39 protein-coding genes, 10 tRNA genes and 1 pseudogene (2 of these 50 cut by a window edge) are annotated in these 57,671 nt (G+C 38.8%); 37 read left to right on the top strand and 13 right to left on the bottom strand.

Annotation, left to right across the window (positions count from 1 at the left end; translation table 11 throughout):
• Both I6F45_RS14605 and I6F45_RS14600 read right to left on the bottom strand, forming a co-directional pair.
• Positions 1-145, bottom strand: partial view of a M14 family metallopeptidase gene (locus I6F45_RS14605; protein ID WP_197119434.1) — the 5' end (the start) only. It extends 776 nt beyond the left edge of the window; only the first 145 of its 921 coding nucleotides appear in the window; the start codon lies at positions 143-145; its stop codon lies beyond the left edge, outside the window.
• Between the two features lie 114 nt (positions 146-259).
• Positions 260-997 (bottom strand): hypothetical protein, encoded by a 738-nt coding sequence (locus tag I6F45_RS14600; RefSeq protein ID WP_024593058.1) that lies wholly within the window; start codon positions 995-997, stop codon positions 260-262.
• 282 nt (positions 998-1,279) lie between these two features.
• Here I6F45_RS14600 and I6F45_RS14595 point away from each other — a divergent pair, with 282 nt between their 5' ends.
• Together I6F45_RS14595 and I6F45_RS14590 are read left to right on the top strand one after the other, a co-directional pair.
• On the top strand, positions 1,280-4,129 hold the full coding sequence (locus I6F45_RS14595; RefSeq protein WP_197141523.1) for a UvrD-helicase domain-containing protein: 2,850 nt from the start codon (positions 1,280-1,282) through the stop codon (positions 4,127-4,129).
• A gap of 126 nt (positions 4,130-4,255) precedes the next feature.
• Positions 4,256-6,526, top strand: coding sequence for a sensor domain-containing protein (locus tag I6F45_RS14590; RefSeq protein WP_197119436.1), 2,271 nt, complete (start codon positions 4,256-4,258; stop codon positions 6,524-6,526).
• Positions 6,527-6,605: 79 nt separating this feature from the next.
• Here I6F45_RS14590 and I6F45_RS14585 read toward each other — a convergent pair whose 3' ends face one another.
• The 3 genes from I6F45_RS14585 to I6F45_RS14575 form a co-directional block, all read right to left on the bottom strand.
• Positions 6,606-7,004, bottom strand: a complete 399-nt coding sequence (locus I6F45_RS14585; RefSeq protein WP_024593055.1) for a hypothetical protein — start codon at positions 7,002-7,004, stop codon at positions 6,606-6,608.
• 1 nt (position 7,005) lies between these two features.
• Positions 7,006-7,920, bottom strand: coding sequence for a zinc dependent phospholipase C family protein (locus tag I6F45_RS14580; RefSeq protein ID WP_165728862.1), 915 nt, complete (start codon positions 7,918-7,920; stop codon positions 7,006-7,008).
• Between the two features lie 97 nt (positions 7,921-8,017).
• Entirely contained in the window at positions 8,018-8,605 is a 588-nt protein-coding gene (locus I6F45_RS14575) for a hypothetical protein (RefSeq protein ID WP_165728861.1), read from the bottom strand.
• A gap of 260 nt (positions 8,606-8,865) precedes the next feature.
• Between I6F45_RS14575 and I6F45_RS14570 the strand changes: the two genes are divergently transcribed.
• Together I6F45_RS14570 and I6F45_RS14565 are read left to right on the top strand one after the other, a co-directional pair.
• Positions 8,866-10,503 carry a cyanophycinase gene (locus I6F45_RS14570; RefSeq protein ID WP_197160897.1) on the top strand — a complete coding sequence of 546 codons (1,638 nt, stop codon included), beginning with the start codon at positions 8,866-8,868 and terminating at the stop codon, positions 10,501-10,503.
• A gap of 103 nt (positions 10,504-10,606) precedes the next feature.
• Positions 10,607-10,855, top strand: coding sequence for a hypothetical protein (locus tag I6F45_RS14565; RefSeq protein ID WP_007580368.1), 249 nt, complete (start codon positions 10,607-10,609; stop codon positions 10,853-10,855).
• A gap of 91 nt (positions 10,856-10,946) precedes the next feature.
• Here I6F45_RS14565 and I6F45_RS14560 read toward each other — a convergent pair whose 3' ends face one another.
• The 5 genes from I6F45_RS14560 to I6F45_RS14540 form a co-directional block, all read right to left on the bottom strand.
• Entirely contained in the window at positions 10,947-11,702 is a 756-nt protein-coding gene (locus I6F45_RS14560; RefSeq protein ID WP_024593049.1) for a DUF1266 domain-containing protein, read from the bottom strand.
• Positions 11,695-13,797 (bottom strand): CDC27 family protein, encoded by a 2,103-nt coding sequence (locus I6F45_RS14555; protein WP_024593048.1) that lies wholly within the window; start codon positions 13,795-13,797, stop codon positions 11,695-11,697. The genes I6F45_RS14560 and I6F45_RS14555 overlap by 8 nt, the downstream gene beginning before the upstream one ends.
• A gap of 88 nt (positions 13,798-13,885) precedes the next feature.
• Positions 13,886-15,544, bottom strand: coding sequence for an Hsp70 family protein (locus I6F45_RS14550; RefSeq protein ID WP_197160895.1), 1,659 nt, complete (start codon positions 15,542-15,544; stop codon positions 13,886-13,888).
• Between the two features lie 355 nt (positions 15,545-15,899).
• A tRNA-Pro gene (locus tag I6F45_RS14545) sits at positions 15,900-15,976 on the bottom strand.
• Positions 15,977-16,087: 111 nt separating this feature from the next.
• On the bottom strand, positions 16,088-16,711 hold the full coding sequence (locus I6F45_RS14540) for an arylesterase (RefSeq protein ID WP_165728852.1): 624 nt from the start codon (positions 16,709-16,711) through the stop codon (positions 16,088-16,090).
• Between I6F45_RS14540 and I6F45_RS14535 the strand changes: the two genes are divergently transcribed.
• The 21 genes from I6F45_RS14535 to I6F45_RS14435 all read left to right on the top strand — a co-directional run bounded on the left by I6F45_RS14535 (position 16,712) and on the right by I6F45_RS14435 (position 30,911).
• On the top strand, positions 16,712-17,425 hold the full coding sequence (locus I6F45_RS14535; RefSeq protein WP_165728877.1) for an ABC transporter ATP-binding protein: 714 nt from the start codon (positions 16,712-16,714) through the stop codon (positions 17,423-17,425).
• Positions 17,415-19,916, top strand: coding sequence for an ABC transporter permease (locus I6F45_RS14530; RefSeq protein WP_197160893.1), 2,502 nt, complete (start codon positions 17,415-17,417; stop codon positions 19,914-19,916). Before I6F45_RS14535 ends, I6F45_RS14530 begins: the two co-directional genes overlap by 11 nt.
• A 130-nt stretch (positions 19,917-20,046) precedes the next feature.
• On the top strand, positions 20,047-20,571 hold the full coding sequence (ruvC, locus tag I6F45_RS14525) for a crossover junction endodeoxyribonuclease RuvC (protein WP_024612128.1): 525 nt from the start codon (positions 20,047-20,049) through the stop codon (positions 20,569-20,571).
• Positions 20,572-20,573: 2 nt separating this feature from the next.
• Positions 20,574-21,191, top strand: a complete 618-nt coding sequence (gene ruvA, locus I6F45_RS14520) for a Holliday junction branch migration protein RuvA (RefSeq protein ID WP_002960647.1) — start codon at positions 20,574-20,576, stop codon at positions 21,189-21,191.
• A 7-nt stretch (positions 21,192-21,198) separates the two neighbouring features.
• Positions 21,199-22,206 carry a Holliday junction branch migration DNA helicase RuvB gene (gene ruvB / locus I6F45_RS14515; RefSeq protein WP_197160891.1) on the top strand — a complete coding sequence of 336 codons (1,008 nt, stop codon included), beginning with the start codon at positions 21,199-21,201 and terminating at the stop codon, positions 22,204-22,206.
• Positions 22,207-23,348: 1,142 nt separating this feature from the next.
• Positions 23,349-24,053 carry a protein TolQ gene (gene tolQ, locus I6F45_RS14510; protein ID WP_007580384.1) on the top strand — a complete coding sequence of 235 codons (705 nt, stop codon included), beginning with the start codon at positions 23,349-23,351 and terminating at the stop codon, positions 24,051-24,053.
• Positions 24,040-24,468 (top strand): protein TolR, encoded by a 429-nt coding sequence (gene tolR, locus I6F45_RS14505; protein WP_007580386.1) that lies wholly within the window; start codon positions 24,040-24,042, stop codon positions 24,466-24,468. The genes tolQ and tolR overlap by 14 nt, the downstream gene beginning before the upstream one ends.
• Positions 24,469-24,472: 4 nt before the next feature.
• Positions 24,473-25,399 carry a cell envelope integrity protein TolA gene (gene tolA, locus I6F45_RS14500; protein WP_007580388.1) on the top strand — a complete coding sequence of 309 codons (927 nt, stop codon included), beginning with the start codon at positions 24,473-24,475 and terminating at the stop codon, positions 25,397-25,399.
• Between the two features lie 9 nt (positions 25,400-25,408).
• Positions 25,409-26,767 (top strand): Tol-Pal system beta propeller repeat protein TolB, encoded by a 1,359-nt coding sequence (gene tolB / locus I6F45_RS14495; RefSeq protein WP_101163332.1) that lies wholly within the window; start codon positions 25,409-25,411, stop codon positions 26,765-26,767.
• 34 nt (positions 26,768-26,801) lie between these two features.
• Entirely contained in the window at positions 26,802-27,344 is a 543-nt protein-coding gene (pal, locus tag I6F45_RS14490) for a peptidoglycan-associated lipoprotein Pal (protein ID WP_007580392.1), read from the top strand.
• A gap of 13 nt (positions 27,345-27,357) precedes the next feature.
• The gene (gene ybgF, locus I6F45_RS14485) at positions 27,358-28,107 is read left to right on the top strand and encodes a tol-pal system protein YbgF (protein ID WP_024590479.1); all 750 of its coding nucleotides are present in this window, start codon (positions 27,358-27,360) and stop codon (positions 28,105-28,107) included.
• 226 nt (positions 28,108-28,333) lie between these two features.
• Positions 28,334-28,409: transfer RNA gene (locus tag I6F45_RS14480), tRNA-Lys, on the top strand.
• Positions 28,410-28,479: 70 nt separating this feature from the next.
• Positions 28,480-28,555: transfer RNA gene (locus I6F45_RS14475), tRNA-Lys, on the top strand.
• 84 nt (positions 28,556-28,639) lie between these two features.
• Positions 28,640-28,715 (top strand) — tRNA-Lys (locus I6F45_RS14470).
• Positions 28,716-28,800: 85 nt separating this feature from the next.
• Positions 28,801-28,876: transfer RNA gene (locus I6F45_RS14465), tRNA-Lys, on the top strand.
• An 83-nt stretch (positions 28,877-28,959) separates the two neighbouring features.
• Positions 28,960-29,035 (top strand) — tRNA-Lys (locus I6F45_RS14460).
• A gap of 22 nt (positions 29,036-29,057) precedes the next feature.
• Positions 29,058-29,133, top strand: a tRNA-Lys gene (locus I6F45_RS14455).
• Positions 29,134-29,249: 116 nt separating this feature from the next.
• Positions 29,250-29,325: transfer RNA gene (locus tag I6F45_RS14450), tRNA-Lys, on the top strand.
• 63 nt (positions 29,326-29,388) lie between these two features.
• Positions 29,389-29,464, top strand: a tRNA-Lys gene (locus I6F45_RS14445).
• Between the two features lie 141 nt (positions 29,465-29,605).
• Complete coding sequence (gene nadA / locus I6F45_RS14440; protein WP_007580396.1) at positions 29,606-30,646, top strand: quinolinate synthase NadA; 1,041 nt, start codon at positions 29,606-29,608, stop codon at positions 30,644-30,646.
• A gap of 175 nt (positions 30,647-30,821) precedes the next feature.
• Positions 30,822-30,911 (top strand) — tRNA-Ser (locus I6F45_RS14435).
• 70 nt (positions 30,912-30,981) lie between these two features.
• On the opposite strand, the gene I6F45_RS14430 is transcribed toward I6F45_RS14435, so the two are convergent.
• Positions 30,982-33,660, bottom strand: coding sequence for a CHASE domain-containing protein (locus I6F45_RS14430; protein ID WP_197119453.1), 2,679 nt, complete (start codon positions 33,658-33,660; stop codon positions 30,982-30,984).
• Between the two features lie 658 nt (positions 33,661-34,318).
• Here I6F45_RS14430 and I6F45_RS14425 point away from each other — a divergent pair.
• Positions 34,319-35,644, top strand: coding sequence for an OprD family outer membrane porin (locus tag I6F45_RS14425; RefSeq protein ID WP_165726146.1), 1,326 nt, complete (start codon positions 34,319-34,321; stop codon positions 35,642-35,644).
• A gap of 107 nt (positions 35,645-35,751) precedes the next feature.
• Positions 35,752-36,621, top strand: a complete 870-nt coding sequence (locus tag I6F45_RS14420; RefSeq protein WP_169043457.1) for an alpha/beta fold hydrolase — start codon at positions 35,752-35,754, stop codon at positions 36,619-36,621.
• 68 nt (positions 36,622-36,689) lie between these two features.
• Here I6F45_RS14420 and I6F45_RS14415 read toward each other — a convergent pair whose 3' ends face one another.
• Positions 36,690-37,079, bottom strand: a complete 390-nt coding sequence (locus I6F45_RS14415) for a DUF2750 domain-containing protein (RefSeq protein WP_007585609.1) — start codon at positions 37,077-37,079, stop codon at positions 36,690-36,692.
• A 503-nt stretch (positions 37,080-37,582) separates the two neighbouring features.
• Between I6F45_RS14415 and I6F45_RS14410 the strand changes: the two genes are divergently transcribed.
• The 10 genes and pseudogenes from I6F45_RS14410 (at position 37,583) to I6F45_RS14365 (ending at position 56,849) form a co-directional block, all read left to right on the top strand.
• Entirely contained in the window at positions 37,583-38,626 is a 1,044-nt protein-coding gene (locus I6F45_RS14410; RefSeq protein WP_024594359.1) for an alkene reductase, read from the top strand.
• A 202-nt stretch (positions 38,627-38,828) separates the two neighbouring features.
• The gene (locus tag I6F45_RS14405) at positions 38,829-41,198 is read left to right on the top strand and encodes a TonB-dependent receptor domain-containing protein (protein WP_197160889.1); all 2,370 of its coding nucleotides are present in this window, start codon (positions 38,829-38,831) and stop codon (positions 41,196-41,198) included.
• A gap of 73 nt (positions 41,199-41,271) precedes the next feature.
• Entirely contained in the window at positions 41,272-42,399 is a 1,128-nt protein-coding gene (locus I6F45_RS14400; RefSeq protein ID WP_197160886.1) for an alkaline phosphatase family protein, read from the top strand.
• Positions 42,396-43,456: pseudogene (locus tag I6F45_RS14395) on the top strand (alkaline phosphatase D family protein). Before I6F45_RS14400 ends, I6F45_RS14395 begins: the two are co-directional and overlap by 4 nt.
• A gap of 160 nt (positions 43,457-43,616) precedes the next feature.
• Positions 43,617-46,916: an exodeoxyribonuclease V subunit gamma gene (gene recC / locus I6F45_RS14390; protein WP_197160877.1), complete on the top strand. Its 3,300-nt coding sequence runs from the start codon at positions 43,617-43,619 to the stop codon at positions 46,914-46,916.
• Complete coding sequence (gene recB, locus I6F45_RS14385) at positions 46,903-50,481, top strand: exodeoxyribonuclease V subunit beta (RefSeq protein ID WP_197160875.1); 3,579 nt, start codon at positions 46,903-46,905, stop codon at positions 50,479-50,481. Before recC ends, recB begins: the two co-directional genes overlap by 14 nt.
• Entirely contained in the window at positions 50,478-52,532 is a 2,055-nt protein-coding gene (gene recD, locus I6F45_RS14380; RefSeq protein WP_197160873.1) for an exodeoxyribonuclease V subunit alpha, read from the top strand. The genes recB and recD overlap by 4 nt, the downstream gene beginning before the upstream one ends.
• Positions 52,533-52,725: 193 nt before the next feature.
• Complete coding sequence (locus I6F45_RS14375) at positions 52,726-54,051, top strand: methyl-accepting chemotaxis protein (protein WP_007585625.1); 1,326 nt, start codon at positions 52,726-52,728, stop codon at positions 54,049-54,051.
• A 610-nt stretch (positions 54,052-54,661) separates the two neighbouring features.
• Positions 54,662-55,732 carry a hypothetical protein gene (locus I6F45_RS14370; protein ID WP_197160870.1) on the top strand — a complete coding sequence of 357 codons (1,071 nt, stop codon included), beginning with the start codon at positions 54,662-54,664 and terminating at the stop codon, positions 55,730-55,732.
• A 55-nt stretch (positions 55,733-55,787) separates the two neighbouring features.
• Positions 55,788-56,849 carry a hypothetical protein gene (locus I6F45_RS14365; protein ID WP_165728836.1) on the top strand — a complete coding sequence of 354 codons (1,062 nt, stop codon included), beginning with the start codon at positions 55,788-55,790 and terminating at the stop codon, positions 56,847-56,849.
• A 68-nt stretch (positions 56,850-56,917) separates the two neighbouring features.
• Here I6F45_RS14365 and ttcA read toward each other — a convergent pair whose 3' ends face one another.
• On the bottom strand, positions 56,918-57,671 hold the 3' portion of the coding sequence (ttcA, locus tag I6F45_RS14360; protein ID WP_007585631.1) for a tRNA 2-thiocytidine(32) synthetase TtcA. 161 nt of this gene lie beyond the right edge of the window; 754 of the gene's 915 nt are visible here — the last part of the coding sequence; its start codon lies off the right edge, out of view — the gene reads right to left on this strand; it ends in the stop codon at positions 56,918-56,920.

Here is a 57,671-nt window from a genome sequence, read left to right as displayed (position 1 = left end):
CTAAGGTGTTTTTAAGATCATTAATTAGCGTTACGACTTCGTTTTGGTAACTGCGTTTAATGTTTTGGCGCGCTAACCACTGGGCTTTATCGTTGTTATTCCATTTTTTGCCAGGTGTGCCAATAGGGTATGTGCTGTTAGTCATAATAAACCTTTATATCAATTGTTATTAGCTCTCCTGTAAATAAGGAGGTCAACTACAATTGGTAGAGTTACTTAATAAAGGCGTAGCTTAACGCTGAGTAAATTAGCGTGCAAATTAAAACGTTAAAGTCATATTTTTTATAGCGCGCGATTGCTGGGATTTAATATAGCTTTGGTTAGCGTATTCACCCGAAATACTACCGAATCGATCGCGTTTTACACTAATTGTTAAATCACACGTTTTACTTTGATCTACTTGCGAGCTGCTAAACATATCTAAACTTTGTAAATTTATTTCAAGGCGAGATGAATTAAGCGCAAAAAATGTTGACTGCAAAAGCGTTTCATTATTATTGGTAGTGCAACTACTGCTAAGTTCTACTTGGCTTGTACTGTTAGGATCAGTGCCATCTAATTGAACTGTAAGAGTACTATTAATACCAAAATTTTGACTGTTACTCGGGGTTAAAATAATAAAATTTAAAGGCAACTCCACGCTCGAATTAGCATTTATGCCATCATCCCGTTTAAATTTTATATCAAACTGTTGGTTATCGTCAGTGGCATTTATATACGCTTGGTAATCAACGTCTAAAAAGTCGGTATCTTTTGTAAGTACAATAGCAGTGCTATTAACAACAGCTTGTAATGAGTCGCTATCGCTTAAAACAATGTTAGAGCCATTAGCATCGCCTGCATTTAGTTCTGCGTTAACACGCGTGCGGTTACCGTCAGAAACTAGTTCAAAACCTGCCCAAATACCTTGTGTTTTTACTAAATCCGACTCTGTTTCTGACGTGCAAGCGCATAATGCTAAAATTAAAGCCGTTGTGGTAATGCATTTTTTAAGCATGTTAGCTCCTTTAAACCACTTAATTAGGCTGTAAATAATTGTTTAATTGGGGATATACCTAACAATTATATGAAGTGTAAGTTTGTATATGTGCATTGTTACACAACAAGCTATCTATAAATGTTTAAATTTGTTAACGGGTGTAAATAAAACATTAATCACCAGGTTTAAAAACTAACTTACCAATTAAATTGTTTACTAAGTAAGCATCGATTTAGCGCTAAATGTATTATAAAAGAGTATGTTACAATTAAGGTAAAGCATATCTTCATATTGAGTATTATGGCGCAGTATATTGCTACTCCAAGTTGGCTAGGCCGTTTTTTTACCCGTATTAAACACGTAACTATTGAACAAGAGCGCCTTGTTGTGCATTTTAGACGTGCTCCCGCGCGGACATTTTTAATTAAAGACTTTTATAATTACTCAATACTTAAAAACCGTTTATTTAGCGCCAAAATTAATTTGTGCGACAGTAGCAATACATCAATTAGCTTTTTAAACAAAGCACAAGCGAACACCTTAAATACTGCCCTTAACACGCGGTTTTCAGTCCTGCTTGAGCAAAAGGTAAATAACGCAAAGATTTCGCTCAAGCGTTATGCTTTAGATGAGTTTTTACGTGATAGTTCCATAAAAACACTTAATAATGATGTGTTTTTGCTTACCAAGCAGTACGCTAAAAGTACAAGTGTGTGGCAACAACACTTATCGCAAAGTAGTATTAAATTTTTAAATATACTGAGCACTACACCCAATACTCACGATGCAATTGCACAGTTGCGCCATAAATATGAAAAAAAACAACTAACTCTTAAAAATGACTTTTTTAATCAAGTAGAGTCAAATCCATTAACAACAGAGCAGCGCTTAGCGGTAATACGCGATAACGATAAAAATTTAGTATTAGCGGCAGCAGGCACAGGTAAAACATCTGTGATGGTAGCAAAGTCTTTAGATTTAATAGCATGCAATATTGCCAAGCCTGAGCAAATTTTAGTGCTGGCCTATAATAAAACAGCAGCAAATGAGCTTAAAGAGCGCTTTATTAAACGCGCCACGCATGCAAAATTGCATACCAAAGCACCCACTATTTTAACGTTTCATGCGCTTGGGCTTAAATTACTACAAAGTGCTAAAAAGCCAATCGAGTTGTCAAAATTTGCAACTGACCCAGTTCAATTAAATAGTTGGTTAACTGGGTGGGTAAGTAAAAAAATACAAACCGAGCCACAGTTTTTAAAAGCATTTGTAGATTTACTCCATGAGCCGATTGATATATTTAGCTTTAAAGATAATGCACAGTACGAGCGGTACGTACGCGATAACGAATACCGTAGCCTTGCGGGTCATAAAGTAAAAAGTTATCAGGAAGTGCTTATTTCAAACTGGCTACATTTGAATTGCGTACCGCACAGTTATGAGGTGAATTATCACTTTAGCCAAGGCGCAGAGCTAAGTGGGCAATACCAACCAGACTTTTATATACCTCAATATGATATTTACCTAGAGCACTTTGGCATTGATAGGCAAGGGAATACACGTGCTGATATAGATAAAAAACACTATAATGAGCAAGTTGCATTTAAGCGAAAACTGCATAAACAAAATGGCACCACCTTACTCGAGACCTTTCATTACAACTGGGTAGAAGGAAAGCTAGAGCAAACCCTCGCAAAGCAATTAAAGCAGCATAATGTTGAATTAACACCTTTAAGTAACGACGAAATATTTCATACTTTAAATAACTCAGGGCAGTTACAGCAAGGCATTGATAAGTACATAAAATGTTTACAAGCTATTCGAGTGGAGCAACTAAATAATAAGCAAATAGCACAGCGCATTAAGCAAAGTGGTATTAAAAATTACCAGCAATATGCAAACTTGTTAGTGCAAATTCATGATGCTTATATAAATGAACTAAACGCGCAAAGTGCCATTGATTTTGACGACATGATTATTCAAGCAACAAAGGCGATAGTAAGCGGAGATTTTAATATTGTGTGGAGCCACATTTTAGTTGATGAGTTTCAAGACATATCAAGCGCGCGTATGGCTTTCATAAATGCCATATTAAAACATGGTAACGGAATACGCTTTACTGCTGTTGGTGATGACTGGCAAGCAATTTATCGGTTCTCGGGTGGTAATTTAGCGCTTACTACACGCTTTAATGAATTAGTGGGCAGCCACTCACTTACTATGTTGCAAAAAACATTTAGATATAACAATAGTATTAGTGATGTAGCAGGGCGTTTTGTAATGCAAAACCCTGAGCAATATAAAAAGCAGATCAGCACACATACACAAGTAACCACACCACAAGTTATTTTATTAGACGATTTATACCAAGGTACTAAATCGATAGAAATAAAAGTGCAGCAGAGCATAAGCACTATTCAAAAAAATGATGCATCAGCGAGCATTGCCATACTTAGTCGATATAGATACATGTTAAATAGCGTGCAGCAGCATTTAAAAGATAAAAAGCATACAAACTCTCTTTATTTTTGGACATTGCATAGTGCCAAAGGGCTTGAAGCCGATTACTGTATTATTATTGGTTTTGAACAAGGTAAATTAGGGTTTCCTAGCGATAATCAAAATAATGTGCTGGTGGAGGCGTTATTACCAGAGCAAGATGAATTCACTCACTCAGAGGAAAGGCGTTTGCTTTATGTAGGTATTACGCGCGCTAAACATAAAGCGTATTTAATTGCAGACCCTTATGCATGCTCAGCGTTTGTAAAAGAACTAGTAGATGACAATTATCCCATTCAAATCGCTTCAACGTTGTTTAATAAGTCGCAACTAAAGCAAAGAGAGTGTAGTACGTGCAGCGACGGTTTAATTGTGCCAAAAACGGGTCAATATGGTGATTATTATAGTTGTACTAATACGCAAATTTGCGAAACTAAATTACGAGTGTGTAAAAGCTGTAGTGGCCCATCGATTGATAAAAACACGTACTCACAATGTGTGAATACAGAGTGTAAAACGCAGCACCCAATTTGTGAAAAGTGTGGTCGCGAAATGCGTAAACGCAAATCTAAGCACGGTGAATTTTTAGGGTGCAGCGGTTTCGCTCTTAAAGAAGATAACTGTAAAAACACTCGAAAAATGAATGTTTAACGGCTAACAAGTAGGTTTACACTTGTCTATTTTATAGAACTATGTAAATAGAAATTACATTCATTAGATTGATTTTAACAAGCTATCAATGTCTAATAGAAGAATGAGCTTTAACTGTTGTTTATTATGCATTTTTTCAATAGATTCTTTTTATTAAATGACCATTATTCAGCCCCTGGTCAGGTTGCTAATTGGCGAATAAGTGCACTGCGCATTATTCTATCATTAGTAATGGTGTTATGTTTTGCTGTGGCGTGCCACACGTACACAAGCGCTATTGAATTTAACTTAATTTATATTGTTGTATTAACAAGCAGCTTTCTTGCTACTGCATGTGGTTTACTTATAGCAAGTAAGCGTTTCTATCACTTTAGCGCTCATGCACTTTTAATAGCCATTGTAGCTGCTAGCGTGTCAATGAACTTATTTTTAACAGACCTAGAGCTTGCTAAAGTGGGCTCTATGTATATGTATTCTTGCCCGATAATCGCACTTATGCTACTTGGTTATAGAACAGCCCTTGCTTATGGCGTATTAAATATTGCGCCGTTTTATATGATCATCAATAACGTTGATGTCTCGGGTTTAACCGGCATAGCTCAACAACTTCCCGACGCGGACTTATACATTACAGGGCTTATATTTTTATTTTTTAACATATGTATTCCCCTTGCTGTAGCACGCACAATTGTGGCTGCTAAGCGTTTAAACAAAACAATGATAAGCGCTAATACACACCTTAAAGACAAAAATGAGCTTTATCGAAGCTTATTCACCGAATCAAATAAAGCCAAAATTATTGTTGACGAAAACCTTGTCATTACTGATTTTAATCAACATGCTATTGATATGTTTGGTATAAAAAAAGAATTAAAAGAAGAATGCGTTAACCTCTCTCATTTATTTCCTACTTTATCTTTTGACGATCCAAATGCGCAAAATAAAATTGTGAAGTACAAAAAAAGCTATTTTAAAGCCAGTTATCAGCAAATAACAATGAGCACAAACTACCGTGTATACGACTTTTACGATTGCACGCAAGAGCAGCTCATTAAACAAAATTTATCGATGATGGAACAAGAAAACAAACGATTACGCTTTAGAGACTCGCGAACAAGGCTACCTAATAGAGAATGGTTTGAACTGCAATGCGATAGGCTAACAAGTAAGTACCAAAAAGGTTTTTATATTGTTGTTGCGCAAAGTGCAAATAGTGAATACTTAAATTTAAAGCTCACTAAAGCCGACTCTCAAGCCTTACTGATTAACGCATACAAGCGTTTAAAAGCGATGCCAGATGAGCCGCTGTTGTGTGCTCATATAGGAGTCGGAAAGCTCGCTTTTATAATTGTGGCAAACTCGCAAAACGAGCTTGAAGATAAGCTATTAATACAAATAAAAAATACATTAGATAAAAAATATAATGTGTTTGGTACTAAGTGTCAGCAATCATTTTTATTTGGTTTTGCAAAGTATCCTGATCATGGAAAAAACAGCGCAACAGTACTTAGCAATGCATGCGAAGCACTTAAACTAGCAAATTGTAATATGGCCCTTAGTGGTTATAACAAAAAACAATCACAAGCTTTTATCGAAAAATACGAAATTTCAATGTTATTAGATGAAGCGCTTCAGCAGGGCGATTTGTCGGTGCACTATCAACCTAAAGTAGATGCAACGGGTCAATGTATAGGGCTTGAAGCCTTAGCGCGTTGGAACAGTCCAATACTGGGTAATGTGTCGCCAGTGGTATTTATTCCTATTGCCGAAGAATACAGAATGGTTAGTCGGCTAACCGACCTGATTATTCAAAAGGTGTGCGCTCAAATTGCCGATTGGACTAAAGCGGGTTTACCGAGTGTGCCGGTGGCAATAAATATATCTCTAATTGATTTTAGCCAAACCGATTTTATGTCAAAACTAGTTAAATACCTTGCCGACTTTAACGTAAAGCCGCCTCAAATAGAGTTAGAACTGACTGAAACTTCCCTTGAGGCTAACCAAGCCCATTCGTTAAAGCTTATGCAAACACTGCAATCGTGGGGTTTTACTATTTCGGTCGATGATTTTGGGGTGGGATATTCTAATATTGCACGCCTTGCCGACTACCCAATTAACAAACTCAAGTTAGATCGCTCATTAATAAGCCAAGTAACGAGCTCAAAGCGTCAAAAAAGTTTAGTTAAGGCAGTACATGCTATGTGTAAAGAGCTTGATATTAAGTGTGTAGCTGAGGGGGTAGAAACCCAAGAACAAGTAGCAATAATGGCGCAAATGGGGTGTAAAGAATTTCAGGGCTATTACTTTGCTAAACCAATGCCAGCCGAAAGATTTGCAGAACATGTTAGCCGCCATGGCTTAGTGTTTAACCCTGAAGAAGTGACAGCTCAACTTTAAATGTATTTAGTGGCCACTATATAGAACATGCTCACCTAAGAGCTATGCATGCTCTATAAAGCTAGCTTGGTTTTATTACCTAATTACAGAGTTGTTGGGCGTTTATAGTTATTTTGCACTGTTGCACAGCTCCCGATTTCCAATGCTGTATGTCTGATTGCGCAGTACAGCCTGCATCTTCAATTAAAGCAGTGTCAGCATCACATAAAAGTAATACGGCGTTATCATCTTGTACATCCACAATAAACGTGTACTCGTTAAAGGGCGTAAGTTTGCTTAAATCGTTATTAACGGCAGCTTTTAATAACTCATCAGTGGATGAATAGGGTGTTTCACTAAACTTTAAAGTGCCGTCTACAGCGGTAGCAATATCTTTTAATTGCGAGGCTAAATCGGCCATTATTTCTGGATTGTTATTTTTTGAAGTGTAACAACCGCTAAGTAATACAATTAAGCTTATGCAGAGTAAGTGTTTCATGCTATTTGCTCCATACCGTCATTGTGTTGTGCTCATCGTAGCCTGTGTCTAGGTTCCAGTTTTTAATTTCACTGTAATCAGTATCTAAAAATACGGCATTGGCAATAATGGTTATATAGTGCTGAATGTTACTAACGGCAAAGTCAAAAATATCGTTGTAATGCATTGGCTCGTGCGGTGTTTTTAGCTGTTCAATAAAAGTGGAGTCTACTTCGTTTGGGCGAGGATAAAACAAACCTAAATCAGCAGCAACATGGCGTGCACAGGCAAATAACCGATAGCTTTCTTCAGCATTATTTACTACAAACTGAAAACCGTTATGCCATGTATTAAAGTTAGGCGTGTGTTGTGCGGCGTAGTGTGGGTGAACTGTTAATAAAGCATGTTGCCAAATTTGTGCAATATCGGTATCAAAATTATCGTCTTTGTTAGTACAAGACCCAATATTTTGTTGTACGCGATCAGCGTAGCCTAACTCACCTAAATTTAAACGTTGCCAAATAAACGCATCTTGGTTCATTTCACAGGTACGGTGCGCAGTTTGGTTTTGCTCATATGGGCCAACTTTTAATTCAACAACTGGATGCACCGTTATATCTGCAGCAACATGGGCCATATAACCGCATAACCAAGCAAAGCACTTTTCAAATGCTTCATCTTCAAGTGTTTTACAGTATTCAATCATGGCTTTAAGTAAATCACCCGTGCGCTCGTAATGCATTAAATCGGCCCATGCATTTTGGCTAGGCTGCGCTACAGCTAAATAAGGGTAATCGGGGGCTACACAACCTAGTTCAAGGTATGCTTGACGTTTGCTTAAAATAAGTTTTGCCTTTTTAGGCATATCCATTTTAGTGAGTGACTTGGTTTGCGTTGCAATATTAACCGCAGTAATGTGCGCAAAAGCACCTGGCATTGTCATATCCCTATGATTTATAAATAGGGGTACAGATTAACATTGAGACAGCGTTAAATAAAGTTAACTAAATGCAAGTATAGGGTGGTTAAGGCTATTAAATTAATTGTTCAACTAATTGGCCGTTTTCGTATAATTTAGCAAATTGACGTTTGTGCTCTTCAAAAAGATAAGCTCTTAGTTGCTCTTGCCCGCTATGAATTTGAGTTATTTTTGCTGCAATCCCTAAGCTACTTTGCCTAACGGGTACTATATCCATTGATATACTTTCTTTGTTAGGCAAGTTAAAGCTCATGTGCTGTAATTTGTTTAAGCTTTTTCCATTTTTCAATGGTTTTAAAAATATGCCCGTACTGGAAATTGATTCAATATTAAAACCTTGGCTTTTAATATTTAGCTCACTCCAACGCCAACTTCGCTGAGTGCCCTTTGTATCAATTACCTCTGGTGCGCTCAAAGTGGGGTTAATTACACCTAACTCATCAATTTTTAATTGCAGGGGAAACCAAAGTTGGTAATTAGCAACTTCAGCAAGCAAAGTTAAATTTGCATGGGTAAAAAGGTGAGCAATACTCGCGGGTACAGAGCTTTTCATTGTAAGCATATGATTACGGGGAGAGCGCTGCTTTGTATTTGGTTTGAATAACTCAGCTAAAAAATTTACCTCTTCATTAGAAAAGTCCATATTCCACCTCAGTTACTAAAACAATGCACCACCGTAATTTAAACAATGGATTTGATCAATAAATGCTCGGTTTAAATTTGTTTAGTCAATATTTGCGAGAGTAGCTGGCAAACTAAACAATGTATTTAAATGCAGTGCTTAACCCTATCGCTTTTCAGAGACTTGAATTATTTAACATTTATAAAAATATATTTAGGCTCAAGTGGCTAGCTGTTAAACTGCAACACATTAGTTTTATAATTTATATTAGAGTTTACATTATGATATGTGCGTTTTTACGTAATCAACAGCCTAAATTACGAGTTATGTTAGTGGCGTTACTGGGTGCTGGTTTTTCAATAAATGCAGTGGCTCAAGAGCAAAACCAAACTTTAATTTTAGTGGGCTCAGAGCTTGCAACTTGTACTAGCGCAAAGCTTAATAACTGCGAAAAAGAGACTGTTGTTGAAGGTAAATTACATAATCTATATAGGGTTAATAACTCTCAAATAAAAAACATCACACAGCACTGGCCTAATAATAACGTTGAGGCAAAAACGGCTGTATTAAAAACACTTAAAACCTTGCTAGGTAAATCGTCAAATAGCGTATCTAAAACAGATTTATTATGGCTATGGCGCGATATAAATAACCAGCAATTAGAAAGCCTGACTCAGCAAGAATACAACTTTGTATTTGATATGCTAGAAGTGCCGCTACTTGATAAAAACGGTGAGCGCTTAAAAGAGCAAGTAAATACCGATTTTAATATTGAGGTCGCGACTAATAGTATTTTACAATTTGTGTCGGGCAGTTTAAAAGTTAATAACGCAAAACCCACCATGCTTGCTATTACGGCATCGAGCCGCGACCCTTATGAGTCGGCAGATGTAGCGCAGAGTCTTTTAGCACAATCAAATATAAGCACTCAATGGTTAGCACTAACGCCAGCACTTGCTAAAGCGATTACGAGTAACTCGTGCGATGAATTACCCGCTCTCAGAAATACATTAATGAATGTGTATAACCGGGAAGCAATTTATCCAGAGTACACAAAGGCCGAATACGCTTTATGCAAAAGTGGCACTAATGCACTTGTATCACTTATTAAAAATAGTACCGGTGTGATGTTTAATAGCGGTAATGCAGCATTAACTCACAAGGTATTATTTGATCAAAACAATAATCCATACCCGTGGACGCAAGCATTGCAAACTCGCCCAGTAATTGTAGGTGAAGGCGCGGGCGCAGCAATCCAAAGTAAAGTGACGGGTATGCTTACAAATACGACAAGCCTTGAGGCACTTCGTAAAGGTGAAAATAACACTAATGCTGGTGGACTTGGCAGCTTTAATTTTGGTGTTATAGATACTCAATTTAGCGAACAAAACCGCACGTTTAGACTCGCAGCTACGCTAAATAATAGCGAAGCGAGTAATACTAAAACACAAATGCAGCATGGCTTTGGTATTGATGAAAATACAGCTTTGGTTGTTATTAAATCGCCAGAAGGTAGTTTAATAACCGTAATAGGCAAAAGTGGTGTAGTGCATTTAGCTAACCAAGGTAAAGCACCACCTGAGAGTAAGAGCTATAGCTACTCGTATTGGCCTACAAGCAGTGTAATTGAAATTACCAATAACACGTTTACTCTAAGCAAGCGCACAATAGATGAGGCGTTACCCGCTATAAAAATACCTCTACTGCCAGTGCAGCGTTTTGGCTCAATTTTAACAAATTCAAAACTGCGATCACTTACTCAAGCGATGTGCCTAAGCCAAGAGCAAAGTGCGGTAGCCCAACAAGATGAGTTTATAATTAGCCTTACTGCAACGAGTGACACGCAGTATCATCGCGTTAATGCAAAAGAGTTTGGTTGTGCGCTAAGCAATTTAGAGTTAGCTATAAAGTCGATTTAGTTACTAACCTGAGCCAAGGGTTTAAGTTTTTGGCTCTTCTCTATAAAATAGCCACCATAATGATTTAAAAGCCTAGCCAAGGCCTTACTAAAAGAGTTTTAAAATGAATAATGAAAATGACGTAATTGATACTTTAGCCGAACTAGAAAGCTTTTTAATAGATGTCGAAAACGGTGGTTTTGGACTTAAAGGTGTTGCCGGTGTTGGTATGGCTACTAATAACAAAGATGGCAGCCGTTTTGTTGCTGTGTTTGACGATAATCAAAAGCTACTTTTAGCACGCATGATTACAGAAGACGTATTCCAAACAGGCCAAGACATGGTACGTAATGGTGTAGGACGCAAGCACTAATACTGATACTAACTAGACTGAATAACTCTGCTGCAAAAGGAGTTATTCAATCTGTATTTATAAAATCAAAATATTGTAGTTTCAATTGGGATCAAAAGTCTATTTTCCAATCTAATTGGCACCATGGGTGCTCGTCATCAGCTAATATACTTTGCAATGTAGCAGCCGTATCATTTATTTTTTCAAATAAATCATGACTAAAATTAAAATCAGGGTTTGGCTCGCTGTACATTTCTTGAGTTTTAATTTTCTGCCATATACATCGACCAACCACATAACTAGTTGCATATTCTTGCCAGCTAACAAATAAGGTCTGTGCCAGTTTTCCAATATGCTTGAGGTAACACCATGCTTCTTCTTCAGTTAAAAAATTAATGGTAACACCACAACGACACAAAAAAGCATAGCGACCAATATCAAAAGCTCTAATACCACAACGAGCCAGTGAGATTTTATGTATTCCTGCCCAGTCAGACATAATACCTATAGGCGTATTTTGATAGGCGGTAAATTTATCTTCAATGTTGTATGTTGCTAATAAATCATTTCTGGTGAGTTCAGCCATGCAGCTCATAAAAACTTGGCTATTTGACGTGTTATAAAAAACATTTAAAGTTTCAATCAATTCTTCTTTTGTTGTAACGCCATAACCATTATCTAAAATACTTAAATTTCCTTTAGCAATAGCCTCGTCAGTATAGTTTTTATTATGATGTTTTAGGACATCCAATGAATAGCCATTTTGCATTGAAAGGTGCCCTGAGAGGCTAATAAGCCATAATTTTTGCTCTGAGCTTAAGTCCGTATCATCCTTAATTACACAAGGTACTTCACTTTGATTATGCATCTACAATCTCCTTTGTTGTTTGTAGTTTTAAGCATATATCGTTGTAATTAGCATGCATTGGTTGCCCAAGTTCAACGAGCTTTTCACAACACTCCACTGCAAATTCAAGTGAGTATATCCCAAGCCTCTGATCACCATATTTATCTGCAGCTAATAGTAATACGGGTATTGCTTCATTATATTGCTCTAACGCCGCTAGCGATCGGCCTTTGTAATAGTAAGCTTGTGGTAAATTAGAAAACTCGCTAATTGCAATGTTTACAAGCTTAATACAGGTATCAAAATCATCTATATCAAAAGCTAAGTGAATAAACTTTAAGCTCCAACTTGGTTGGTGTGTGATTTTTGGCATAGCTTGTTTAATCGCATAAATAGCGGCTTGTTTTACTTGCTTCTTAACAGCTTCGTTTTCGATATTTACTAATTTAGCCATTAACGCATGTAGCATTGCCCAAGCATATTGCTGTTTATACTCTAAATCTGGATATAGGGCGTAACCCATTGGTTTAGTGGGTTTTCCATCATGGTCAGTCGCTGGGAGATCTAATGTTTTGAGTTCTAATTGTGAGTATATATTCTCTTGTACAGAACCTAGTACACGAGGGGTTTTGTAAAACTTATTAGGAGATGGCTGTATTTTTTTAGCTATAGTTTCCATTATCAAATTAAAATCAATTGAGTCTGGGCAGTAGATAAATAAATCAACGAGTAGTGGCCAAGGATCTACCAGCTTTTGTAAATGAAGATTCATAAAGGCGATAAAAACGTCAAATGCTTCATCTAAGCGTTCTAGCTTAGCAAGGCATAAAGCTTGCAAATAATTACAATTAGCGTCAAAAACCAAAGAGTATGTTTGAGTCGTTATTAACGCATCTTGATAGCGACCATTTTCAAATTGCAACGTCGCTATTTTAAGCGCGTTACTTTCCTCATTTTTTTTAAGATCTTTTATGTAGTGTCGACGAGCGATAATCAAAGCAGAGCGAAGGTCTATTTCCTCAGGACGAATATAAAAATAAGAGTTTAAAAATATATAAGCTTTTTCATAATCTTTAAGGTGCAAATAACACAGACCAATCTCTTTAGTCATCTTCATCGCATAAAAACTTTTTATAAGTTCTCGCTGCGCAAGATAAATAGTGAGTGCAATATCATAGTTTTCAAGCTTAAATTCTGCGTGTGCTTGTAAATCTCGCAGGTGTTCTATGCTTGCATCGGTAGGTGGCGGTAACGAGCCAACTAACTTACTGATTTCTGTGTATGCATCCAATGTCCATAAATAGTTAGCCACATAAAGATAAAGTGACTCGTCATTATAAAATACCAAATTGACTCGCTGCATTAATATCATTAGCTGCTTTGCTGTCAGCTTAGAATATATACATTGTTCTTCTATTAAGTTACGTAACTGAAGATGCTGATGCAGTTGTTCAAAGCTAATATCCTCATCAATATTTGATGGTGATTCTATACGCAGTGGTAGGCTCTGAATATAATGGTGCAGTGCAATAGCAAGTTCACGGTAGTGATTATTTTTACTAGTGACGAGTTCGCTAGAGATTTTTATACTCTCATCTAAAAACTTAAATACCGTGGCAGATAAAAAGTAATGCTCTGACAAGAAATCAATTAAAGTGAATAAGACTTGCTGACTTTGATCAACATCCCAAAATAATGGGGCTGAAAATAATAACTTCCATTGTTCAACATCGCTACGAGATGACACATTACAATATAATTCATTGAGCGCTATTTGCAGCTCTGCAATAGAGCGAACACAATTGAGTTCAATTGGTTGAGGCTTAACAATTTCAACTTCTGTAGATGCAGAGGAGGGCGCTTCTTCATCAAAAAATGACTCGTTAGTAACCCCTTGTTTTTCGTACTCGTCTTCAAATACTTGATTGGGTGCTTTGTCTTCATTTTGAGTAGGTTGTTTAGCCTCTTTAATGGCTAACTCGTATGCTTTGCGTAAATCTTTAAATTCTTGAGGGAACTCAGCTGGCGATGTTTTTTTTAGCAGCTCTGTATAAGCGAGTTTAATAAGGCGTTTATCTGTTGTGGCTTCAATGCCTAATATTTTCCAATGGTTCATTACTTCACTCTTTATTTAATGCATGTAATTTTTTAACTGAAACTATTTTTTATTAGTTAACTTTAATAACTAACTTTAATAGCTAATTTTAATAACTAAGATAGCGCTTTATATTTTCGATCATACGTTCTATTTTGTGGTTATCGTGTGTTTCCAATACTTCCATAAATTGGCCAATCGCCTCGCCAATTTCACGCCTTTTATCTCCTAGGTTTTCTTGAAACAAGCGCTCTAATTTTGCTTTAAATGCAGTATTTACCAGTTTATCTTTAGGCAAAACCTTAAGTGCGTTAAGTCGTGCAAAACGTTCACGCAATTCACTTTCGCTCAGGCTTTCTTCATTTTCACCTACATAAGTACGGTATTTTTTGCCACTTGCAACATTAGTCACTTCAACCTCAAGTACACCATTCAGGTCGTAGGTATAAGTTAAATATAACTCTTGTACTATATTTAACTGCTCAAGCTCTATTTCTAAATCACCTAAAAAAACATTATCTTTAGGGAGGTAATGTTCACCTTGGTAAATTTTAATTAGGACTTTTTCTTGTTCTGGGTGAGCTGAATAAACAGAACGAGTTTCGCTTACGGGAATAGTTGCGTTACGCTCTATAATAGGTAAAAACTCAGACTGACCATGTTTATTATTTACCTCAACTCCTAAAGTGAATGGGCAAACATCAATCATTATTACATCTTTTAATTCTTTATCACGTGCGCTCATACCTGCCTGAATTGCAGCACCGGTGGCAATAGCATGGTCAGGGTTATATTGGGTTTGTGGTATACGTGAAAATACACGACTAATTTGCTGCTGAAAAATAGGCATACGTGTAGCGCCACCAACAAGAATAAGCCCATCAACGTCTTCAAGTGTTAAATCGGCGTCAGACATAGCACGGTTAATAGGAAACTTAATACGTTCTATTAACTCGCTACACAATGTACGGTAATCTTCGAGCGTGAGAGTATATGGGTATGTTTTTTCTTTATATTCAAAGTTAAAACTCGCTACTGGCTCGTTAGTTAATTGGCACTTTAAGCGCTCACACAAAGACCAAATATTACGATTTTCACTATCTGAGAAAAAACCTCTGTATAAATCATTTTTCTTATAAAGGTCTTCTTCAATTACGTTAGTAAAGTCGTTACCGCCTAGGTAGTTATCACCTGCTGAGGCGTGTATTTCAAAAATATCGTTAAACACCTCAATAACCGACACATCAAATGTACCGCCACCAAGGTCCAGTACTAAGTAAGTTTGCTCACAGTCTTTATTATCGAGCCCATAAGCGAGTGCTGCGGCGGTGGGTTCGTTAAGTAATCGCTCAACTTTTAAACCTGCAAGCAAAGCGGCTTGTTGCGTTGCTTGGCGTTGTTTATTATTAAAATAGGCAGGTACCGAAATAACAGCCTCAGTGATTGGCTCTTGCAAATAATGTTCGGCTTGCTCTTTTAGGCTTTTTAATAAAATGGCAGATAATTCCGTTGCGCTATAATTTTGTTCGCCCAATGAAAAGGTTTTATCAGTGCCCATAAAACGTTTAAATTCTGAAATGGTATGTGCAGGGTGTGTTGCTAATCGATCCCTAGCGGCTTGGCCTACAAGAATATAATTGTCTTCCGACAAGCCAACAATTGAAGGGACGAGCACATTGCCCTCCATATCTGGAATTAGCTTAACGGCGTTATCTTGCCAAATTCCAACTACGCTATGAGTTGTACCGAGATCTATCCCTATCTTCATTTTATTTCCCTTACAGAATGACTTAAATCATCGCTATGCTAAGTTACTTAATACAGAACCTTAAATTCAACTTAGTTTCGCACCGATATCATTGTACAGTTTAATTAAAAACCTATTATTAATATTTGATTGAAAATTATACGCTTAACTTTATTTTATTAAAATAGATAACGTTTTTGGTGAGAGTAAGAGGTCTTTAAAACAAGACACAGTGGTGCAGTGTAAACAGGTTGGTATTAAGATTAATAATAAAAAAATATGAAGTAGATATACAGTATTATCGAATTGCTGGAAGTAAAGTTTACTGATGGTTAGGTTTTGATTAACGAGGGTTGTTGTTTAAAAAGGAGTTAATTGGTCGGTATGGAGAGATTCGAACTCTCGACCCCTGCCACCCCATGACAGTGCGCTACCAAGCTGCGCCACATACCGACTTTGTATGCAATAGTACGTGTATTTTTTTAAAAATCAATAAGCGATTGTTTGTTTGGATGTTTATTACGCAAGAGGCATAAAATAGCTCTCTTGCAGTGTATTAATTGGCTAGTCTTTATTTAACCACTTTTTGATCGAGTCATACATCTCATCTCGTATTAATGGCTGGGCTTTTTTGTTAGGGTGTAAACTATCGTTTTGCATTAGATCAGATTGGCTGGCAATATCTAGCATAAAAAAGTTCATTAAATGCGCATTTGTTTCTTCGCTAACGTCTGTAAAAGTGTCTGTAAACATTTTGCTATAACGCGGACCGTAATTAGGGGGAATGTAAATCTCCATTAAGGCGGTCATCGCATTAGCTGCTTGGCTTTTTTGAATAAGAGACGTTAAGTTAGCTTGCATTTTTTTAACTGGAAAACCACGTAAACCGTCGTTAGCACCTAGCTCAATAAGTACATGAGTGGGTTCGTATTGCTCAAGCAATGCATCTAAACGACGTAGGGCGCCTCCAGATGTTTCGCCACTAATACTGGCGTTGATAAGTTCTATGTCGGTTTGTTCGTCATCGTATTTATCTTGTAACAATTTTACCCAGCCTTCTTCTTGTTGAAGTCCGTAGGCTGCACTTAAACTGTCACCGAGTATTAAAATCGTGTTGTTGGCTGCTGCACTCAGCGGTTTGATAACTAAAAATAAAATGAATACTAAACGTAGGATTGAATGAGTCATATGTCAGCGCTTTCTCAATTAAATATAATACAAGTTAATGGTTTGTCTAAAGTAGTCTCTACCTTTGAAGGTGAGCTGCCCATCCTCAGCGACATCAGCTTTAATGTCAAGCATGGCGAGTCTGTTGCTATTGTTGGCACGTCGGGCTCTGGTAAATCTACGTTACTCAGTTTATTAGCAGGGCTGGACACTGCAAGCAGCGGCGAAATATTTTTAGATGGCGAGCCATTACACAATTTAGATGAAGAAGAACGTGCTGCACTGCGCGCGGCTAAAATTGGATTTGTGTTTCAATCGTTTATGTTAGTACAGAGCTTAACTGCACTTGAAAACGTTATGCTACCAGCAGAACTTGCTGGCGAAAGTGATGCGAAAGAGCAAGCAATAGCTCTACTTGAAAAAGTAGGCTTGAGCCATCGAATTGATCATTACCCGTCGCAGCTATCTGGCGGTGAGCAACAACGTGTTGCTATAGCGCGTGCTTTTATTGGTACACCTAAAATACTGTTTGCTGATGAGCCTTCGGCTAACTTAGACAGCAAAAACGGTAAAATGATTGAATCCTTATTATTTGATTTAAATACTCAACATGGCACTACGCTTATTTTAGTTACTCACGATGAAGGGCTTGCACAAAAATGTGAGCATATTATTCAAATAGAAGCGGGTTTACTGGTAAAAAGCGAAGTAGAGGACGTTGCCGATGTGGGTTAAGTTAGCGCTTAAGTTATTTTCGCGAGAATTTCGCCGTGGTGAGTTAACCGTTATAAGCGCGGCTATCGCACTTGCTGTTTTAACCGTACTTACACTGTCGATGGTTACTGAGCGAATAGGGCAAAGTATTGCACAAAAAAGCAGTGCTTTTATTGCTGCAGATCGCGTTCTAGCCAGTGATCATGTGCTCGACACTGCTTTTATTACTAAAGCACAGAGCCAAAATTTAAAAACGGCGCAAATGGTGTACTTCGACACTATGTTGTTTGCCGATGATGAAATGCAGTTTAGCTCAGTAAAAGCGGCATCTAATGCGTACCCGTTAAAAGGGCAGTTAAAAGTTAAAGATACCTTAACAGGTGAAACTAAGGTTGCTAATAGCGGTCCAGCGCCTGGTAATGTGTGGCTAAGTGAGTCAGTATTTTACAGTTTAAACATTGATATAGGTGCGCAAGTAGAACTTGGCGCTGCATTATTTAATGTTTCAAAAGTTATTGTAGAAGAGCCCGATGCGCCATTTAATGTATTTTCAAGCAGCCGTCGTGTGCTTATTAATATTGACGATGTGGCAAAAACCGAAGTTGTGCAACCGGGTAGTCGTGTTTATTACCGCCAACTTTATGCCGGTAGTGAGGCTGACATAAATAGCTTTTACGAGTGGCTCAAACCACAAATGAAAGAAAACCAACAATGGTACGGCGTTAAAGACCGTCAATCACCTATTTCAAATAGTTTAAACCGCGCAGAGAGCTTTTTATTGCTCGCTGGCTTATTGGGTATTATTTTAGCCGCAGTGGCTATAGCCGTTTCAGCAAAACGTTATTGTGAACGCCAATACGATCCAGTAGCGATGATGAAAACGCTAGGCGGTAGCCGTTCAATGATCCGCAAAATATACATGCTCCATTTATTGCTTGTATGTGCAATGGCGGTAAGCATTGGGCTTTTAATTGGTTATGGCTTGCAAGAAACAGCAACAAGTTACTTATCAAAAAGTATGGGCACAGAGCTACCTTTAGGTGGCTTTAAACCGTGGCTGGTGGCTATTAGCACTGGCGTAATTTGTGCTGTTATGTTTTCTATTAAACCGTTATTTGATTTATTTGATATTCCACCGCTTAGAGTGCTGCGCCGTAACTTAGGTGACAAGTTGGCAGTAAGTCGTGTGCATTTAGGCATGAGTGCGCTAACTGTGTTTTTATTAATGTGGTTATTTAGTAACAACATAAAAATAACGCTTATTTTGTTTGCCTCAACGCTTGCGCTAATTGGTGTGTTGTTTTTGATATCTAAATTAATATTTGGTGGCGGTCGAAAATTAGGGCTTAAGCCAGGTAACAGTTGGTCGCTTGCAATTGCATCTATTCAAAAGCGTGCAAATGTGAACGCGGTACAGTTAATTAGTTTTTCGTTAGCGATTAAATTACTGCTGTTTTTAGTGGTACTTAAAAACGACATGATATCTGATTGGCAGTCGCAACTTCCAAGCGACGCGCCTAATGCGTTTTTAGTTAATATTACGCAAAATGAGCTTGAGCCAATTAATGAATATTTAGCTCAAAAAGATATTCAAGTATCAGAGTTTTATCCCACTATTCGTGGGCGCGTAAATGCGGTGAATGGCGAGTTGGTAGCACGTTCAGTATCGCTGCAAGACAACGAGAAAAAAGACGAAGAAGCACGTGCAGGTATTGGCCGCGAGCTAAATCTTACATGGCTTAAAGATGTGCCTGACCAAAATGAAGTAACACAAGGCACGTGGTTTGGTGAAAATGCGATGGCTGAAGCCTCAGTAGAGGAGTCGATGCTTGAGCGTTTAGATGTTGAGATAGGCGATACGCTAACATTTTTAATTGGTTCGCAGTCGTTCGATGCTAAAATCACCAGTGTGCGCAAAGTTAATTGGGCCACGCTTAAACCTAACTTTTTTATTATTTTAAGCCCAGATGTACTTGCAGATTTTCCGGCAACGTATATTTCGTCGGTACGTATAAACCCAGATCAAAAGCGTGACTTTAGCCAGTTATTGCGTACTTACCCTACTATTACAGCGATTGATATTGATAACTTTGTTAAGCAAATACAAACAACTATTTCGCAAGTATCACTCGCCATTGGCTTTGTACTTGCAATTGTTGTGCTGTGTGGCGCGCTTGTACTTATATCGCAAGTGCAAGCTAGTTTAGGTGAGCGTATGCAAGAAATTGTAATACTGCGAACACTTGGCGCTAAAAGCCGATTAATTAAAAACGCGACCTTGTACGAGTTTTTATTACTCGGCGGTTTAGCTGGCTTAGTTGCTGCATTTTTTAGTGATATAGCGCTTTTAATTGTGCAGCAACAAATGTTTGATTTAGCAGGTAAGTTACATCCGCATATATGGATTATTGGTCCGGTAGCTGGCGGTGTATTTGTGGCTGGTTTAGGCTATTTAATGATTGCCCGAACACTTAAACAAAATACCCAAGGATTAGTGCGTGCCCTAGGGTAAGCTTAAACTAACATGCTCCTTCAAATGCCCACCTAACACGTGGGCATTTTTGTTTTTCTTTGTACTGGTAATTTATACAGTGCTCTGGCATTATTAGCGTAATTTAAAAATAATAACAATGGAGTGCTGTTTGGCCATTATTTTAGGGATCGATCCTGGTTCACGTTTGACCGGATATGGCGTTGTTGCCCACCAAGGTTCTAAATTTACATACTTAGGCAGTGGTTGTATTAAGTTAGCCGATCATCCTTTTCCGGTTAGGCTTAAAATGATCTATCAAGGCATTACACAGCTTATTGAGCAGTTTTCGCCAGAAACCTTTGCCATTGAAAAAGTATTTATGGCGCATAACCCCGATTCTGCTTTAAAGCTTGGCCAAGCTAGAGGCGCTGCTATTGTTGGCGCTGCAATGGCCGACTTGCCCGTATTTGAATATTCAGCTAGGCAAATTAAGCAAGCAGTAGTAGGTAACGGTGGCGCTGATAAAACTCAAGTGCAACACATGGTAAAAAATATTTTAAAACTACCAGGTACGCCACAGGCCGATGCAGCTGATGCACTTGCTATTGCGATTTGCCACGCTCACTCAGAACAAAATTTAATTAAACTAGCGGGTAGCGCAAGCAAAATCGTTAGAGGACGTTTAAGGAAATAACTATGATAGGCCGCTTAAATGGTATTTTAGTCGAAAAACAGCCACCAGAAATATTACTCGAAGTAAGTGGTGTCGGTTACGAAGTACAAATGCCAATGACCTGTTTTTACGATTTACCAAAAATTGGTGAAAACGCGATTGTTTACACCCACTTTGTAGTGCGTGAAGATGCTCAATTATTATTTGGTTTTAATAATAAAGTTGAACGCGCCTTGTTTAGAGAGCTATTAAAAGCAAATGGCGTTGGTCCAAAACTTGGCTTAGCTATTTTATCGGGCATGTCGGCAAAGCAATTTGTAAGCTGTGTAAATAACGAAGACTCAACGTCGCTAGTTAAATTACCGGGTGTAGGTAAAAAAACAGCCGAGCGTTTAGTACTCGAAATGAAAGACAGATTAAAAGATTGGGGTAATGATTTATTTACGCCATTTAGCGACAGCGCAGTAATAGAGCCAATGAGCGATGCGACAATAGCTAATAACGCAGCCGATGATGCCGTATCGGCACTGCTTGCATTAGGTTATAAATTGCCACAAGCCCAAAAAGCAGTAAAATCGATAAGCAAACCCGATATGTCTACTGAGGTTCTTATTAGAGAATCTTTAAAATCAATGTTGTGAGTAACCCATGATTGAAGCGGATCGCTTAATTGATGCGACTGAAAAAACAAATGAAGACTCTATAGATCGTGCAATAAGACCAAAACTTTTAGCCGACTACAGAGGCCAGCCTCATGTTAAGCAGCAAATGGAAATTTTTATTGAAGCTGCGCGAACCCGTGGTGAAGCGCTCGATCATTTATTAATATTTGGCCCACCAGGGCTAGGTAAAACCACGCTTGCAAATATCGTTGCCAACGAATTACACGTAAGTATTAAAACAACATCCGGCCCTGTACTTGAAAAAGCAGGCGATTTAGCTGCGTTACTTACTAATTTAGAAGAAGGCGATGTACTGTTTATCGATGAAATACACAGGCTAAGCCCGCAAGTTGAAGAAATACTGTATCCAGCAATGGAAGACTACCAGCTTGATATAATGATTGGTGAAGGCCCAGCTGCGCGTTCTATTAAATTAGACTTACCTGCATTTACGCTTATTGGTGCCACTACGCGAGCAGGCTCACTTACATCGCCACTACGTGACCGTTTTGGTATTGTGCAGCGATTAGAGTTTTATTCTGTAGAGGATTTATCACATATAGTAGGGCGCTCTGCACATTATCTTGGTTTAGAAATGTGTGACGACGGCGCAACCGAAATTGCACAACGTTCACGTGGTACACCACGTATTGCAAACCGTTTATTACGCCGTGTACGCGATTACACACAGGTAAAATCTGACGGTACAGTAAATGCCGAAGTAGCTAAGCAAGCGCTTGATATGATTGACGTAGATAAAAGTGGTTTTGATTATATGGATCGCAAATATTTACTCGCCATAATTGAAAAATTCATGGGCGGCCCAGTAGGACTCGACAATGTAGCGGCTGCTATTGGCGAAGAGCGTGAAACAATAGAAGATGTAATAGAGCCGTTTTTAATTCAGCAAGGATTTATTCAGCGTACTCCGCGTGGTCGAATCGTGTCTGTCAGTGCATATCATCACTTTGGTTTACTTCCTAAAAAAGACTAGCCTCATCATATACATTACTTGCTGTGGTTTATTGCGCAGCAGGTAATTGACTTAGTATACCTTTCTTTCAAATATTTATACGGCTGGTATTTTACCCAAAACCTCAGCACACTGTTGCAAATGTTATTTCAAAATACTTATACGCTTTATAGTTAACTGTTAATTCACAGGGCGTTAAGACTCGCGAAGCTATCCTGCGTACCATTCAAACTAGTAACCGAATTACTTATTGTAAAATAGGTAGGGCAATTATTAGTTTATAAATAATACCAATCTGCTTATATATGGGGTCTACTTAACGTTAAGAAAATTACGCTAGAACTAGGCAAAAGTTTTTGTATCTAGTTGTTCTAAATAAAAAATTTTTAACGACGTTATAGTGCAATTTAATTCGTTAAATTGATCAAAGATTTATGCAGGTTGGTATAAAATATGTAGCGCACCAAATTGCAGGCAAAAAAAAGCCCGCAAAAAATGCGGGCAAACAACAAGTTGAAGGAAGTAATCCAGGGAACTACGTTTTACTGAATTTGGTTTTATCCAGAAAGAGTAAAACAATGTAATACGATAAAATATCCTATTACTAAGAACTTGGCTTAATGAAACTATCTCATTCAGTGCGCTAGTTCGGTATGGGAGAATAATACGTAAGATCACCTTTTTATTCAAACTAGAAAATTTGTATTTTCAGATTAGAAAAACTAATTCGGTGAATTTTATTGTTGTTTGAATCTTGCGCGTTAATTAATCGTTAAATTTATAAGTTAATGAAATTTATGGCTTAAGTTATTTCTTTTGATGTGGCTCGGTATTAGTTTTACTGTTACGTGAAGGTAAGGCTTATAGGTTTTGAGTGTTTATGCTCTTATTTTGAATAAACGGCGCATTTTATGACGTTTTACTTATATATTTACGCATATTTATAGTTAGCGAGTTTATTTAAAAGATTAAATAAAATACTGAGGCAAAGGGAAATGCCAACTAAAGCTGTTTTTTAACGTTTTTTGTTGCCTATTCATAGCAATACCGTTGTCAGCTTGAAATGGACTAGATACACTAGATGCAACTTTTGACCGTATAAACGGTCATATTTACACAAATTAACCAATTTGCCGTATTTTGAAATTACTTAGGAGTTTAACGTGGGATCAGGGCTTAATTTTTTAGACCTAATTTTAGAAGCAAGCTTGCTTGTTCAGTTAGTGATGTTAGGGCTAGTTGCCATGTCTGTAATGTCGTGGACAATTATATTTCAGCGTAAAAAAGCAATATCAGATGCACTATCAAATGCTAAGAAATTTGAGCAAAAATTTTGGTCTGGTATTGATCTAAGTAAATTGTATAACGAAATATCGTCACGCAGCGGTCAGTCTCAAGGTATTGAAGCCTTATTTACTTCAGGCTTTAAAGAGTTTGCTCGTCATAAAAAGAATACATTTCAAAGTGCGAGTATTGTTATGGAAGGGACGCATCGTTCTATGCGTGTTGCACTTTCTCGTGAAATTGAAAAAATTGAATCTAGCTTATCGTTTTTAGCAACGGTAGGTTCTATTAGTCCGTACATCGGTTTGTTTGGTACAGTTTGGGGTATTATGAATGCCTTTATTGCACTAGGTGAAGTTAAGCAAGCTACATTACAAATGGTAGCACCCGGTATAGCAGAGGCACTTATTGCGACTGCTATGGGTTTATTCGCGGCAATTCCGGCCGTTATTGCTTATAACCGCTTTTCAAACAGTGTTGAAAAGCTTGAGTCTCACTATATTAACTTTATGGAAGAGTTTGCTAATATTTTACACCGTCAAGCAGCTACACAAATAGAGGCACAAGCGAATGTATCAGCGTAAAAAGCGCCGTCCGGTCGCAGAAATTAATGTAGTACCTTACATTGATGTAATGTTGGTATTACTTATTATATTTATGGCAACAGCACCGCTTATTACACACGGTGTAAAAGTTGATTTACCTAAAATGGAAGAGTCTGATTTAGTTGATACTAAAGATACTCCGCCCATTATTGCTTCAATTGATGCAGAGGGTAAATATTATGTAAGCGTAGGTACTGATCCTGAAGAGCCTATGGAAGCACTTGATGTTGCTGCGGTTATAAAATTACAGTTAATGAAAAACCCTGACGTGCCAGTTATGATTAAAGGCTCGGGTAAGGTGTCGTATCAAGAAGTATTATTACTAATGGATTTTTTGAAAAATGCAGGCGTACCATCAGTAGGATTAATGACTGAATCCTTTGAGGGGAAGTAGCTGTATGAATAGTTCAGTAGTAAAATCGATAGTACTTCATTTAGGAATTGGTGGTTTTTTGTATGCGTCTGCAAACATTCATCCGCCAGCACCTAAAGTAATGGAAGTAACGCTTAATTCGGCTATACCTACGCCAGATAAAGCAGTATCAGCCGTTACAGTTGATCAAAAACAAGTTGAGCAAAAAATTGCTGAACTTCAAAAGAAAGAAAAAGATAAAAAAAGTGCTGAAGACAAACGTATCCGCGATTTAGAACGCAGAGCGGCCAATGCACGTAAGCAACGCGAATCTGAATCTAGGCATATTAAAAAGCTAGAGCAAGAACGTAAAGCTAAAGAAAAAGAAACAGCCGAGGCGCAAGCACAAGCTAAAAAAGCACGTGCCATTGAGCAAAAAGAGCGCGCTAAAGCTAAGCAAGCTGAAAAGCAAAAGCAAGAAGCTGAAAGTGCAGCAAAAGCTGCTGCTGATAAGCGTAAAACCGAAGAAGACGCACTTAAAAAAGCAGAAGCTGAACGTAAAAAACGTGAAGAAGAAGCAAAAGAGCGTGCAGCCGAGGCCGAACGTAAACGCCAGCAAGCAATGCAAGAGCAAATGTTACAAGAGCAACTTGCCAAAGAGCAGGCTGCCCGTAGTAAAATACGTCAACAACAAGTGGTAAGCGAAGTTGATAAGTACCGTGCATTAATTATGGCGCGTATTCAGCAAAACTTATTGATTGATGAAAAAATGAAAAACCAACAGTGCCGAGTAAATATTCGTTTAGGTTTTAATGGTTTAGTAACGCAAGTTAAATCATTAGGTGGCGATAAGTTGGTATGTGAAGCTGCATTAAGAGCAGTGCGCATGGCCGACACATTACCGGTATCTAAAGATAAAGACGTATTCGAACAACTTAAGAATATTAATTTAACAATCAAGCCAGAATTTTAAAGGAATGATATGTTCAACAAAATAAAAATAGCCTGTTTAGTTTTACTGTTTGGGTTTGTGGGTGTTGCTAATGCAGCACTTGAAATTGTAATAACTGAGGGTGTAGACGGTGCAAGGCCCATTGCTATAGTACCTTTTAAGTACCAAGGTGTTGGCCCAATCCCTGAAAAATTAAGCAGTGTTATTGCTGCCGATTTAATGCGCAGTGGTAAATTTAAGCCTGTAGATGTAGCGCAAATGCCACAACAGCCAACCAAAGATAGCGAAATTGATTACGCATCTTGGGTTAATAAAGGTGTGGAAGCGATATTAGTGGGCGAAGTTGAGCAGCAAACTGATGGGCGTTACTTAGTGCGTTATGAGTTAGTTGACGTGATCCGCGGCCAAATTACCGGTGGCAACACACAAATGATGAGTAATGGTAAGCTAGTTAAAAGCCAAGATCATATTTTGGAAGCGCGTGAAAGTGTTATTGGTGAAAGTGGTTTTCGCCGTTACTCTCATCGAATCAGTGACGTTATCTATGAAAGATTGACTGGTGAAAAAGGCGCATTTTTAACTAAAATTGCCTATGTAATAGTACGTGATAATGATGATAAGCCTTATCAGTTAGTTGTTGCAGATTATGACGGATTTAATGAGCAAGTATTACTTCGCTCAAAAGAGCCTTTAATGTCGCCAGCGTGGTCACCAGATGGTACTAAGTTAGCGTATGTAACGTTTGAAAACCGTCAAAGCCAAATTTACATTCAAGATATATACACAGGTAAACGCGAAATAATAGCAAGCTACCGTGGTATTAATGGTGCACCGCAGTTTTCGCCAGATGGTAAAAAGCTATTGTTAGTGCTTTCTAAGGACAAGACGGGTGCAACAGAAGTTTACATGCTTGACCTAGCTACACGTAAAGAAACACGCTTAACAAATCACCGTAGCATAGATACTGAGCCATCTTGGCACCCTAATGGTCAAGATATTGTGTTTACATCTGAAAGGGGTGGTAATGCTCAGATTTATAAGTTAAATTTAAAAACTGGTAGGTCACAGCGACTCACCTTTGATGGTGATATGAATCTTGCTGGTTCAATAACACCAGATGGAAAAGAATTAGTGATGGTTAACCGTACCAACGGGCAGTACCATCTTGCTAAGAAAGAGCTGGCTACAGGCGCGTTCCAAGTATTAACGAGAACACGCCTAGATGAATCACCGAGCATAGCGCCAAATGGTTCGATGATTATATATAGCACGCTTCATAATAATAAACAGGTACTTGCGCTAGTATCGATGGACGGCCGCTTTAAGGCACGGTTACCTGTGCTAGACGGACAAGTAAAGGCACCAGCTTGGTCGCCATACTTACAGTAATATTACTGGTTTACTCAAAATAGGAATCTACTCAATGAAACTTAACAAAATACTTAAAGGCCTGCTAATTGCTGTGCCAGTAATGACATTAGCAGCTTGTAGCTCATCTTCAGATATTGATGAAGGTGCTGCAAACCAATCAAATCAAGGCGTTGTTGAGCAATCAACTAACACTGATACGGTTGAAGTTGCTACAATTTCTCCTGAGCAACAAGCAGAAGAACAACTTCGTCAAAAGTACGAAGCACTTCGTCAAGAGCAAGTAATATACTTTGATTTTGATACTGCGACAGTTGAAAGCAAGTACGCAGACTTACTTCGTGCACATGCTGAGTTTTTAGTTCAAAACTCATCAGTTAAAGTACTAATTGAAGGCCATGCAGATGAGCGCGGTACTCCAGAGTACAATATTGCATTAGGTGAGCACCGTGGCCAAGCAGTTGAAAAATACTTATTAAGCTTAGGTGTTTCAGCTAGCCAAATGTCAGTGGTAAGCTACGGTGAAGAGAAGCCAATGGTTAAGTCTCGCACTGAATCAGCTTTCGCTAAAAACCGCCGTGCGGTACTAGTTTACTAAGATAAGAGATATTATGAAGCCGAAAATTATTTTGGCAGCCATGATATTGAGCGGGAGCACCCAGTTAATGGCTGCTCCCGCTCCTGTTTCAGAAGCTGCGAGTTCACAATCAAGTATTGAGAAGCGATTAGCGTCGCTTGAGAATATGATGCAACAGCGTAACTTTTTGCAAGTTGAGTTACAGCAACAGCTTAACTTGTTACAAGACGAAGTAAGCCAAATTCGAGGTGTAACCGAAGAGCAAAGCTACAAGCTTGAAAAAGTACTGCAGCGTCAGCGTGAGTTGTATCAAGAAATTGAAAACCGCGTGAGCCAGGCTTATACACAGCCAGCAGCAGCTCCCGCAACTGATTACACACAACAAAGCAATGCACAGACCTATAGCAGTGACTTATCTGAAAACGAAGCCTATGAGCGCGCTGTTGCGTTAATAATGAAAGATAAACGCTATGACCAAGCGATTCCTGAATTTCAAACGTTTTTAACTACCTACCCAAACTCTGTCTATGCGTCTAATGCGCATTATTGGTTAGGGCAGTTGCTTACTATTAAAAATGATGGTGTAAAAGCAGTAGAGCACTTTAAAGTCGTTGTGAACGAATTTCCAAATTCTAATAAACGCCCAGATGCGATGCTAAAGTTAGGCACACTTTTACAAGATCAAGGTTCAGCGGCGCAAGCGCAAAAAATATTGAGCGATCTTATCAATCAATACCCAAGTACAACCGCTGCAAAACTAGCAACTGATCGTTTAGGAAACTAAAGTTCACTAGCGATTAAATTTCTAGTTAGGGCGAGCAAACTACATGGAAACTCTCGAAGAATCTTGGATTTGCATGTAGTTTGAGCACAAACGGTTTAATTTTGTGCATCTAGACATAAAAACTTAAAAAAAGAGACAATTTCGGTTGCACTCATTTTATAAATAAGTATTATAAGCGCCCGCAGCAAACGAATGGTTACCCCACTCGAAATGCGACAAAAAGAGCGGGTTATTAGCTCAGTTGGTAGAGCAGTTGACTTTTAATCAATTGGTCGATGGTTCAAATCCATCATAACCCACCATTCTTTGAATGGTCTTTTATCGGCGGATTTACGTAGAATACTAAGTTGTTATAAAACGCAACGTCAGAGCGGGTCATTAGCTCAGTTGGTAGAGCAGTTGACTTTTAATCAATTGGTCGATGGTTCAAATCCATCATGACCCACCATTCTTTATTCCTTGTGAATAGTGTGTGGTATCAATCGGCGGATTTACGCAGGCTTTAACTTAGAAATAAGTTAGCAACTGGAACGGGTTATTAGCTCAGTTGGTAGAGCAGTTGACTTTTAATCAATTGGTCGATGGTTCAAATCCATCATAACCCACCATTCTTTATTCCTTTGAATAGTGATTGGTTCCAATCGACGGATTTACGTAAAGTAGTAAGTTGCATTTAAAACGCAACAATAGAGCGGGTTATTAGCTCAGTTGGTAGAGCAGTTGACTTTTAATCAATTGGTCGATGGTTCAAATCCATCATAACCCACCATTCTTTATTCCTTGTGAATAGTGTTTGGCATCAATAGGCGGATTTACGTAAGCTTCATTCATAATTGAATAAGTGCATAGAGCGGGTTATTAGCTCAGTTGGTAGAGCAGTTGACTTTTAATCAATTGGTCGATGGTTCAAATCCATCATAACCCACCATTCTATGAAAAGTTATAAGAGCGGGTCATTAGCTCAGTTGGTAGAGCAGTTGACTTTTAATCAATTGGTCGATGGTTCAAATCCATCATGACCCACCATTCTTTATTCCTTGTGAATAGTGTTTGGCATCAATCGGCGGATATACGTAAGCTTCATTCATAATTGAATAAGCNTATACGTAAGCTTCATTCATAATTGAATAAGCGCATAGAGCGGGTTATTAGCTCAGTTGGTAGAGCAGTTGACTTTTAATCAATTGGTCGATGGTTCAAATCCATCATAACCCACCATTCTATGAAAGTTTTAATCGGCGGATTTACGCAGCTTTTTACAAAGCAGATTTATATTAGAGCGGGTCATTAGCTCAGTTGGTAGAGCAGTTGACTTTTAATCAATTGGTCGATGGTTCAAATCCATCATGACCCACCACTCTCTAATACTTTCCTTTATATTCTTTTTTAAATTCCCATTCTATTTTTTATAAACAGCTTAACTAGTTTGCTGTTATTTATGTTTATATTCTCGTATAATTCGCCCTAATTAATGCACTGTAGATAAGTGGTCGAGAACATGAGTCTAGCTCAAACTATTATGCCTGAAGGTTATATTTTCCCCCCTAAGCCAGCACCGTTAACAAATGACGAGCAAGGCGAATATAAAGCGCGTATAAAACAATTACTAAAAGATAAAAATGCAGTACTTGTTGCACATTATTATACCGATCCTGAAATTCAAGCACTTGCAGAAGAAACCGGCGGCTGCGTTGCCGATTCGCTAGAAATGGCACGTTTTGGTGCACGTCATGATGCAGATATGATCATCGTCGCGGGCGTGAAATTTATGGGCGAAACAGCCAAAATTTTAACGCCAAATAAAACGGTTGTTATGCCAACGCTTGAAGCGACGTGTTCGCTAGATATTGGTTGCCCGATAGACGAGTTCTCAGCGTTTTGTGATGAGCACCCTGACCGTAAAGTGGTTGTGTATGCAAACACCTCTACCGCAGTTAAGGCGCGTGCAGATTGGATTGTAACCTCATCATGTGCACTTGAAATAGTAGAGCACCTTGATGAGCAAGGCGAAAAAATCATTTGGGGCCCAGATAAGCACCTTGGTAGTTATATTCAAAAAAATACCGGTGCTGATATGCTTATGTGGAATGGTGCATGTATCGTACATGACGAATTTAAAACTAAAGCCTTAAAAGATATGAAGGCGCTACACCCAGATGCAGGCGTATTAGTTCATCCTGAGTCACCAGCAGAAATTGTTGCACTTGCCGATTCGGTTGGATCTACGAGCCAATTAATTAAAGCTGCGCAAACAATGGACAATAAAAAGTTTATTGTAGCAACAGATCGCGGCATCTTTTATAAAATGCAGCAACTATGTCCAGATAAAGAGTTTTTTGCGGCTCCAACGGCAGGTGAGGGCGCTTCATGTAAAAGTTGCGCACATTGCCCTTGGATGGCAATGAATGGCTTAAAAGCGATTGAGGAAGCCCTCATAAGCCCTAAAGGTAAAGAAGTATTCGTTGATATGGATTTACGCGAAGGCGCACTTAAATCCTTAAATCGCATGCTTGAATTTACTGCGAGCATGGCTAAGTAATTTTAAAAGTATAAATTAAAACGGTTAGGTCTAAGATTTAGCCGTTTTTTGTGCCTATATATAAGCTATTGCTTGATAAGTAAGCATTTAAAGGCTCATATTTAAAAATGCCTTGCACCTTAAGGGTCTATTTCATACTATAGCGCGCTGTTGCATTACACAATTGCAGCACTGTGGAGGGATGGCTGAGTGGCTGAAGGCGCACGCCTGGAAAGTGTGTTTAGGTTTATCCCTAACGAGGGTTCGAATCCCTCTCCCTCCACCATTATTCTTAGAACCCAGTTACTAATATCGAAAGGTATTAGTAACTGGGTTTTTTAATGCCTCCGTAATGACTAACTATTAACTAAATAGAGTGTTGATAACATGCTTACAAGCTCATGTTTTTCAATTGGCTTAGAAACGTAACCATCAAATAACTGTCTGTATATTTCTTTTTGCTCTGTAAAAACATTAGCGGTTAACGCGATAACAATTTGTTCGTTATTAAGCGCCTTAATTTTTTTACATGCCTGAAGACCATCCATTTTCGGCATTTGAATGTCCATAAAGATAATGTCTGGCTTGTGTGACTCGTATAATGAGATTGCTTCTAACCCATTGTTGGCAATAATAATGGTGGCTTTTGTAGGCTCAAGCATCGCAGATGCAACAAGCTGATTTATTTTATTATCTTCAGCTAATAAAATAGTTTTTCCAGATAGGTCAGGAAGCTCAACATTTTTTGTTATTAATGTGCTTTCATCAATCTGTGCTTGTTTTAATGGTAAGTACACATAAAACTGACTACCTGAATCTAATTGGCTTGTTACTTTAATTTCGCCATTCATTAAACCTATTAATGATTTAGTAATAGGTAAGCCAAGACCTGTACCGCCATATTCACGCGTAGTTGATTGCTCTGCTTGTTCAAAGCGCTCAAACAATCGCTCTATAGCCTGCTCAGAAATTCCAATTCCGGTGTCTGATATACAACAACATATTTTATTTTCGTCGGTTAGCCTAAACGTTACTGTAACGCCACCCTGCGACGTAAACTTAATCGCATTAGATATTAGGTTTAAAAATATCTGTCTGAGTCTAACGGGGTCGCCCACCCAATACTTATGCTCAATATTAATTATAAATTTAAGGTATATATTTTTATCACTGGCTTGCAGGCCAAGATCAGACTCTAAGTGGTGAATAAGTTCAAAAAGGTCGAATGATTTATATTCTAATGAAAGCTTCCCAGCTTCAATTTTAGAAAAGTCGAGGATATCATTAATAATAGTGGTGAGTGAGCGGGTCGAATAAAGTGATTTTTTTAAATACTCTTTTGATTTTTCATTCAATGGCTGCTCTTGCAGTAACTGTAATGTACCTAGTATGCCATTCATAGGTGTGCGTATTTCGTGACTCATATTTGCTAAAAATTCAGATTTAGCTTGTGATGCCTGTTCAGCTAATTCTTTAGCATGTCCGAGAGCTTGTTCGTGATTAATTTGTTCGGTCAAATCGTATGCTACACCCAAATAGCCAACAATTTCATTTTCGTTATTTAATAAAGAGGTAACACTTATATTAACTTGTATGTGCTCGCCTGTAGAAGAAATGTATGTCCACTGATTGATATCAGGCTCTGTAGAAGTTGCTTTTAAGATAAACACTTCAAAACCAGGGAAAACAGGTTCATTTAACTCTGCACTAAGCTGTTTGGCTTTTTTTATAATTTCTTCTTTTAAATGAAAAATACCCGGATTTTCAATTCCAATAACGTCTTTTGCTCTATAGCCTAATAACTTTTCAGAGGCGGGATTAAATAAAGTAATTAAGCCATTTATGTCGGTCGCAATAATAGAGTAACTGGCACTGTTTAAAATACTTTGTTGAAGCATACTTATATCAGCAATTTCTTTAGTGCGTAATTTTACTTCTTTTTCTAATTTTAAATTTGTTTGCTGCAGCATATGCTTATTTTGTTTAGCTTTGATAATTCTTTGCTGTGTTCTTTGTGCTCTACGGTAAAAAAACAGCTGAATTATTAAAGTTATAAACATACAAATAAGGGTATAAAAAACACCATTGACAATAGCTTGATATTTACTCGGCAAGTGTAGTGATTCAATAAATGTGTCTGAAGCACTAAGTGTGATTTCCCATGTTCTTCCCATCACTTTAATTACTTTATTTAACTGATAATCAGCCGAGTTGCTTTTAATGCCGTAGCTAAAAAAGTCAGTTTTAACGTTGTTACCTATGTCGCTAATGACTAGCTTATTTTCATCAGCTTGGGAAAGAGAGTCTAAAATATTGTTTATTAATAAAGGGGAGTAAGTCCATCCAATTAATTGCTCTAAACGCTGGGTTTTATCAGTTGGAATAATAATATTTTTATAAACTGGTAGTAAAATTAAAAAGCCTTGTTTCGATTTGTTATCCGCTTGGATTAACGTAATAGGCGCCGATAATTGAACTTGGTTATTAATTGCAGAATTTAATGCTGCTTTTTTACGTGTACTTTCCGATGCAATATCGAGTCCTAGAGCCCGTGAATTACTTTGCTCAGGAAATATGTACTGAATAATAAAGTGCTCATCACTTTCGTTAGCTAGTTTATTTAGTTCGAATATTTGGTTAGGCCGATCGGATTTTGCAGTTTTTAAGAATTGAGCTAAGTTTTCGGCATTCACTTTTCTTATAAAGCCAATACCATTTGCTCCAGGGAATTCTTGGGCGTAGTTGCGACTGTTAGAGTAATTAGAAATTGTTTGGTAGCTTAAATTATTAACGCCAATGCCGTGTATAAATCCTTTTAAACCGTATAGCCCATATTTATATAAGTCGAATCTGCTAGTAACGCCTGTTGAGAGTGAAGAAAGGCGGTTGTTGAGGGCTTCATTTATTTTGTTATTAACAGCATCTTGATGTGCAGCGTGGGCAAAGTAAGTTAATACAATACCACTGATGAAAAAAATAGCATGAGTAAGCACCGAGATTAATAACCTTTTACTAACCGGTCGTCCTGAAAACATTAACTCATCCTTTATTATTAATATACTGACAGTATATCTGTTTTATCATCGAAATAAATATAGCACTTATTATTCAGGATACAACTTTGTTATTAATTAGAATATATATATTTTATAAAGGTTTAGAGTGGATGTAATATAAAAAGTTGATTTTACTCACCAAGATAAGACGAACATGTATATAAATATAATAATTTTTATGTTTTTTGCTACTTTATAGCGAACAACAAAAGTATTAGCTAAAGGTGCTGATTTTTATATTTATCGATTTTTTAGTGAATATTAGGTGCTCAAAAAACAACGGATAGCTTTTAGTTTTTGCTTATAACTTTACTTTGTTAAGTTTAAATAAAGTAAAATTTAACCAATATTATGACGCTTTTAAAGGGAACTATCGGTATAGGTTCGAGCGAGCAAGAGACGATGCTCACCTTACTTTTATAATTCATCCGAAACAAAACAAACACTTAATATTTTATAATATGAAAATTAAAACATTAAAAACTTATATTGTTCTATATTTTAGTAGCGTGAAAGAAAACGTGATTACTTAAAATGTAATTACCTTATGACATGTTTACCGTGTAGGTCGAAAAAATACATGCTGCTATGCACTGCACAGTTAAAACTTAAACAAAACAAGGTAACGGAGATAACTATGGCTCACCGAGTATCTAAATTACTTGCGGCAACAGGCGCAGTATTAACATGTATTTCTATTCCTTCGTATGCCGCTGTTAATGGGCTGACAGAACAAGATGAATTTAATATAAAACTTAGATCAATTTATTTTGACCGTGACTACGATAACGACGCAAGTGACGATTCAACTTTTGCTCAAGGTATAGAGCTCAATTACACATCTGGTTATATAAACGATTTAGTGAGTGTGGGTGTATCGACTTACACCGTGATGGATATTAATTCTACGGGTTCAGCCGCAGGTAATATTTTGCCAGCAGGTAATGAGAGCGGTGGAGTTGACGATAGCTTTTCTAAATTTGGACAATATTTTTTAGATTTTAAATTGGGCAACAATGGTCACGTTAAAGTAGGTGGGCAAAAAACCAAAAGTATGTTGCTTAAAAGCTCTGGGAGTCGGGCTATTCCTAATACTTTTAGAGGCGTTTTTGGCGATTACAAAATTGGTAACACTAAATTATACGGTTACGTTTACGATAAATGGAGCCGTCGACACGATGATAGATGGGAAGACTTTTCTACCGATCAATCGGCAACTGGTGCTATTAGCGTAATTTGGGGCGTAGGTGCTACGCATAAAAAAGACAATCTAATATTAGAGGCTGAATATTTAAATTCACACAATTATTTAAGTAAAATCGGGTTAAAAATCAGTTACGACATTAAGCTTGAGCAAAGTAAGTTAACCCTTTCAACTGGCATATTTACCTCACAAGATGATGGCGATTTATTTGTAACAGGCGCAGAGGGTGGTGATTTAGATGATGAAGATGCACCTGGTGCATTAACAGGTTTAACCAAAAGTGAAAACGATGGGTTTGCCTATTACCTAGATGCTGATTGGAAAAAAGATATTTGGAGTGTAGGTGCGGCATTTACTAAAGTAAGTGATGCTTGGATTGAAGATAATTTCAGTGGCGACCATGGTACAAACCCATTTCCAACTCGCTCATTAATTGGTGCCGATTTAACAAATCAAAATGAAACATCATGGCAAGCTCGTTTAGGAATTGATTTGAAAGCAGTATCGCCTGGCTTAACAACTAAATTTTACTACACAGACGGCAGCGATGCTGAAAACTCTGCGTTGGGTAAGTTAGGCGGTACAGCCGACGAAAAATATTGGGCTGTAGATACTCGCTATAAAGTTGAGAAAATAAAAGGCTTAAGCTTACGTTGGTTATTTGTAGATTATACAACCGAAAAATCAGGCAGTGTTGATGGTGTTAAAGGCGATAGAGCTGACCATCGAGTTTATGTAGATTACACTATTAAATTTTAACATGACTTTTAATAAGGCAATGCAAATTTTATGCATTGGTTTTGTTTCCTTTTTTCATTATCTTTATGATAAAACTAACAAATCAATAATAAAAATTAAGCTAATATATGTTTTCTCTTCAACAGTGGCAATCACAGGGTCAATTTACTCAAATTAGTGGCCATCAAATTTTTACTAAAACAGCTGGTGATATAACTAAGCCTGCGCTGCTTTTAATACATGGCTTTCCAAGTGCTAGTTGGGACTGGGAAGGTATGTGGCAAACCCTTAGTGAACATTATTTTGTAATTACACTCGATATGCTAGGTTTTGGTTTGTCAGATAAACCTAAAAATGCAGGCTATAAAATTACTGAACAAGCCGACTTATATACTCAATTTTTAAAAACGTTAAATATTAATGATATACATATTTTAGCTCATGACTATGGCGATACTGTGGCTCAAGAGTTATTAGCAAGGCAAGTCGTTAGCCAAAGTGACTTTAAAATAAACAGTGTGTGCTTTTTAAATGGTGGGTTATTTCCTGAAGTGCATAAACCATTATTTATACAAAAGCTTTTACTTTCAAAGCTAGGTTGGATAGTGCCAAAATTAATGAATAAACAAAAATTTGCCAATAATCTACTTACTATTTTTGGTAAAAGTACACCGCCTTCAAAACAAGTGGTAGACACACTTTGGGAGCTGCTAATTTATAAAGATGGCTTAGCCGTAATGCCCAAACTCATTAGTTATATAAAGCAGAGGCAGCAAAACCGAGCACGCTGGGTTGGTGCCATCATAAATAGCAATATACCACTTACGTTTATAGCAGGCGCAGAAGACCCAATCTCTGGTAAGCATATGATTGAGCATTATAAAAAGCTTATTCCCAATGCGCGCGTACAAGAGTTTGTAGAGCTTGGGCATTATCCGCAAGTAGAAAATCCAGATGCAATTACGCAGGCTTATTTGAATTTTAGATATTGCCAATAAAAACGCGACTACTAAATTAAGTGCCGCGTTTATAAATTTTAGAACTCTGAGTATTTAGGCTTTGAACCTTAATATTTTTGCTTTGGCGCTTTTAATTGTTTTTCAAATTCATCTGAAAACAATATCGTGCCATCATCTTCCTCTGTAGGGAAGGCAGCAATAAGTAAGTCATCTTCCTCAAGACCCGGTGTCCAGCGACTAAACCAGTCAGCAAGTGGGATTGCTTTAGCGCTGCAGCCAGCCCATTCGCCAGTTGCCCATGCTTCTGCAAATTCGCGAGTTGGCCAAACTGGCACACAGTCGTCATCTTCGTTGGCAAGCATAACGCAGCCATCATCATCGTTTAAAATCCATACTTGCTTGAACTGTTGTACGGTTTCGAACATATAGGCTAGGCGTTTTTTTGCTCCAAGTCCTAAAATTACTGCGTGTTCTTCACTTAAATTTGGCGTTGTCATAATTAGCTCACTCTTAATTACTATTGATATTAGGGCGTGTTGACCTTTGTGGATTGAAATTTGTTCAATCTAGGGGCGATTAAATCGCGGCGCGAGGTTTGTAACCTAGTGGGCTAAGTAAAAACCGAGCAACAAAGAGTTAATCGTCCCTAGAAAGAACCCTTTGGGCAGCGCATGTTTGGTCTTTATGCTGCGTTATCGCCTATTTATGGGGAATAACCACACTACATAGGCTCTGCCCTGCCTAAAAACCAAACATACTGCTGCAAATTCACCCACCAAAGATCAACACGCCCTAGTATATCTAAATTATATGCACACAAGTATATCGAGTTATATGACAGAGTGTTGAAAAGTTGCTATTTAATTTCAGCAATGCAGATCTAATTTGTAGATTGATCAGTATAATTTCTCACTAATTTGAGCGATCATTCAAAAATAAGCTTGAATGTTTGTAAAAAGGCCACATTGTAGTAAGCATATACTTAATGAAGGATTGAAAAATGACAACTGATCTACTTGCTCCGTTTAAATTAAATAACACGATTGAGCTTAAAAACCGCGTACTTATGGCGCCATTAACGCGTTGTATGGCTGACGATAACTTAGTGCCAACACAAGATATGGTTGAATATTATGCTCGCCGTGCCGAAACCGGTTTAATTATTAGTGAAGCAACTATTATTCGTCCAGATGGACAAGGTTACCCAAATACTCCGGGTTTATTTAGCAGTGAGCAAATTCAAGGTTGGAAAAAAGTAACTGACGCAGTGCACGCTAATGGCGGCAAAATGTTTGCACAGCTTTGGCATGTTGGCCGTGTTGCACACCCTCACTTTTTTGATGGCGATGTACTTGCTCCATCGGCAATTGGCGTTGAAGGCTCTGTACCACGTATGCGTGAGCTTACATACATCACACCAAAAGCAGCCACTACTGATGATATTAAAAGTCTAGTTGCTGATTTCGCAAAAGCTGCTGAAAACGCAATTGAAGCAGGCTTTGATGGGGTAGAGATTCACGGTGCTAACGGTTATTTAGTGGACCAATTTTTACATTACGCTGCAAATACACGCAGCGACGAATATGGTCAAACGCCTGAAAACATGTCGCGTTTTGCACTAGAAGTAACCGATGCGGTTATTGCTGCTGTAGGCAGTGATCGTACTGCACTTAGATTAACACCGGGTGCTTACTTTAATATGAGCGAAGATAGTCGCGATAAAGCGGTATTTGATTACTTATTAACAGAACTTGAAAGCAGAGAATTAGCGTACTTACACGGCGGTATTTTTGACGATAGCATGCGCTTTGACTCGCTTGAAGGCAAAAGCATCTCTGAATTTTTACGTGCAGGCTACAAAGGTACATTAGTAGGTGTGGGTAGTTATAGTTTTGAGTCAGCAAAAGAGGCTATTAACGATGCTAAGTTTGACTTAATCGCTATTGGTCGCCCACTTATTGCAAACCCAGATTACATTAGCAAAATTGCAAACGGTGAAGAGTTAGTACCATACAGCGATGAAATGCTTGCACAATTGAAATAAATTACTATTTGTAATAAGTTCTAGAAAATAATTAAGACACCCAAAGTTAAACCTTTGGGTGTCTTTTTTTGTATATATTCCCGCCATAAATCTTCCATATTTGTTTAATTTTTATGTAAATAAAGTTCATCCTCGTTGTCATATTTAAAATTCATACTGTCCGCGTTTTCATATTTCATAATTAAAATCAAACGGGACAACAATGTACGCTTTAAAAAACAAATCGCTTTTGAGCATGGCAATTGCCATGGCTGTATCAACATCTAGTTATGCTAACGACAACACCATAGAAGAAGTAACCGTGGTTGCTAAACCAACGAGCTACGCTAATAATGTTATTGAGCCTGCAATGCTTGAGCAACAAAGTTCGGTATCGAGCATATTATCGGTTATTGATAATTTACCGGGTATTAGCATAAATGAAGGTGATGCATTTGGTGGCGACGATTGGTCTACTACAATCACCATGCGTGGTTTTAGTATTGATGGAAACCAACAACAATTAGGTATGACCGTTGATGGCATTCCCAATGGTGGCTCTAATTATGGCGGTGGTGCTAAAGCTAACCGTTACCTAGATAGCGAAAACCTTGCAACGGTTGAAGTAGGTCAAGGTACGTCTGATATTAAGTCGGCTTCACTTGAAGCACTAGGCGGGACATTTAACTTTGTAAGTAAAGACCCAAGCCTTGAAAAAGGCACTACCTTTGCTTATACATCAGGCAGCCACGATGCCACGCGTTATTACTTTAAACACGAAACAGGCACTGTTTTTAATAACACACAAGCGTACGTAAGTTACTCGCAAACAGATACAAGCCGCTGGATTGGCTCAGGCAGTAATGGGGGTAAAGACAATCAACATGCTGAGGTTAAGTTTGTATCTAATTTTGACGACTTAACACTTACCGGGCGTTTATCTTACGACGATGTAAGCGAGACGAATTATAACAGCGTAAGCCTTGAGCAGTTTGAACAAACACCCGATTGGGATCAGCTAACATGGAATTGGACAGGAGTTCCGCATTTTGACCAAATGTTTGCAGAAGGTTGGGGAACGCTTCGTGAAAATACCTTAGGCTATTTAAAATTTGAATACGCGATTTCGCCAACTTCATTATTAACCGTTAGTCCTTATTATCATAAAAATTCAGGTCGCGGCGATTGGATCCCACCTTATTTAACAACGCCTGTTGATGAAAATGGCGAACCAACAACACAGGGCGGCACTAATGCAGGCTCTTATGGTTTTGCTGATAGTGAGGGCAACCCGCTTGCACCAAATGCCGATTGTACGCAAAGTTTGAGCTGGCCATGGGAGTCGGGTCCTGGTTTAAATCCTGCGTGTTACGATGCAACAGCAACGCCGGTTATGTCTTACCGCCATACGCATTACAACAAAGATCGCTTAGGTGTAACGGCAAATTACCAAGCTACATTTGGTGATCACGATATAGAAGCGGGCTTTTGGTATGAGCAAAGCGAACGTGACGAGTCGCGTGATTGGCACAAAGTAATTGACGCGCGTATTTATCATCACTTTGATAGCACGCCTTACTGGACACAATACAAAAACACCTTTGATACCGATACATTCAAATGGTACCTACAAGACTCGATTAATTTTGGTGACTTAACATTAAATATTGGTGCAAAACAGTATTTAGTTGAATTACAAAAGTACGACCACTTTGCTAACGAAAGATCAGATAAAGTAGATAGCGACTCAGACGTTTTATTTAGCGGTGGCGTATTGTATCAGCTAAATAACAGCACAGAATTATTTGCCAGTTACAGCGAGAATTTTTCAGCAATAAAAGACGGTGTACTTGAGCGAGACAGTTCAACACTTACAAACATAGAGCCAGAAACTGCCGACAACATCGACTTTGGTGTACGTTACCAAGCCGACAGATTAACTCTTACAGCAACGGCTTACAGTGTTAAGTTTGATAACCGCATTACCTTTATTGCCCCTGGTAGTGGCACAGACGGTATTGATTACACGATTGGTACAAATGGCTCGTACGTAAATGTAGGGGGTATTGACTCAAATGGGCTCGAGCTTGCAGCAAGCTATATGCTAACACCAAGCTGGAGCGTGTACTCGTCGTATACTAATAGCAGTTCTGAGTATTCATCCGATGATCCAAATGCATACGATTCACAGGGTGTAATATTAAAAGATGAAAGTGGTAATGAGGTCGCACCAAGCTTTAGAAAAGGCGACAGCATAATAGATTCATCAGAAGATTTATTTGTGGTATCTACCGATTACTTTAGCGATGGCTTTCGTGTTGGTTTATCGGCTAAATACACCGGCGAGCGTTTAGGTGCATGGCAAGACGAAGACACTCGCACGCGTAATAAAGTAGACGGCTACACCGTACTTGATTTTAATACAGGTTATTCAACTGACGTAGATGCAGGCCCGTTTAAAGCCATTGACGTATCGTTTGTTGTTTATAATGTTACTGACAAAAGCTACTTAGCAGGTGGTACCGGTAACGGCTCTACTTATTACATTGGTGCGCCTCGCACTGCGGCAGTTACATTGACCGCTGACTTTTAATTAGGTTTTAGTAATTGAATTAAAATATAGCCCATCATTGATGGGCTTTATTATATGAAAGGGCGCAAACGCGATGAAAACAATTATAAAAGTAACACTATTTAGCTTAAGTGTATTAGCGAGCAGCTTTGCAACAGCAGCGCAAAATGTAGTGCTGGTAACGCTTGACGGGGTACGCTGGCAAGAAGTATTTAATGGGGCTGATAATAGCTTAATTAATAATACTGATTTTGTTAAAAAGCCTGAGCAATTAAAGACCCAATTTTGGGCAAAAACAGCAAATGAGCGCCAGCAATTACTTATGCCTTTTTTAACGAAAGTAGTGGCTAAAAAAGGGATTATAATTGGCGATAGAGCTAACGGCTCTACTATGTCGGTAAGTAACCAGTGGTATTTTTCATACCCTGGTTATAACGAAATACTCACTGGTGAAGTTGACGAAAATATAAATAGTAATAACAAAGTGCTCAACCCAAATAAAACTATTTTAGAGCGTTTAGATAAGTTACCTGAGTTTAAAGATAACACAGCCCTATTTGGCAGTTGGGATGTATTCCCATACATTGTAAATACTAAGCGCAGTAACGTGTATGTAAATGCAGGTTTTATGTCAATTGAAGAGAATTTATTCACTGATGCGCCACTGTTAAATGCGCTACAAAATGAAATTCCCAGTCCTTGGTATAACGTACGACTAGATAGTTTTACATATCGCTTTGCTAAAGCGTATATGTTGGCTAAAAAGCCTAAGTTGTTGGTGATAAGTTTAGGCGAAACCGATGACTTTGCGCATGATGGTCATTACGATCAATACCTTAAATCGGCAAGGCAAAGTGACGCCTTTATAAAAGACTTATGGGCAACCATTCAAACTACAGCGGGTTATAAAAATAACACCACACTAATTATTACTACTGATCACGGCCGTGGCAATAATGCCAATGATTGGCAACATCACAGCTCTAAACGTGCACTTGCTGAACTAGAGTTAGGTGAAAATACCTACCCAGAAGGAATTGTCGGCTCTGAACATATTTGGCTTGCAGCCCTTGGCCCCGCAATAAAAGGACGTGGCTTAATTAAAACTAAAAATGAGCTTAAACAAGCGCAAATAGCGGCGACCGTTTTAAAGGCTCTTGGGCAGAACCCAAATGAAATAAATTCAAATATGGCGCCTGCTATTAGCGAGATTTTAAAATGAAGAATCTATTAAAACCATTAACCCTATCTGCCTTGGTGTTGAGTTTGGTTATTAGCGCGAGTGTTAATGCCGCGCCATCTAAAATCCTATTTGGTTCGTGTGGGCATCAAGATAAAACATACCCATATTTAATGCAATTAACAAAGAGCAGGGGGATTTGTTTATATTTTTGGGTGACAATATTTACGGCGATACCAACGATATGGATATACTTGCCGATAAATACCAACTTTTAGGGGCAAAGGCGGGTTTTAAAATCTTGAAAGAGCAAACGCCTATTATTGCTATGTGGGATGACCACGATTATGGCCAAAACGATGCAGGTAAAGAGTATCCGCATAAAGAGCAATCACGCCAAATTATGCTTAATTTTTGGGATGAACCTGTAAACTCAGCGCGTCGCACTCGTCCTGATGGAATTTATACCTCGTACATGTATGGTGAAAATGAGCAAACCATACAAGTAATAATGCCTGATTTACGTTGGAACCGTGATGCGCTAAACCATGTAGGTGAGCTTGAATACTACACTAAGCGTAAGTTAAATAACCAAGGCCCGTATAGTCCTAGTGAAGTGAAGGGCGCATCAATGCTAGGTGAAGCCCAGTGGCAATGGCTTGAACAAGAGCTTAAAAAGCCTGCTGCAATAAAATTGATTGCCTCAAGCTTACAGCTTTTACCCGATTTTACAGGTTGGGAGTCATGGGCAAACTTTCCTGAAGATAGAAACCGTTTATTTGCATTGATTAAAAAGCATAAGGTAAATGGGGTAGTGATCATCAGCGGCGATACGCACTGGGGTGAAATATCAAAGTATCAGCAAAACCTTGATTACCCATTAATTGAGATGACCAGCTCTGGCTTAACTGAAAAGTGGAAAGATGTAAGCCCTAACAAACACCGAGTAGGGAATTTTACTCATAACGTAAATTATGGTGATTTAAGCATAGACTGGCAGCAAATTGACCCCACTATTTCACTTAAATTAAAAGGCATTGATGGCGAAGTAATAATGCAAAGTGATTTTAGTTTATCAAGTATTAGCCCTTATAAATAAACTCACTACTACGCACAGTATATAAAATAGATGCTGTGCGTATAAAATCTGTAAGTTAGTTCTTAACTCTCTGATTTATTAAAGCCAATTACCCGTTTGCGCTACCCCTAATATTGAAAATATCTTACACTGGTTTTATCTCAAGCAAGGTCAGTGTTATATGCTAAATATTATTCAATCAAACCGGATGGAAGCCCTGCAAGCGCAGTTCCACCAGCTGTTAAAAGTAAACCCATTGCAAAGCCCGTTCGACAAAGAAGTAGTGCTAGTGCAATCGCCGGGTATGTCGCAGTGGTTAAAAATAGGTTTGAGCGAAAACTTAGGGGTTGCGGCGCAGGTAGATTTTCCGCTGCCGTCGAGCTTTATTTGGCAGTTGTATCAGCAATTACTGCCAAATGTCCCTAAAGAGTCGGCATTTAATAAGCCCAACCTTGCTTGGAAGCTGTTTGCCATTTTACCCATCTGTATTGATGAGCCGCTATATTTACCGCTAAAAACCTATTTAGAGGGCGATATTGACGGGCAAAAAACCTTTGCGTTATGCGAAAAAATAGCCGATGTGTACGACCAATATTTAATGTACCGACCGCACTGGATAGCCACATGGGATAGCGGCAAAGATGAGCTTGATGACGTAGATGTAACCATTGCTCCATGGCAGCCTGACTTATGGCGACGCATTGTAAAACTAAGCCAAGAACTTGGGCAAAGCCAATTTCATCGCGCTAATATGCAAGGGCAGTTACTTGCAGCACTTGAGACTATGGACAATAGCATACTGCCACAACGCATTAGCTTATTTGGTATATCGGCGATTGCCAGCTCCCAGCTAGACGTATTTGAAGCGCTGAGTAAAAAAACCGAGGTTATATTATTCTTTTTTAACCCGAGTGAACATTACTGGGGCGATATTATAGATGAAAAAACAGCAGCTAAAATAAGCGCTAAATACGCCAAAATGCCGCTGGTGGAAGCGCAACAAACAAAACAAACCAATCCAGATGAAGAATACTACTTTATAGGTAATCCGTTGTTATCGTCGTGGGGTAAATTAGGTCGCGACTACTTTGAACAACTTGTACAGCTAGATGCCCGTTGGATTGATGGCTTTATTGATGTGTTTGACGACACCTTACTAGGGCAAGTACAAAGCGAGATTTATCAGCTTGCGTTTAAAGGTGAATCGCTGACCGATAACAAAGAGTGGTTTATAAACGACGAAGGTAAATTACCAATCAGCGCAACCGACACCAGCATTACGCTAAGCGATTGCCATACTCCGCTCAGAGAAGTTGAGCGCTTGCACGACTACTTACTTAACTTATTTAATCAAAACCCAGCGCTTACCCCCAAAGACATAATCGTCATGATGCCCGATGTAGGCACTTACAGCCCTTACATTGAAGCCGTATTTGGCGGAGCACAAGGCAGCCGCTTTATTCCTTACGCATTGGCCGATTTAGCCATAGAGCAAGAAAAGCCCGTCCTTAGCTCATTTGCGAGTTTAGCTAACTTACCGTTTTCGCGCTTTGGTGTGTCGGATATTCTTGATTTATTACAAGTGACGCAAATAGCCGAAAAATTTGGGCTTGAAGCGCACGAATACGAGCAAATTCAATACTGGCTTGAACGTGTTGGGGTTAAATGGGGTATAAACGCAGCGCATAAAAGAAGCTTTGATTTGCCCGCTATCGATTTAAATACCTGGCAACATGGGCTTAACCGTTTACTGCTTGGTATTGCTATGCGCGACGAACAATGCCCGTTTAACGGTATTTACAGCGCTGATGAAGTAGAAGGCATGGCGCTTGATACACTCAACAAGCTCGTGCACTTTATTGATGTACTGCAAAGCTTTAAAGAGCAGCTAACGCCCGATGACACGCTCACTAATAAAGCGCATATTTTAAGCGAGCTATTAAACGCCATATACGAAAGTGAAAGCGACGACAGCTGGGATTTATTAGTACTTCAAAACGTGCTCGAAGAGTTACAAAAACACCACGAAAACGGCGATTACAGTAAAGTGGTTTCGCAGCGTATTGTTAGTTACTTAGTTAAACAAGGCATTCAAGAAAAAGGCGTAGGGCAGCGGTTTTTGGTTGGGCAAGTAAACTTTTGTACGCTTATGCCCATGCGCGCCGTACCATTTAAAGTGGTATGCATGCTGGGCTTAAACGATGCCGACTACCCGCGTAACGTACAACCCATTGGTTTTGACTTAGTGCCTTATTCTAAAAAGCAAAAAGGTGACCGATCACGTAAATTAGACGACCGCTACTTATTTTTAGAAGCGCTACTGAGTGCCCGCGACAACTTATACATGAGTTACATTGGTCGCTCGTGTTTTGATAACCAACCGCGCATGCCATCAACGCTTGTAAGTGAGCTTTTAGAGTATATTGGCCGTAGTTTTGTATTAAACGAAAAGAGTGAAAAAACGCTGCCCGCATGTCTAATCAATCAGCAGCATTTACAGCCCTTTAATAGCCATTATTATTTAGCCGATGAGCAAGCTAATACTGTGCTGAGTAACCACAGTTACAACCCAATTTGGCTGCCAAGTGAGTCAATTAAACCAGAGCCAGTTATTGCACTTGATGTGACTGTGCCAGAGCAGCTAGATCTTGATGTGTTTATTAGAAGTGTGTGCAGCGCACAAGAGAGCTTTTATCAACAAACATTAGGTTTACGCCTGCCACAATTTAACGAAGTAGCAAAAGACGAAGAGCCATTTAGTTTAGATGCGCTGCGCCGTTATTTTTACCTTGATGAAATACTTAAAGCCAATATAAACGAGCAACCACTAAGTACCGAACAAATACTGCAGCGAGGTGAGTTACCTCAAGCCAATGTCGGCAGCCTCATATTTGAGAGTATGGAGCACCGAGTTGACGCGCTTGCAGGGCAAGTAAAAGAGCACATTAAAGGCGGGAAAAGTGAGCCAATAGAAGTTTTGCTTACAATTGAAGGCACTAAAATAGAGGGATGGCTCAATCATGTTTATTTGCAAAAACAAGTGTTTTATCGCAGCGCGAGTATTAAAGCGAAAGATTTAATTAAAGGCTTTATTTATCACCTTGCAGCGCAAAGTATGGAGCATCACGTAGAAACATTGTTACTTGGGCTTGATAAGCAAATTACCTTTGCGCCCATAAGCAAAGCCGATGCCGATGCACTATTAGCCGATTGGTTTGAGTTATACAAAGCGCTGCGCGCAGAGCCTGTGCCGTTTTTTCCGGTAAGTGGTTATGAGTACGTTAAAAGCGGCGGCGATATAACAAAAGCAATGAGCAAATTTAGCCCGCAATACATAGGGCGAGGCGAGGGCGAAAATCCGTATATTCGCTTAACGGTGCAATCGCTAAACGACTGCCAAGAAGAATTTATAAAATGGAGTGATAAATTGCTCACGCCTTTATTTGAACATGCAAAGGAGAGTGACCATGCAAGCACTTAATCCTCTTACTATGCCGCTCATTGGTCAAAGTTTAATAGAAGCCAGTGCGGGTACCGGCAAAACTTATACAATTACGGGGCTGTATTTACGTTACTTACTAGGCATGCAAATAGAAGGTGAGTTAAATACGCCGCTCAGTGTTGAGCAAATTTTGGTAGTAACCTTTACCGACGCTGCCACCCAAGAAATTAAAGACCGCGTACGCAGCCGAATTATTGCTGCACGCGACGCACTGCTTGGGCAAGACCCAAATGACGAACTCATTGAAGGCGTAATTGCCAAAATTGACGATAAACACCGCGCCTTTGATTTACTCGATGCGGCTGCTAAATCAATGGACGAAGCCGCTATTTTTACCATTCATGGCTTTTGTCAGCGGATGCTAAAACAACATGCGTTTGAGTCGGGTGTGGCGTTTAATCTCGAATTTATTTTAGATGAGCGCGACATACTGCTCGAAACTATTAAAGATTTTTGGCGTGCGTTTGTATACCCACTTAATAAAGAACGCACCGATGCTATTTTAGATGTATTTGCCGCACCAGAGTCTTTATTCGCTCAAGTGGCGAGCATTTTAAACAAAGCTAATGCGCACATTACACCACAAATAAATTTAGATGATGTATGGAAAGCGCGTGACGAATACGTAACCCGTGTGCCTGCATTTAAAAAAGCGGTGTTAGAGCAAGAGTTTATCGGTGCTATTAAAAGCTCGGGTTTAAGCGGGTCTAAAACGCCAGCACGAAAAGGCAGCCTTAGTGCGCTTGAGGCATTTTGTTTAGGCGGCGATTTGTTTTTTGAATTTGGCACTAACAAGTATTCGTTTGAAGTATGGAGTACAGAAAACCTAAGCGATGCAGGCAATTATAAAAAAAATCAGCCATTATTTGTGCATCCATTACTGAGTCAGTTTGACGAGCTTGCCGCACTTAATAACACCATAAACCAAGGGCTCAAAATAGCGGTTGTACAACATGCAGCACGCTGGGTAAAAGCCGCAATAGTTAAGCGTAAACAAGAGCAAAGCGTTATCACCCCAGATGACTTATTGACTAATTTACACAGTGCGCTTAATAACGAGCAAGGCGACGTACTAGCGCAAAAAATTGCGCAGTTGTTTCCGGTTGCCATGATTGATGAATTCCAAGATACCGATCCGATTCAGTACGGTATTTTTAGTAAAATTTATGGGCAACAAAATACCACGCTTGCCATGATAGGCGACCCTAAACAGGCTATTTATGGCTTTAGGGGCGCAGATATTTTTACGTACATTGGCGCAAAAGAGGCAGTGCAGACTGATCAGCAATTTACGCTGGGGACTAACTTTCGCTCAAGCACCGATATAGTCAATAGCGTTAATAGTTTATTTGGCAAACACGCTAACAGCTTTATTTATAACGACGCCATACCCTTTAACGCAGTAGCTGCTAAAGGCAAAAAAGCGGATGACTCTTTTTTAATTGATGGCAAACCCGCTACCGCATTCGAATTTAATGTATTTGTAGATGAAGCCGCCGATGAAAAGAACAAACCAACTAACAAAGGTGTAGGGCAAGCGCATTTAGCCACTCACTTTGCTAATAAAATAGTAACTTTGCTTGAAAAAGCTAAACAGGGGGACGCGTGCATTGGCAGTAACCCTGTAAGCGCTGCCGATATTTGTATATTAGTGCGCGACCGTGTTGAAGCGCAAATAATGAAAAAAGCGCTTAGCGAAGCCAAAATTTCCAGCGTGTACTTATCGCGCGAGAGCGTTTTTAGCCAAGAGCTTAGCCATCACCTACTTAACTTTTTAACGGCGCTGCATGGTCAATATGACGAGTCACTGCTGCGCGGTGTTTTAGCTGGTCCATTATTTTGTTTAAGTTATAACGAAATACACGCACTCGCCGATGATGAAAATAAATGGCAAGACTACTTAAACTTTTTTGCACAACTTAGCCACATTTGGAACAAGCAAGGCGCTATGGCAATGCTTGAGCGCTTAATGAGCCATAACCAGCTTAGCGCTAAATGGCAAGGATTGGGATATAACGTTGAGCGTTGGCTGACGGACTTTAGGCATTTGGGCGAAATACTTCAGCAAAAACAAATAGAGCTTGAAGGCACGCTGCGTTTACTGCGATGGTTTGCACAAAAGGTAAGCCAACAAGATGGCGAAACAGTACAAGTGCGCCTAGAAAGTGACGCCAACTTAGTAAAAATTGTCACTATGCATGCCTCAAAGGGGCTTGAATACCCACTGGTATTTATGCCGTTTGCTAGTGGCTATCGCGAAACAAAAGAAGCGCTTTATCACAATAACGGCAAGCTAGTTTACGATTTAAGTAAAGACGAAGATGCACTGCAAAAAGCAGAGCAAGAGCGCTTAGCTGAAGATTTACGCCTGCTGTATGTAGCACTTACTCGCGCTGTGCATTTTTGTGCGCTTGGTGTTTATAACATTGGGCAAGGGCAAAGTAGCCGCTTAGCAATGCAAAGTAGTGCACTAGGGCATGTTTTATTTGCAGGGCTTGAGCTTGCCAGTAGCCAAACATGGCGCACGCATTTAAGTGAGTTTTGCGACGCTAATAGCGCGATGAGCTATCAGCAATTTACCTCGCAAACGTTATTAGAGCAAGGCACGCTTTGTTTTAGTAATAGTGAAATTGCGCAGCAAACATTAAGTGTCAATAGAGTAACGGCAAATATTGAGCGTAACTGGCGAGCAACCAGCTTTAGTGCGTTAAGCTTTAAAAAGCATAGCGACCAATTAGCCCCAGGGCGAAGTGATGAAGATCACGAAAAAGACGAGTTTGCAGTGCAAGAGGATGAACTGCCATCACCTTATAGTTTTCCTAAAGGGCCAAAGCCGGGTAGCTGTTTACACGAAATATTTGAACAAATAGATTTTATTAGCCCAATAGTTCACCCAACTAATTCCGAGCAAAACTTATCTGAGGTAGTTAAGCGCAGCCTTGAAAAATACCACATAGGTGAGCAATGGCGAGAAGTGGCTGAAAAATGGGTGCTTGATGTTCTTGCGTGCCCCCTAGATAAAAGCTCTCTAGAAAACAGCCTTCTTTCATTGGGTGTGCTTACACCCAATGATTGCCTAGTCGAAATGGAATTTAATTTACCACTTGAGAGCTTAAGTGCACCTAAGCTAAACGAAATGCTGGTGAAACATTTTGGCTTTACGCAAAGTAAGCTTGAATTTTCACAAGTAAAAGGCTTGTTAAAAGGCTTCGTCGATTTAATATTTTGCTACCAAGGTAAATATTATATTTTAGATTATAAGTCTAATTATTTAGGCAGTACGCCAGCTGATTACGAAGGCGATATGCTTGAGCAAGCGATGAGCAGTCATCAGTATCATTTACAGTATTTAATCTACACGGTAGCGCTGCATCGTTTATTAAAACAACGTATAGCTGATTACTCGATAGAAACCCATTTAGGCGGCGTGTATTACACGTTTTTACGTGGAATGCCGACAGGGCAAGGCGTGTACTTTAAAAAGCTAACTGAAGAACAAGTGATTATTTTAGATGGCTTATTTAGCCAAGGAGCTATGCTATGAGCGATTTAAATGAGCAACCTGGCTTGTTTGACGATATAGACGAGACACTTAATAATGAAGCCGCAGAGCCTCTTACTTCAAAAAATGTAGCACAAGATGCCCCATTAGAGGATATTGTGTTAAATAATACGATTACCGAAGTCCCGTTACTTGAGTATTTATTAGCGCAAAACCGACTGCGTGTAGTTGATGTGAAGCTCGCTGAATTACTGTGTGCTAATGACATTGAGAAAACTCACAATGAACTGTTTTATATTATTTTATTGCTGTGCTTATCGCAGCAAAGCCAGCATAGCTGCCTAACCTTAAGTGAAGTTGATTGGAGTAATCCTTTTAATTTGCGCAAAAGCGACTTTAATAAACTCGATGGCAATGTACCCAGTACGCTAAGCCCGTTTAGTGATGACTTTAACGTACATACGGCGCTTAATTATTTACAAAGCCATGAAAGCGTGGGCGAAAATAAACCACTGCAGCTGTTTAACGAGCGACTTTATTTTGCGCGCCTTGCCGGTTATGAGCAAACACTCGCGGATAGACTATTAAGCATGAGCGAGCGAAAGCTCAATATTAATAATGAAGTATTGGCTGAACTTTTAAATACCTATTTTCCTGCTGATTCAACAATTGAAACTGATTGGCAAAAAGTGGCGTGTGCGATTGCGGCCACCAAAGGCTTTAGTGTGATCACGGGTGGCCCAGGTACAGGTAAAACTACCACAGTGACTAAGTTGCTGGCTATTTTGCAGTCGCTTTATAAAACCGCGCCCCTTAGTATTAAGCTGGTGGCCCCTACAGGTAAAGCCGCTGCACGTTTAAGTGAGTCTATTTTGGGCGCTAAAAATAAGCTCACAACGATTCCTGATGATATAAAAGCGCTGATCCCGCAAAGCGCTCAAACGATTCATCGCTTATTGGGCGTAAAACCGTTTACTAATAAATTTAGACATAACAAAAGTAATCCGCTGCATTTAGATGTACTAATTATTGATGAAGCCAGTATGGTCGATTTATCGCTGATGGCTAAATTAATAGAAGCACTTCCTGCGCACGCGCGATTAATACTCCTAGGTGATAAAGATCAGCTTGCCTCGGTAGATACCGGCAGCGTAATGAGCGATTTATGCCAAGGTTTAACACTTGGGCAAACGCCAAGCTACTCGCAAGCACGTTGTGATGAGCTAAATAGTTTATGTTTTAATAATAAACCTAAACTCGTATCGCAAAGCGTGAGTGAATTTAAACTTGCAGATTGCATTGCCTTTTTACAGCACAGTTATCGATTTGACGCACAAAGCGGTATTGGTCAACTAGCACTTGCGGTAAACACCAATAACACCGGTATTTTAAATTACGTAGAGCAAGAAAGTAGTGAAGGGCGTTTTAACGATGTAATTTTAGATTACGACTTTGTAGCAAAACCGATTGAAAAGCTCGTTAAAAGTGCAGCAAGTCATTATGCAAAATACCTTAACTTAATAGCCCAAGGTGCAGATGTTGCAAAGGTGCATACTGCTTTTGCTAGTTATCAGCTTTTAGCTGCAGTGCGAGAGGGCGATTACGGCGTTAATAGCTTAAATCAACGAATAGAGCGCGTGTTGCAACAGCAAGGTTTAATTACCGTAAGTCCTAATACTCACCACTACACGGGTATGCCTATTATGGTGAGCCAAAACGATTATCAACTTAAGTTATTTAACGGTGATATTGGTATTTTAATGCCCGATGAAAGTAATCAGCTCAAAGCCATATTTATTGACGAGCAAGGTAATCAACGAGCATTTTCGCCAGCACGACTCCCTGCACACGATAAAGTATATGTAATGACTATTCATAAATCACAAGGCTCAGAGTTTAGCTACACAGCCATGGTACTGCCACCGCTAAAACAAGCGCGCATGGGTATTAACAGGCAATTAGTGTATACGGGAATAACCCGCGCTAAAAATAAGTTTGAGCTGGTGGCTGACAAAAAAGTGCTGCAATTAGCAATGAATAAAAGCGTATCGAGAGCGTCTGGATTGTATGAAAGATTAAAGTTTGAGAATTAAAGGTTCTGCTGGGACATAGAAGTTATTTTATTGATGTATCCACATATTTGCAGATACCAGTGTTTATGTATTGGCTATTTTAAAACTTTCTGAATCTAGTAATTAAAGCTCTTATTATTTATCGCGTTATAAATAATATCTTCTATAATAAAATTAATTTCATTTCATATCGAATGTATTAGTAGGGATATTAATGTTTTTTTCTAAAAATAAACAAAACGAAATAGCTTCTCTAAAAGCTGAACTTTACCCATTACAACAAGTATGGGAAGGGCTTTACCGAGAGATGTTAGTACTAAACATTCTTTATGATGGCCGAATTTCGCACGCCAATGATAAGTTTTTAGAAAACCTAGGCTACAGTGAAGATGATCTAACTAATAATTCTTTTGACGATTTTATTACAGATTCGTCTCGTCAATCTTCAGAATTTAAAAGCCTACAGCAAGCTATTAAAAAAGAAGGGCATTGGGGCGGTGCATTGCAAGTTATGCGCAGCGATGGTAAAGCTGAATGGTTACGTTTAATAGTACATCCAGTAAAAGGGGAGCAAGATCAGTTGCTCTATTTTTCTATATTCGGAAGTGTACTTACAAAAACAATTACGGCTTCTCGCGAGCAAAGCGATACTATTAAAGCGATATATCGCTCTATGGCGGTAATTGAATTTGATTTAGAGGGCCATGTCTTAAAAGCAAATGATCAGTTTTTAGCTGCAATGGGTTATCAAGAAAGTGAAATACTAGGTAAACATCACCGTACGTTTTGTGAGGCTTCAGAGTATAACTCCCAAGAGTATCTGCAATTTTGGGCTAAATTAAGAGAAGGTAAGTTTATTGCTGAGCGTTTTAAGCGTGTAGATAAACATGGCAACATTGTTTGGCTAGAAGCGTCATATAACCCAATCTCAAATGACGCGAATGAGCTTTATAAAGTGATGAAGTTTGCAACTGTTATCACTGATCAAGTAAATCAAGAAATTGCGATATCACAAGCTGCCGAAATTGCTTATAGCACCTCAACCCAAACTGATAAAAAAGCAGAGCAAGGCGCGAGCGTTATACAAGATACAGTCGCAGTAATGACTGAGCTGGCTATTAACATGGAGCAAGCTGCAAATGAAATTTCAGCGCTTGATCAGCAGTCGCAACAAATATCGAGTATTGTACAAAGCATTAGTAGTATTGCTGAGCAAACAAATTTATTAGCATTAAATGCCGCAATTGAAGCGGCAAGAGCTGGCGAGCAGGGGCGAGGCTTTGCTGTGGTTGCAGATGAAGTGCGATTGCTTGCATCGCGTACCTCAAAAGCAACAGAAGAAATTGTAGAAGTTGTACAGCGCAACCAATCACAAACCCAAAATACGGTGGCTGTAATAGAAAAAGGTAAAGAGAAGGCAGAGCAAGGCTTGGCGTTATCTAAAGAATCTGGTGAAGTGATGCAAGAGATCCAACAAGGTGCACAAGAAGTTGTAAATGCGATTGGGCAATTTACCAGTGAACTTAAAGCTAACGGTTAGATTAGCTTCGTCCTTATTCTAAAGCGGGCACTTTCAATGGTATCCGCTTTAATCTTACTACCCTCAATATACCCCTTGAAACCCATCTAATAATTTCAAATATAACAACTATACCTCTATTAACTCATTAATCAGTATGAAATAAGTTTCTTCTCTTCCCTAAATGATAATAAGTTGTTGCATTTTTGTTCGTTGTTCCTAATACTAGAGTCTGTTGATCTTTCAAGGTTAAATTTGCAGCAGTCTGTTTGGTATTTAGGCAAGGCAGAGCCTAAGTAGTGTGGTTGTTCCCCATAAATAGGCGATAACGTAGCATTAATGCCAAACAGACGCTGCCCAAAGGGTACTTCCTAGAGGCTATTTACTCTTTGTTGCTCGGGTTTTACTTATTCTTACATGGATGTAAGCCAGTAGAGTAACGCAGGAGCAGTTACCGAGCCCACTAGGTAACAAATCTCGCGCCGTGATTAAATAGCCTCTAGTTTGAACAAATTTTAATCCGCAAAGAACAACAGACCCTAGTGAACACCTAAGCTGACAAGCTTATGTAAACCAACATGAATACCTTAAATGATAATGAAATATTAAGTACACAACATTAAGGAATTGTATGAACAACACAAAGCGCACACACAAATTAATTAAGCCAAGCCACCTAATTGGTGCGGGGTTAGCTATGTTAATGAGCTTTTCTGCAGCGAGTAAAGACTACAAAATTATATTAATTCATGGGTTACAAACTTCGCAAATAACAAATAAGTCGGGTAGTGATGTAATCAATGATGGTGAAACATATTGGCAATCGTACTGGAATAATCGTGCAGATGAGCGAATTGATTGGCCTGCTTATGAACGTATTGAAGGTAAAATTGCTACCGATTGGGTGTGGCCAAAGCTAAAGCAAATTTCACGCTCTAATTTATGCAGTGATGGCTGTGTATTTGTAACACATTCAACAGGAGACTTAGTTGCACGCCATATTATTGATAATCAAGAAAACTGGTTAGAAAACGAAGGCTTAGAGCCGCTTAATATTGTTGCTACGTTTGATTTAGCAGGCGCGGGTGGTGGAAGTAAGCTGGCTGACGTAGCTGTTAGTGCTTTAACTGGCGCATCATGGAACTTTGCGGTCGATGCTGCACTCAAATGGTGGCTAGGAAGTGATGTAACCGAAGCTGTTGGTGTATTACACGATTTAAAAGTAAACAATGCACGTAAAATTTCACCATTCCCAGATGCACGTACGCCACGTTTACGCTTTGTTGCCGATGGAAATGCATATTTGGGTTTAACGGGTGGTTTTTTAAAAGGCAATGATGATTCGGTTGTTGCATCGCACTCTTCATGTGGTGCCAGTTCGGCTGGCTCGTTTGGAAGTTGTAGCAGCAGTATTGATACAAATGGCCATTTAAAATCGCAAGGTGATGCAGTAAGTAGCTTTATGCCAAACCATTATCCAATGATGATGAGTGACAGTTATAGCCATAACGAAATACATAACGCGCAGCGAAAAGGTAATGTAACAATAGCCATGAATAACGTAAATGTGGAAGGTGACACTGTAGGTTTTAATACGTTTGATAAAACTACAGGTAGTTGGTTTTGGAAAAAACAATATCGTTATATTAAGGATTCAAATAATTTAAGCGCATCAGCACTTATTTATAATGTGATTCCATAACATACAAGGCGTGTAGTTAAAAACTATACGCCTTATAAAAGATTGAAATATAAAAATGAAAAAATTTTATGTCGTTGCTTTAATTATTAGCACTATTTTATTCTCGCTATGGTTTACAGGTAAAAATGATGCTCATAAAGTTGCTGAGCCAATAACACCTCAGGTTAAACACAGTGCGAGCGTAGCTGATTTATCGCCAGTAAAAGTGATCCCTATAGATGTACCTACAGCAAAAAAAACACAATCAAAAAAACAAATCGCGTTTAATGAAGACTTAACAAAAGCAGCGCAGCAAGTGGTTATGCAATATGAAAGTGCACTTAAATTTCCTCCTTATTCTCAGCCATTGAGTCCATTAGATGAAGATCGATTAAAGCCAAATCAATTCTACCCGGTATCGAGCCCTATTGATGAAAGTGGCGATGCTTTAACGTTAAGTCTTAAGCAATATCGTTTTGTATACCCAGAAGAAATAACAATAAAGATAAGCGCTCAAGGGCTTGGAAAAGTGGTCGTTGAGCTTGCAAATACAGATACAAAAGAAGTGTTAAATACCCATACAGGCAATGCGCGTGACGGTGAAGCAATTATAACATTTGAAGAGGATGAAGATTACCCTCGTAGCTTACAAGTGTTTGTAGAGGGTGATGTTGCCGGTAAAAAAGTTCCCGTAGTTGCACAAATTCAATATATGCCGCCTAGTGCAACTTTAACAGGTTTTGAAACTGCTTATGCACAAAACGAAAACATGATTTTGCCAGCTAACATAGCGGTAGTAAAAAGTGGTTTGTATCGTGTTAGGGCTAATTTATACAGTGGCGATACACCACTTGCTCATTTAGTATCTAAAGAGCGGTTAGCACAAGGAAGCCAAACACTTAATTTGAAAGCCCACTGGTCGGTATTACCACAAGGCATTACAGATATGCGCTTAAGCGACTTTGTTATTGAGAGAATGTCGCCAAGCCCAGGTGAGCGAAACAGCTTTGGGAATAGTGAAATAAGTCATTTTGATATTAACGATTTTTCGTACGATAGCTTGCAGCAATTACCATATCAGGCTAATGCACAAGAAAAGTTAAGTTTGGAATTTTTACAAGGCTTAGCTGAGAGTTAAAAATAGAACGCAATGCTGAATTGGTAAATTTAAGGGGGTTGTACATAAATACAACCCCCTTAAATTTGTTAGCTTAGATTTATAGTAACTACACTTGGCGCTTCTTGTTCATCAAGCTCATTAGCAACAGGCACTTTAGGAATATCTGGTTTATCAAGGGCTATATCGCCACCATCAATTACTTCACCTGTTTGTAAGTTTTTAAAATCAAACAAGTCGGCGTCAGCTAAATGTGAAGGCACTATGTTTTGCATTGCTGTAAAAATGCTTTCAATACGACCTGGGTGCTCCGCATCCCATTTAGCGAGCATTGTTTTTGTATGTTTACGCTGTAAGTTTTCTTGCGAGCCACATAGGTTACACGGAATGATAGGGTAACCTTGTACAAATGCGTATTGGCTTATGTCGCTTTCTTTACAGTATGCAAGTGGGCGAATAACCATATGCTCGCCGTTATCACTCATTAATTTAGCCGGCATACTTTTTAGCTTTCCGCCGTAAAACATATTTAAAAACAATGTTTCAATCATGTCGTCACGGTGATGCCCAAGGGCTATTTTAGTAGCGCCTAGCTCTTTTGCTGTGCGGTATAAAATACCACGACGTAAGCGTGAGCAAAGTGAACACGTTGTTTTACCTTCAGGGATAATATCGGTAACAATACTGTAAGTATCTTCTTCTACAATTTTGTATTCAACATTTAATTTATCAAGATACTGGGGTAAAACATGCTCAGGAAAATCAGGTTGTTTTTGATCAAGATTTACAACAACTAGGTCAAACTTTATAGGTGCTACACGTTTTAAATGTTGAAGCATTTCA

It is taken from the genome of Pseudoalteromonas sp. SWYJZ19, assembly GCF_015864375.1.
Classification (GTDB): domain Bacteria; phylum Pseudomonadota; class Gammaproteobacteria; order Enterobacterales; family Alteromonadaceae; genus Pseudoalteromonas; species Pseudoalteromonas arctica.
The sequence above is the reverse complement of the archived record's forward strand: the minus strand, read 5'-3'. Positions and strand labels throughout refer to the sequence as shown.

Bases quoted from the DNA above. Each gene is read 5' to 3' on its own strand.
- I6F45_RS14425 (WP_165726146.1), top strand. From the start codon at position 34,319: ATGGCTCACCGAGTATCTAAATTACTTGCGGCAACAGGCGCAGTATTA.
- I6F45_RS14415 (WP_007585609.1), bottom strand. From the start codon at position 37,079: ATGACAACGCCAAATTTAAGTGAAGAACACGCAGTAATTTTAGGACTT.
- pal (WP_007580392.1), top strand. From the start codon at position 26,802: ATGAAACTTAACAAAATACTTAAAGGCCTGCTAATTGCTGTGCCAGTA.
- recD (WP_197160873.1), top strand. From the start codon at position 50,478: ATGAGCGATTTAAATGAGCAACCTGGCTTGTTTGACGATATAGACGAG.
- I6F45_RS14375 (WP_007585625.1), top strand. From the start codon at position 52,726: ATGTTTTTTTCTAAAAATAAACAAAACGAAATAGCTTCTCTAAAAGCT.
- tolA (WP_007580388.1), top strand. From the start codon at position 24,473: ATGAATAGTTCAGTAGTAAAATCGATAGTACTTCATTTAGGAATTGGT.
- I6F45_RS14420 (WP_169043457.1), top strand. From the start codon at position 35,752: ATGTTTTCTCTTCAACAGTGGCAATCACAGGGTCAATTTACTCAAATT.
- I6F45_RS14405 (WP_197160889.1), top strand. From the start codon at position 38,829: ATGTACGCTTTAAAAAACAAATCGCTTTTGAGCATGGCAATTGCCATG.
- I6F45_RS14370 (WP_197160870.1), top strand. From the start codon at position 54,662: ATGAACAACACAAAGCGCACACACAAATTAATTAAGCCAAGCCACCTA.
- I6F45_RS14600 (WP_024593058.1), bottom strand. From the start codon at position 997: ATGCTTAAAAAATGCATTACCACAACGGCTTTAATTTTAGCATTATGC.
- I6F45_RS14585 (WP_024593055.1), bottom strand. From the start codon at position 7,004: ATGAAACACTTACTCTGCATAAGCTTAATTGTATTACTTAGCGGTTGT.
- I6F45_RS14595 (WP_197141523.1), top strand. From the start codon at position 1,280: ATGGCGCAGTATATTGCTACTCCAAGTTGGCTAGGCCGTTTTTTTACC.
- I6F45_RS14555 (WP_024593048.1), bottom strand. From the start codon at position 13,797: ATGAACCATTGGAAAATATTAGGCATTGAAGCCACAACAGATAAACGC.
- I6F45_RS14410 (WP_024594359.1), top strand. From the start codon at position 37,583: ATGACAACTGATCTACTTGCTCCGTTTAAATTAAATAACACGATTGAG.
- recC (WP_197160877.1), top strand. From the start codon at position 43,617: ATGCTAAATATTATTCAATCAAACCGGATGGAAGCCCTGCAAGCGCAG.
- I6F45_RS14575 (WP_165728861.1), bottom strand. From the start codon at position 8,605: ATGGACTTTTCTAATGAAGAGGTAAATTTTTTAGCTGAGTTATTCAAA.
- I6F45_RS14365 (WP_165728836.1), top strand. From the start codon at position 55,788: ATGAAAAAATTTTATGTCGTTGCTTTAATTATTAGCACTATTTTATTC.
- nadA (WP_007580396.1), top strand. From the start codon at position 29,606: ATGAGTCTAGCTCAAACTATTATGCCTGAAGGTTATATTTTCCCCCCT.
- I6F45_RS14530 (WP_197160893.1), top strand. From the start codon at position 17,415: ATGTGGGTTAAGTTAGCGCTTAAGTTATTTTCGCGAGAATTTCGCCGT.
- I6F45_RS14580 (WP_165728862.1), bottom strand. From the start codon at position 7,920: ATGCCAGGTGCTTTTGCGCACATTACTGCGGTTAATATTGCAACGCAA.
- I6F45_RS14540 (WP_165728852.1), bottom strand. From the start codon at position 16,711: ATGACTCATTCAATCCTACGTTTAGTATTCATTTTATTTTTAGTTATC.
- ruvB (WP_197160891.1), top strand. From the start codon at position 21,199: ATGATTGAAGCGGATCGCTTAATTGATGCGACTGAAAAAACAAATGAA.
- tolR (WP_007580386.1), top strand. From the start codon at position 24,040: ATGTATCAGCGTAAAAAGCGCCGTCCGGTCGCAGAAATTAATGTAGTA.
- I6F45_RS14560 (WP_024593049.1), bottom strand. From the start codon at position 11,702: ATGCATAATCAAAGTGAAGTACCTTGTGTAATTAAGGATGATACGGAC.
- ruvA (WP_002960647.1), top strand. From the start codon at position 20,574: ATGATAGGCCGCTTAAATGGTATTTTAGTCGAAAAACAGCCACCAGAA.
- I6F45_RS14550 (WP_197160895.1), bottom strand. From the start codon at position 15,544: ATGAAGATAGGGATAGATCTCGGTACAACTCATAGCGTAGTTGGAATT.
- I6F45_RS14430 (WP_197119453.1), bottom strand. From the start codon at position 33,660: ATGTTTTCAGGACGACCGGTTAGTAAAAGGTTATTAATCTCGGTGCTT.
- I6F45_RS14570 (WP_197160897.1), top strand. From the start codon at position 8,866: ATGATATGTGCGTTTTTACGTAATCAACAGCCTAAATTACGAGTTATG.
- I6F45_RS14565 (WP_007580368.1), top strand. From the start codon at position 10,607: ATGAATAATGAAAATGACGTAATTGATACTTTAGCCGAACTAGAAAGC.
- tolB (WP_101163332.1), top strand. From the start codon at position 25,409: ATGTTCAACAAAATAAAAATAGCCTGTTTAGTTTTACTGTTTGGGTTT.
- I6F45_RS14400 (WP_197160886.1), top strand. From the start codon at position 41,272: ATGAAAACAATTATAAAAGTAACACTATTTAGCTTAAGTGTATTAGCG.
- I6F45_RS14535 (WP_165728877.1), top strand. From the start codon at position 16,712: ATGTCAGCGCTTTCTCAATTAAATATAATACAAGTTAATGGTTTGTCT.
- recB (WP_197160875.1), top strand. From the start codon at position 46,903: ATGCAAGCACTTAATCCTCTTACTATGCCGCTCATTGGTCAAAGTTTA.
- I6F45_RS14590 (WP_197119436.1), top strand. From the start codon at position 4,256: ATGCATTTTTTCAATAGATTCTTTTTATTAAATGACCATTATTCAGCC.
- ybgF (WP_024590479.1), top strand. From the start codon at position 27,358: ATGAAGCCGAAAATTATTTTGGCAGCCATGATATTGAGCGGGAGCACC.